This is a genomic window from Dechloromonas denitrificans (assembly GCF_001551835.1).
GTDB classification, from domain to species: domain Bacteria; phylum Pseudomonadota; class Gammaproteobacteria; order Burkholderiales; family Rhodocyclaceae; genus Azonexus; species Azonexus denitrificans.
Genome location: NZ_LODL01000005.1, coordinates 254,943 through 295,756, shown reverse-complemented (window position 1 = coordinate 295,756; position 40,814 = coordinate 254,943). Strand labels below are relative to the sequence as shown.

Here is a 40,814-nt window from a genome sequence, read left to right as displayed (position 1 = left end):
ATTCATTTCTATCGCCGCCGCTCTAATTTGGCTCGCCTGATTGTCCACACACCCTAATAAAAACTGGCGGAGACATAAACCCGTATCAGGGCCGAGGACTAATACTGCGAAATGATTTTAGCGGGGAGCGTCATGACACGAGAACAGACTTACTTTGGGCCGACCGGGGCATTTACCACCTCCATCTAAGCAGCGAGCCAATTCCACGCGAGCAATATTTTTCTCGTTCTGCAGACTATCTTGCATTTTGTCTGGTTGGCGGCAACTTGGTTGCGTTCATTGATGTGCTACGCCATCCGTCCAAAGAAGGGTTCGCAAACCCAGAGCTTATTGAAACGGTTGCTCAAAACTGGCCGCGCTACATGGATCAGTTCAAGCTCCATGGCATCTCACCCAATCGAAGGCATACGCAGGAGGAAATCCACGCGCTAAGGTCTAACGGCTGCTCCCCTAGTTTGATGATCAACAACACTGCCTATATGGGACCCGGTATGGGGATTACTTCAGCAGCAACACCCACCAAGGTAACGCTAACGGCTGATCGTGTCAGAGAATTTGCGCGTGACTTAGCAGTAGCTGTTCAAGACCCCAGCGGAGCATTTCGTACGGAAGCCATCACCGCGCTTGAGGGGCCACCCGAGTTTTCTTTGGCTCCAACGGCACTTGGCCTAGTAGTCTACGAAGCGAAGTCCAAGCATGCATTTCGCTTGCCCGAATCTGAACCTTATAAAGCACCGACGCCGATGGAAGCGTTTCATGATTTGCTCTTACCAAGGTGGGCTTGTCGAGCGCTCGTCACCAATTCAGCATAGTTGAAGAGACTAACTGTCGGTTCATCGCGGACGGTTAACCTGGGCGTTCAGAACGTCCGCTTTCCTAACTCGCAAAATACCGCTTTGGGTCGGGTGCCGTCCTACGCCGATGACGAAAGCGGCCATTGACTGCAATCAGCAGCTGAGCGGCCGGTAACTGGCGCATTGCAGCCCGATGCTGGCCTGAGGCCCAAGGGCGGCTTTGGCCGACCAAGAGACTGATGAATAAAGTGATTGATGGCGGCTTAAGGATCAGTTACCCGCCGTTCGAGCCTGACGACTTTTCACAGTCGCTATGTCCGCAGTTGGCCGATCTCTGCCTGATGAAGGTTGTATAGTCGTTATGCCGAGCTGCTCATCTTCCTGATATTCACTGGTCGGCATTGGTAAGAAGCGGTGGTCAGCTCAGGTGATCCCCAATCGGCCGCACACCCGACAGCGCCACCCAGCCACGCCCGACGCGGTAGATCACCCACAAGCCGAGCAGCGCGATGAGCAGGAAAGCGACCGGAATACCGATGATGGTGATGATCAGTAGGCCGTAGATCACCAGCCACAGCGCGGTGAACCAGAAAGTGCGGATCTGCCAGCGGAAATGGCTTTCCAGCCAGGTGCCGCTGACCTCGCTGCGCTTGAGGTAATTGAGAAAGACGGCAATCAGCGACGGCAGGCCGAAGACGAAGCCGCCGGCGACGGTCGCCGCCGAAGTGACACCAACCAGCACGGCGACGGCATGCAGGCCGTAGATGACGTGGGTCAGCTGGACCAGCGACGGGCGCACGCCTTGCAGGTCGGGGACGGGAAGTTGCTCAGGCATCTCTGGCCTCCTCAAGATATTTCTGCAGCAACAGCGCGTTGCCGGCCGCCGGGTCGAGCACATAGGGCGCGAAACCGGCACGCTCGTAGGATGCCATCGCCCGCGTATTGTTGGACAGCACTTCCAGCGTCAATTTGCAACAGCCAAGCTGGCGGGCCCGCCCTTCGGCCCACTGCAGCAGCGCCTGGCCGACCCCCTGGCCGCGCCGTTCGGCGCGGGTGACGATGTCGTGGATATTGAGCAGCGGCCGGGCGGCAAAGGTCGAGAAACCGGCGAAGCAGTTGATCAGGCCGACCGCCTCGCCGTCAAGGAAGGCCAGGGCGCCGTGAAAAGTCGGCAGCGCCTGCAGTTCGCGCACCAGATTGGCCCTGGCATAAGCCGACAGCCCCTCGCCGCCGCCCATCGGGTCGTGCGCGTAATGGTCGAGCAGATCGAGGAAAGCCGCGGCGTGCTCGGGCCGGGCCAGATCGGTGGCGGTAATGACAAGACGGGAATGCATGGCCGACGATGCCTGGAAAATGCTGGAGGGCGCCATACTAAAGCGCCCGCCGGCATTCGCTCAACTCAGCGCGAAAACGGTTTCCGTACCCTCGTCCCAGCCATCCCACAGATAGTCGTCGGCCTTGCCGTCGGCGATCAGGCGCAGGGCGTAATTGACCTGTTCCTTGTAGAAATCGCAGAAGGCGCCGATCTTGTCCATGCCGCCGTTCATCTCGACGGCTTCGGCCGGACAGGGCGAGCCGCAGAAATGACGGATCGCGCAGTCGCCGCACGGGCTGAACCGGTCGACATCGCGCGTCGTCACCTCGCGGAAGGCCGCCGAATCGAGCGCCGCCTCGACGCCGCCGAGCAGCAGGCTACCGCCGTTGAAGCGCGGCAGGCCGATGAACTCGCTGCACGGGTAGAGGCTACCGTCGGCGGCCAGCGCGAAGAAGGCCCGGCCGCCGCCGCAGGGCGAGATGTCGCACATCAGGCGGCGCGCCGTCGGGGCCAGGATGCCGATCAGGATATTGGCGAAATTGGCGACCATCAGCTTGCGGCCGCTTTCCTGGTACAACTCGTAGGTCCGGTCCATCGCGGCGAAGAAGGCCTTGGCCATGTCGCCGTCGGCCGGCTTCACGCCGCGCGCCCCGGGCAAGGTGCAGCGCAAGGTGTTGAGCATGCAGGTCGGCACTTCGTGGGCGTGAAACAGTTCGACCATGCGCGTCAGGTAGGGCAGGTTTTCGGTCGTGCAGGTCGTGATGACGCTCCATGAGCCGTAGCCGCGCAATTTCTCCATCGCCCGCAGCACCTTGTCGTGCACGCTCTTGCCACCCCAGGTCCGCCGGGTGGCATCGGTGATATCCGCCACCGGGCCGTCGAGCGAGAGGCCGATGCTGACATTGCGCGAGGTCAGGAAATCGAGCGCCTTGTCGTCGAGCAGCGTGCCGTTGGTCTGCAGGCCGAAAACGAAATCGTCGGCGAAGGCATCGATCGCCTCGAACACCGCCAGCGCATTCATCAACGGCTCGGCACCGTGGAAAATGGCGCGCGGCTTGCGGTCGGCCGGCATCACCGAACGGAAATAATCGCGCAGCTTGCCGAGCGAGGCATGCAGTATCTCGGCCGACATGTGGGTGCCGCTGCTGCGCTGGGTATCGGGCAGATAGCAGTAGGTGCAGTTGAGATTGCAGCGCTCGGTCGGGTTCAAATAAACGCCGGACGGTTTCAGGCCGAAGCGCAGGGCGTGCAACTCCTGTTCGAACTGCCCGGCTTTGGCGCCGTAGGCGGCGAGCAGGTCGGGGTCGCGATTGGCTTCATGAACCTTGTTCTTGTCGACCAGCGCCCAGAAAGCAGTCTGCGGATCGGTTACCGCGGCATAGAGCGGGTGGCCGATATCGACCGGCTGGAAAAGCGTGCCGCGGGCGGCACGCTCGGCAAGCACAGCGTTCATTTGGCCGCCTTCCGGTCCATCAGCACATAGTGCGAGAGGCCGATGCCGTCCGGATTGCAGCTCTTGCGCACGGCAATGGTCGGTGCGACGGGCGCGTTCTGGCTCGTGGTTGTTTGCGGGGCGTTGACGGTTTGCTTGATGGTTTGGGACATTTTCCACTCCTCGGGAAGACAAAAAACAAAAAGGGCTCCGTCTGAGCACACGCTTGTCGCATGCGCTCAGACGGAGCCCTTGCCTTGGCTCCATACTCGGTATCGATTCGTCTTCTGGCTTCCGGATCAGCCGAAGCGCTGCGCCTTCCCGGCGGGGTATGCCCCGCAAGTGGCTGGTCTGGCGACCATGCAGCCTTCGTCCCCGGTTACAGCGGCGGGCCCGCCACGGATTCGCACCGTGTTCCGTATCTCGATTCCAACTGGAGAGCGGATTCTCTCAAGCCGCCGAGCCGCGGGTCAATTCGTCCTAAAGGCCTAGTTCCTGCCACATCGTATCGACCCGCTGCTTGACCCCGTCGTCCATGACGATCGGTCGCCCCCACTCGCGGCTGGTTTCGCCCGGCCACTTGTTGGTCGCATCCAGCCCCATCTTGGAACCGAGGCCGGCCACCGGCGACGCAAAGTCGAGGTAGTCGATCGGCGTGTTGTCGACCAGCGTCGTGTCGCGCGTCGCATCCATGCGCGTCGTCATCGCCCAGACCACTTCCTTCCAGTCGCGGATATCGATGTCGTCGTCCACGACGATGATGGTCTTGGTGTACATGAACTGGCGCAGGAAGCTCCAGATGCCGAACATGATCCGCTTGGCGTGGCCGGGATACTGCTTCTTGATGCTGACGATGGCCATCCGGTACGAACAGCCTTCCGGCGGCAGGTAGAAATCGACGATTTCCGGGTACTGCTTCTGCAACAGCGGTACGAAGACCTCGTTGAGCGCGACGCCCAATACGGCCGGCTCGTCGGGCGGCTTGCCGGTGTAGGTGCTGTGGTAGATCGGGTCGTGGCGCATGGTGATGCGCTCGATGGCGAACACCGGGAACTCGGCCTGCTCGTTGTAGTAGCCGGTGTGGTCGCCATACGGCCCTTCCAACGCCATCTCGCCGGGATGGATGACGCCTTCGAGGACGATTTCGGCCGAGGCCGGCACTTGCAACGCCGAGCCGAGGCATTGGGTCAGCTCGGTCTTGCCGCCGCGCAGCAGGCCGGCGAACTGGTATTCGGACAGGCTGTCCGGCACCGGCGTCACGGCGCCGAGGATGGTCGCCGGGTCGCAGCCGAGCACCACCGCCACCGGGAAAGGCTGGCCAGGATTGGCCAGCTGGTGGTCGCGAAAATCCAGCGCCCCGCCACGATGCGCCAGCCAGCGCATGATCACCTTGTTCGGCCCGAGCACCTGCTGGCGGTAGATGCCGAGGTTCTGCCGGTTCTTGTGCGGCCCCTTGGTGACGACCAGGCCCCAAGTGATCAGCGGCGCGATGTCGCCCGGCCAGCAATGCTGGATCGGCAGTTTGGCCAGATCGACATCCTTGCCCTCCCAGACCACCTGCTGGCAGGGCGCGTTCGACACCTTCTTCGGCGCCATGTTGAGCACCTGCTTCAGGATCGGCAGCTTGTCCCAAGCGTCCTTCAGCCCTTTCGGCGGCTCCGGCTCCTTGAGATAGGCGAGCAGCTTGCCGACTTCGCGCAGCGCCTGCACCGATTCCTCGCCCATGCCGAGTGCGACGCGCTTCGGCGTGCCGAACAGGTTGGCGAGCACGGGTATCGTATGTCGGATCGACGCCGTTTTCGGCTTTTCAAAGAGGATGGCCGGCCCTTCGGCGCGCAGCACACGGTCGCAGATTTCGGTCATTTCGAGGCGGGTATCGACCTCGACGCCGACGCGCTTCAGTTCGCCGGTCTTTTCCAGTTGCGACATGAAGTCGCGCAAGTCGTGATATTTCATCGGGTCCGCTACGAAAAAAGACAGTCGGCGCAGGCGAATGCTGCGGTCCACGGGGCAAAAAGGGCAAAAACCGGGGCGTTCATCCGAAGCTCCGGCCGGCAAGCAGGAAGTCGACAACGATGCCGACGAAGATCACCAGGCCGACCCAGTTGTTGTGCAGGAAGGCCTTGAAACAGGGCATCCGTTGGCGACCGCGGATCCAGGTGTAGTGCAGTCCGAAAATACCGGCCGCGACGACCAGCCCGGCGTAGAAGGCCCAGCCCAGATGCAGCGTCCAGCCGACCCAGCCGATGATGGCCAGCGTCATCGCATAGCAGAACATCACCGCCGCCACGTCGTGGCGGCCGAAGGTGATGGCCGAGGTCTTGATGCCGATTTTCAGGTCGTCGTCGCGGTCGACCATGGCGTACTCGGTATCGTAGGCGACCGCCCAGAAGACATTGGCGAGCAGCAGCCACCAGGCTTCGGCCGGCACGTTGCCGAGGTGGGCGGCGTAAGCCATCGGGATGCCGAAGCCAAAAGCGACGCCGAGGTAAGCCTGTGGGATGGCGAAGAAGCGCTTGGTGAAGGGATAGCTGGCGGCCAGGAAGACGGCCGGCACCGACATCCAGATCACCAGCTGGTTGCCCAGCATCAGGACCAGCCCAAACGAAATCAGCGACAGGACGGCAAAGAGAGTGAGCGCTTCCTTCGTCGTGACCTTGCCGGCCGTCAGCGGGCGCTCCTTGGTCCGCTCGACATGCTTGTCGAAATCGCGGTCGGCATAGTCGTTGATGACGCAGCCGGCCGAACGCATCAACACGGTCCCCAGCACGAACACCCAGAGCACCACCCAGTTCGGCTTGCCCAGCGCCGACAGCCAGAGTGCCCACAGCGTCGGCCAGAGCAGCAGCAGGATGCCGATCGGCTTGTCGAGCCGCATCAGCTTTTCGTAAAGATCGAGTTTTTCCTTGAGCGCAGGCCAGTTCATCGGTCGATTTTACCTTGGTGCCCGCCAGCGACAGCGGCGGGAATGCTTGAAGCAGAGATCATGGCAAGGCGGCGAAAGCAAAAGCGGGCATTTTACCGGTCTCGCCCCTGCCGCCGGCGGCCAACACCCAAAACAATCAAAACGCCCCACAAGGGCGCGATGCCAATATACTGATGACAGAAAAGCCGACAACAAACACAAACATCTCATGCGCCCCAACGCACCCGCCCCCCGCCGCCGGTACTGGCTGACCGGTGGCCTTGTCGTCGCCCTGCTCGCCGCTGCCGGCCTGTGGGTTGCCGACGAAATCGAAACCTCCCGCCTGCAGGCCACCCATCTGGCCCGCTACGCGGCAACCCTCGATTACCGGATGGTCGACGGCGCCAGTGACGCCATCCGCTTCCCAACGCACGGCCCCTTCGAGCAGCGCATGGGCTACAGCGAACTGCCAAAGCTCGCCAGCCGCCTGAACGCCAACGGTTTCAAGCTAACCCGACAGGCCCGCTTTTCCGAAGCCCTGCTCAACTACACCGGGCGCGGCTACTTTCCACCCTACCGCGAAAAGACTTCGGCCGGGCTGACCGTCACCGACTGCCGGGGCGAAACGCTGTACCGCTTCCGCTACCCCTATCGGGCCTATGCCGATTTTGACGCCGTGCCGCCGCGCATCGGCCAGGCCCTGATGTATATCGAGAACCGCGACCTGCTCGACGAATCCCGGCCGACCATGAACCCGGCGGTCGACTGGGTACGCTTCGCTCGCGCTGTCATCGGTCGCATCGGGCGGATGGTCAACGACGATTTCGACGCCCCGGGCGGCAGCACGCTGGCGACGCAGATCGAGAAATTCCGCCATTCGCCGGACGGCGTGACACCGAACAGCAGCGAGAAGCTGCGCCAGATGGCCTCGGCCAGTGTCCGTGCCTACCGCGATGGCGAGCAGACGCTGCCGGCCCGGCGCACGCTGCTGCTCGATTACCTGAATACCGTACCGCTCTCGGCGGCGCCCACCTTCGGCGAGGTCAACGGCCTGGGCGATGGCCTCTGGGTGTGGTTCGGCGCCGACTTCGACGAGGTCAACGCGCTGCTCGCCGCACCGGAAGCCGAAGGTGCCCGCCTCGCCGAGCAAGGCCGGGCACTGCACCAGGTGGTGGCGCTGATGATCGCCCACCGCCGCCCGACCTACTACCTGTCGACCAAGGGGCACGACAGCCTGGCCCGCCTGTCGGAAAGCTACGTCCGCCTGCTCGCCGAGCAGGGTGTGATCAGCCCGGGCCTACGCGATGCCGCATTGGCCCAGCCGCTGCAATTCCGCAACCAGGCGACCGACCCGGCACTGCTGCCGGCCGATGCCGGCAAGGGCGCGATGGCCATCCGCAACCGCCTGGCCGGCCTGCTCGATGCGTCGCTGTACGAACTCGACCGCTACGATGCCGAGGTCGGGACGACGCTGAACGGCAAGCTGCAGCAGGAAGTGACCAGCTTCCTGCGCCGCCTGGACGAACCGGAGGTGGCCCGCAAGGAAGGCCTGCTCGGTGAACGAATGCTCGACCCGGGCCGGCTCAATGGCGTCTATTACAGTTTCACGCTGGTCGAAAGCACGCCGGCCGGCAACCGCGTGCGGGTCCAGACCGACACCACCGACCAGCCGCTCGACATCAACGAAGGTAGCAAGCTGGAACTCGGCTCCACCGCCAAGCTGCGAGTGCTGACCACCTATCTGGAAATCGTCGCCGAACTGCACCAGCGCTTTGCCGGGCAGACGCCCGCCGAATTGCGCAAACTGCCGGTCGAACAACGCGACCGCCTGACCCGCTGGGCGATCGACTATCTGCTCAGTGCCAAGGACCGCGAACTGCCAGCCATGCTGCAGGCGGCCCTGGCCCGCAGCTACTCGGCCAGCCCCGGCGAGGAATTCTTCACCGGCGGCGGCGTCCATAGCTTCAACAACTTCCGCCACGAGGACGACGGCCGGGTCGTCACCGTGCGCGAAGCGCTGCAGGGTTCGATCAACCTGCCCTTCGTCCGCCTGATGCGCGACGTCGTCCGCCACACCATGTACCAGGTGCCGGGCAGCAGTGCGCAGCTGCTGGAAAAAGCCAGCGATCCGCGCCGCGCCGAATACCTCGCCCGCTTCGCCGACCAGGAGGGGCAGGTCTTCCTGCGCCGCTTCTGGCACAAGTACCGGGGCAAGAAAGCGGCCGAAATCCAGGATGTCTTCCTCGATGGCCTGCGCCCGAACGCCAGCCGGCTGGCCGCCGTCTTTCGCTACCTGTCGCCGCAGGCGACGCCGGCCGAGCTGGAAAACTTCCTGCGCCAGCGCCTGGAAGGGGCGCGCCTGAGCAGCGACGAAGTCGGCCGCCTCTACGAGCGCAACGGGCCAGCCGCCTACGACCTGCCGGATCGCGGCTACGTGGCGCGTGTCCATCCGCTCGAACTGTGGCTGGTCGGCTACCTGTCGGCCCATCCGGAGAGCAGCTGGAGCGAACTGGTCCAGGCCAGCGCCAAAGAGCGCCAGGCCGTCTACCGCTGGCTGTTCAACACCCGCTTCAAGGGGGCCCAGGATTCACGCATCTACACCATGCTCGAAGTCGAAGCCTTCCTCGACATCCACCGCCGCTGGGTCCGCGTCGGCTATCCTTTCGGCCACCTGGTGCCCTCGCTGGCCACCGCGCTCGGCAGTTCCGGCGACCGGCCAGCCGCGCTCGCCGAACTGATGGGCATCATCGCCAACAACGGCATCCGCCAGCCGACGCGGCGCATCGACCGCCTCGATTTCGCCGTCGGCACCCCCTACGAGAGCCGCTTTGCCAGCAACGGCGAAACTGGCGAACGGGTGATGGCACCGGAAGTGGCCGCCGCCCTGCGCAACGGGCTGTCGGAAGTGGTTGAGGGCGGCACGGCACGCCGCCTGTCCGGAGCCTTCAAACTGGCCGACGGGACGCCGCTCGCCGTCGGCGGCAAGACCGGCACCGGCGACAACCGCATCGTCCTCGGCCGGGGCGCGGCGCGCGGTGTCGCCATGAACCGCACGGCGACCTTCGTCTTCTACCTCGGCCCGCGCCACTTCGGCACGCTGACCGCCTATGTGATGGGGCCGGATGCCGCCAAATACCGCTTCACCTCCGCCCTGCCGGTGCAGATTCTCAAGTCCATGGGCCCGATCCTGACCCCGGAACTCGACGCCCGCAACGACAACACCTGCCCCGGCGGCTGGCCGGGCGGGCAGAATAGCGCCGGACGCCCCCCCGAGAAGGCTCCCGACCAGGCAAAGGCTGCTGCGACAGACGATGCTCCACTCGCTCCCGTCCCTGCGGCCGGGAACGACAAGAGCGCGGACAAGGAAGCGAGCCCGGACAAGCCGGCCGAAAGCGCCGAGGCAAAGCCTGCAGAGACGAAACCGGAAAAACCGCTCGACAAGCCCAGCGCGAAGGCGGCGGACAAGGCCGCCGAGAACGCAGTGAGCGCTAGCGGCGAAAAATCCCCAGCCCCACCTCCGCCCGCTACTCCGCCGCGCGGCACACCGGCAACGCCCCCTGCTGCAGCACCAGCGACGCCAAGCCCGTCAGCGCCGAATGACGAAGCGCAGCCCCTCGACAAAGCCCCCGAGCAGAAACCCCGCAGCGAACTGGGCACCGGGTAGCACGCCGGCCTTAGCGCTGCTCGCCGCGCAAGGCGAGCACCGTGGCCTGCAACCTGGCCGGCGTCGCCTCGGCGGCAGCGAGCGGCGCCCCGACCCGCAGGCTGATCCGCGAAAACAAACCGCGCCGGAAAGGCGTTTTCATCGCCTCGCCGTCGATCCGTGAAAAGAAACTACCCCACAGGCCGGACAGCGCAAGCGGCACCACCGGCACTGGGTTGGCGGCGAGGATGCGGCTGATGCCGGGGCGGAAGGTCTGCAATTCGCCGTCGCGGCTGATATAGCCTTCCGGAAAAATGGCGACCAATTCGCCGTTGGCCAGCGCGGTCGACACCTCGGCGAAGGCTTTTTCCATCAGTGCCGCATCCTCCTTGGCCGAGGCGATGGGGATCGCGCCGCAGTGGCGGAAGATGAAGCTGAGCAGAGGAATGCGGAAAATCCGGTAGTCCATCACGAAGCGCAGCGGCCGCGGCGAAGCGCCCATGATCACCACCGCATCGACGAAGCTGACATGGTTGGCGACAAGCACGGCGGCGCCTTCACTCGGAATGTTTTCCAGCCCTTCGCTGCGCAGCCGGTAGGCCGCCTTGACCAGCAGCCAGGCGATGAAGCGCAACAGGAATTCCGGCACCAGCCCGTAGATGTAGATCGCCACCGCTGCGTTGAGCAGGGCGGCGATGCCGAACAGCGCCGGGATCGACAGCCCGGCGCCGAGCATGGCCGCCGCCCCGAGCGCCCCGACCACCATGAACAGCGCGTTGAGGATGTTGTTGGCGGCGATGATGCGGGCCCGGTGCTCCGGCGAACTGCGCAGTTGGACCAGCGCATAAAGCGGCACGATGAAGAAGCCACCGAAGGCGCCGAGCAGCATCAGGTCGACCAGCACTCGCCAGACAGCCGGAATGCTGAGCAAGGCGAGCAGTTGATGCGGCGTCGTGCCGGCCAGGCCGACCGGCGAGGCGAAATAGAGATCGAGCCCGAACAGCGTCAGGCCGATCGAGCCGAAAGGCACCAGGCCGATTTCGACCTGCTTGCCGGACATCCGCTCGCAAAGCATCGAGCCGATCCCGATGCCGACCGTGAAGGTGGCCAGCAGCAGCGTCACCGCCGACTCGCCGCCACCGAGCACGTTCTTGGCATAGACCGGGAACTGGGCGAGGAAGAGTGCGCCGTACAGCCAGAACCACGAGATGCCGAGGATGGACAGGAAAACCGTGCGGTTCTGCCGGGCGAAATTGATGTTGCGCCAGGTTTCGGTCAGCGGATTGAGGTTGATCGCCAGCCCCGGGTCCGGCGCCGGCGCCGCCGGAATTCCACGGCTGGTCAGGTAGCCGGCCGCCGCGACGACGAAGCCGCCGAGCGCGATCCAGGCCGGATGCTCGACCGAGCCGGCGAGCAGGCCGCCGGCCAGGGTGCCGATCAGGATGGCGACGAAAGTGCCGGCCTCGATCAGCGCATTGCCGCCAACCAGCTCGTCGCTGTGCAGGTGCTGCGGCAGGATGGCGTACTTGACCGGCCCGAACAGCGTCGAATGCAGGCCGAGCAGGAAGAGCGCCCCCATCAGCACCGGCAGGCTGTGCAGGAAGAAGCCGGCGGCGGCGATGCCCATGATCAGCATCTCCAGCACCTTGACCAATCTGGCCAGCATGGCCTTGTCGTACTTGTCGGCCAGTTGTCCGGCGGTCGCCGAAAACAGGAAGAAGGGCAGGATGAAGATGCCGGCCGCCAGGTTGGCCAGCAACTCGGCCGGCAGCGTCGTCCATTGCGCCGCCTGGAAGGTCAGCAGCACGACCAGCGCGTTCTTGAACAGGTTGTCGTTGAAGGCGCCGAGAAACTGGGTGACGAAGAAAGGCGCGAAGCGCTTTTGTTTGAGAAGTCCGAATTGTCCGCTCATGCGTGGCTCGCAGCAAAAAGTCGGCGGGTGTTGAAGACCGCCGGAGAGAAGGAATGACCCTGCCAGTTGAGCAGGCGCTTCAGGGTGAAGTCGAAGAGCAGCGGATTGTGCTGGCGCAGGATGTCGAGATCATGAACTGCCGCTTTCGGCAGCAAGCCGGCGCGCGCCAGGGAAGCGGTCGAGGTCAGCGGCACGATGCCGGGCAGCGGGTAGTCGGAGCCATGCAGCAGGCGATCGTGCAGGTCGCCGCGCTCGAGCAGTGTGCGAATCAAGGCCGGTTTCCGGTTGCGCTGGGTGATGGCCGAGAGATCGCCGTGCAGCAGCCCCTTGGCGCGCGACTCGGCCATCAGTTGCAGGAAGAGGTCGAAACTGGAATGCGGCTTGCCAGCGTCGTCGAGATCGTCGCCAAGCGAGGCGCAATGGGCGACGACGACCTTGACCCCGGCATCGAGCGCGCGGCGCAGGCGCAGCGGGTTGCCGAAGGCCTGCGTATCGCTGCCTTTGACGGCTTTTTCCTCGCCGCAATGAACGATCAGCGGCGTGCCACTCTCGGCCAGCACACGGTAAAAGGCATCGCAACGGGCCGCAGCCGGGTCCATGCCCATCGCGGCGGGCAGCCATTTGACGGCGCGGGCGCCCTGGGAAATCGCCTGTTTCAGGTCGTCGACCGCAGCCGCGTGGTAGGGATGCAAGGAGGCGACCCACTCGAAGCGCGCCGGGAAATCCCTGGCCAGCCTGGCGGCCCAGGCATTCGGCACGTAGAAGGCGGAGTGCTCGGGATGCGCCTCACCCTGGCCATCGTGAAAGCGCTCGAAAGCGAAGAGCATGACCTTGAAGCCGGCCGGCATCGCATCGCAAAGGTTGAGCAGACGCGCGACATAGGCCTGATCGACCTTGCCCGGCGCCTCGTGGGCGCAACCGGCATTCATGTAGAACAGGCGCTGGGCGTAGTGCAACGGATGCAGCGGCGAGGACAATTGCGGCCCGACCACGATACCGCTGCCACCATCGCCGATGCCGGCCAGGTGGACGTGGCAGTCCCACAACTGCGCTGGATCAACGTCGGCCCACGCCTGTTGCAGCCACGGGCTGTCGATCAAGCCGGCCGGAATGGCGACGCGGCATTGATTGACCAGCAGCGGCTTGGCCAGCGCCCCGCCGCCGGCGGCCAGCCCGGCAGCACCGGCAAGCCAGCCGAGAAAACGCCGACGGTCGGCCCTCATGCCGCCTCCGCCAGACGTTTCAGCGTCACGTAATCGATCTTGCCGGTGCCGAGCAGCGGCAGCGCTTCGACGCGCTGGATCTTGCGCGGTACGGCCAGCTCGGGCACGCCGAGTTCGCGCGCCTTGGCGGCCAGCAGTTCGCGGCTCAACGCGGCATCGGTGGTGAACAGCACCAGCGCCTCGCCCTTGCTGGCGTCGGGCTGACTCGACACGGCATGCAGCTTGTCGGGCGAACTGGCCGTCGCCAGCTTTTCGGCGACTTCCAGGCTGACCATCTCGCCGGCGATCTTGGCGAAGCGCTTTACCCGGCCGACGATCTTGAGAAAGCCCTCGTCGTCGATCTGCACCACGTCGCCGGTTTCGTACCAGCCGTCGCCGAGTTCGGAGAGCGGCGGCTGCAGCACGCCCGGTTGGTCGGACTTCAGATAGCCGGACATCACATTCGGGCCGCGCACGTGCAGGATGCCGCCATGCTCGATGCCGGACACCGGCTGCAGGCGATACTCGATGCCCGGCAGCAGGTTGCCGACGGTGCCGGTTTTGTAGGCCATCGGCGTGTTGACCGCCAGAACCGGCGCCGTTTCGGTGGCGCCGTAACCTTCGAAGATGCGGATGCCGAATTTCTCGAACCACTGGCTGCGCACCGCTTCCGACAGCTTTTCGGCACCGGCGACGACGTAGCGCAGGCGATAGAAGTCGTAGGGATGGGCGAACTTGGCGTAGTTGCCGAGGAAGGTCGAGGTGCCGAAGAGCACGGTGCAGGAACGGTCGTAGGCCAGTTCCGGAACAATCGCCCCTAAAAAAGCAACTATTTGCTTACACGCCTTGTATACACGTAGCCTATAACAAGTTATGCAACTACTCAACCAAGACAGGATTTCAGAGGGCGTTGTTTTCGTGCCCCGGGGCCGGCAGTGCTGCCGCTCCGAGAGGGCTCTTTGGTGCCCGAATGAGCGCAATCAGCGCCTCAACGTCAAGCTTCTCAAGTAGTACCTTTTTCGTGGTGATATGGCGAAGTCTCTCACGATAGAGCTCCAGGCCAACCGAGGCAAGATTGCTTTCAGTAAACAACCGTGACAGCGCTTCACGCACCTCGTTGCTTACGGCTGCCTCGTCCTTCTTGCTGGCGGCAACCTGCCTGAAGCCAGAAGCAATCAGGTCATCAATCGGAATGCCAGGCAAACTCCGAAGGCCGGCAATGATGCGATTCTTGAGCCCTATCGCTTCGTCACGCTCAGTCTTGAGCAGAGTCACATAGGCCCGTACAGTCTCGTCGCGGATGACCGGCTCAAACGATTGCTTTTTTGCCGTGACGGGTAGTATTTGCTTAGCCATCCTTGTTTGAAGATAGCGGAACAAAGTGTCTTGAGAATTCCGGATAGACTGTGTCTTAGGTCCTTTCCAGCGGTCTGAGCAGTAGCTTCCAACCGCTGTTGGAGAGATAGCCCCCTGGGACTTCTCAAGGAAGTCACAGGCATCCTTAACGCGTTCCAGGGACTGTTTAAGGCGAGGGTTATTGATTGAAGCTAACATGGTCTCAAAGATGTCATCGGTGATTTGAGGTTTCGTCACATTAAGCCTCGGCGAGGGGAATCATCTGCCGCGTATGCAACTGGCGAATGGAGTTTGTGGTCATTGCCGCCAACCCCTTGATGCCTTCATCAAGAGGTGGAATGCTTGCAAGCTTGATGTCCCCGGCCAACACTCTCGGCAGGTCTTGTGCCCTGACGTACTGGAGAAGCATAGAAGACAGGAGATTTGCGGCCTCATCCGCCATGGCAGCATCTAGTTGCAACATAAATTGAGGCAGGTCGTTCGCTTCGAGCAAGCGCGCCAGAATGAGATGCTTCTCCTGCATAGCTTCACGGTTTTTAAACCCTGGCAGGAAGTCCACCATCTGAGTAACGTGGTCAATCAGGATGAACTCGTTCGTCTCCAGCAAGGTCACTTTCAACTCTTCGGCGGAACTGGTGGTCAGAAGCGGGGCTGGCAGGTTACGGTCAGCAGCTAATTGCTGACGTGTTTTGACGTACTCATCGAGAAGGCTTGACGACTCCGTGGCGAATGCATACCTGGCCTGCCACTCCGTAATATCCAACATAATTTCCCGCTCAAGCGCCTCGATGCGGTTTCGCGTATGTGCCGCCTTCGACTTCAAGCCGGCATCTGTCTGGTCAATCAGCTGGTCGCGCGCATCGCCGAGTTCTTGCCCCTTTCGGCGAACTTGATAAATGAGGTTATTTACCTCTGCAACTTGTCCAAGAATGAACGCTGGCCCAGTCAGCCAGAATCGACACAAACCGCAACGACGACCGCCAGGCACTGCACCATAACGCTCGCCAGTTACATCGAGCTGCCCGCCCTCAGAACATGCGGTACCTGGGCAGATGCCATCACTGGAGATGGTCCACAAACCAGAGTGCTCTTTCATAGCTGCAAAGGCTACATCGCCATTCGCCGAGCGTCGGTCGCTATCCTTCGACAGCAAGAATGGAGAGAACTGTTCAACATTTGCCAAGAAGTCACTGCTACCGACGAAGTCCTCCTCAACTGCTGCCTTATCATGCGCTTTGGCAATGAACTCCCGCATTTTCCCAGGCGAGCTCTTGAGATACCACAAGGTCATCAATAGCGACGCATGTCCCGCCACAAACTGGGAAACCACCTCGAGTGGGACACCATTCTCAATCATGGCGCTGATGCCACTAATCCGCAGGGTGTGCAGGTCATACTTCCAAGCCAAGCCCTTACCGTTTGGTTTTGGCTCAGTTAGCTGAATGTCTACACCATACTTATTTTTGACCTTTTTCTCCGTTTCGGCCAGGACACGAACATAGGCTCGCGCAAGCCGACTGTAAGTCACGGGGCTCGTTTTATCTATAGTTGTAGGGTCGCGGAACAACGGTGCCACCCGGGGAGCATGCTGTATGTTCGCTTCAGAATACACATGGCGACCAAGAGCTGCCTCCGCGTATAGAACCGGTTTGGCAAGAGGAGGGAGGTAGCGAAGGCTCCATTCCCGTACTCGGACAAGGTGCTCGGCCAACACTGGCGGCAAGTATGGGACCTCATAGCCGGGCTTGTCCGATTTATACATAGCAGTCTTATTGGTGTTCACGAACAAACCACACCAAGTCTCCTGTCGTAATGTATCGTGCATCTGGCGAATGCACCCTTCTCGGCGCCCATTAATGACACCAACATGGTCGTTTTTAGCCATCTTTCCGGTTGTGTGGTCCAGCGTGAATTCATCCAGGAGGCCCGAATCCAACCATCGGGCTTGATGGCTACGCAAAGGCAATTCGAGCATCACCAGCAAGCAAACCGCGCTGCCAGGCCACCACTGACGTATAGTTTTGCCGTGCGCACGGTCGAAGACTGTTATCCAATCACGGGTCTGGTCCAAGCGAAAGAAAGCAAAATCGTCATCGGTGATGGTCTCGCGTAACTCCTTCAGCAACCACGAAGGCAATGCAGTCCGAAAGCTTTGGGCGTTACGCTCCCCGGTATCGAAGAAGTCCTGGCTGGTCACAGGGTTCACATACGCATTAGCTTCGGCCATTCGCCCTTCGGCATGCAGCCAATCTCGCACCCAGTCAAAGAACTCTTTCAGGTAGCCCAGAAACAGGTTCTTTCGCCTGGCATCTCTATCCCACTCCGCCAAGGCCTGCATAAACGTGGCTTTATTGCGCAAAGTTACGTCATGAATATGTAGCCGACGCTCTACACGCTCTGGTGATAACGGTGGGGTCGGCAGCGTGGATAGGAAATCGCAGAAGAAATTCAATCCAGTGATGAGGCTTTGCTTTGAGGCAGACGAGGTTCGTTGGCTGACAAAGCGTGCAAGTGTGGCTGTCCAAATATGAAACTCAGGTCTAGCAACCACCAACCATTCGAAAGAGCCATCGAGCTTGAGAATCTCTTTCCGGTTATGGTGTGGTTTCTGGGCTATAGGCTGGGAGGGGTGTGCATGGTTCCAGATAGTCCGCAGTGCACGCCCTAGCTTTAACTCCCAACGAGAATCACCAGCCAACCGACCACCATCCCGGCCGGCAGTCTCAGCCCATGTTGCGCACATGGCCTCGAGCTCCTCAATAAGCGGGGCAGACATGTCGCTGAGTTCAGTCATCGAACTGACCAATATTGCCCCACAGCCAAATCTCTCAACCGGGCTCATGTGGTCCAGGCGCTCATCATCAAGATGCCCCCTAAACTCATTCAAGAGGCCTGCCATTTCGCCGGTGTAAGCTGGATTTAGCGCAGCGCTCCACTTGGTTTGATTAGACCAATTTACAAAGGCGGTGGCGAACAGTAGCCAACCTTTTGCTCGAAGCATAAGAAGCAACTCTGCATACCGGGAAACCACGCGCCGCTGCTCCCCGGTCTTGGCAGCTATCGGGTAGCTTGAGATGTGTCGAACAAATGCCTGAACATCCCCTGTATTCAGGAAATCTTGCCGTATGTTTTGAGTATAGGTATGAATCAACCCAGGTGCACTAGCCATCTCAACCAGCTCTTCATAGCTATTCGGCATGCACTGCCGAAGCCGCGCTCGCTGCTCTTCAACAGACAGCTTGCGCAACTCTTCGCCAACGCCTCGAACTCTCGAGTATCCAAGGCGACGTGCGACGGCTGATGTTGATAGGTTCCGGAGTGAGGAGTTAAGCGCAGGCCGGAATCCTTTTATCGAGGTTTCATCCAGAAGTGCGGACCACTCCTCCCAGGCCTCCTGAATACGAATGCGCTCATGTTCACGCAGCACAGCCTCAAACTCAGCATGCGAGGGAACATGCAGCCAGACGAATTCCGTGGGATGGGTGTTAAGCGAAATCTGACGCTTCGTCACAGGGGATTCAAAGACCTTCAGGCCAAACTCACTCATGTTCACCACCTTCATCTGACAGCAAGCGCTGTTTGTTCTGCAAAAACGCCGGCATGGCCTCTGCCATCCGCTGATGGGCCTGAGCCAATTCTGAGCGCATGACGGCGCTATCTATGGTGTAGTAGACCTCGGTTGAGGATAGTTGGGCGTGGTGCATCATTTTCTGCACCCGCTCCTTTGAAAGCCTCAGCCAAGTAGCCGTGTAGTAGCCGTAGAAATGCCTTCCTCCATGCGGATTAATACCATCAGATGGAACCGGAAGGTCTGCACGGTCTGCACATCGGTAAAACTGCTTTGTCAGCCCGGAGAGCTTCAGCGGCTCGCCGAAGGCATCACCTCGTTGCGCCACGAAGTAATAAGGATGTTCGTCTGCCACCCCGAGCCGAACTGTGCGCATGTACTCCTTGTGCAGTTCCAGGAAGAGCCTTCCCATGCTGGGGTTACTCCAGTACACAATGCTTTCCTCCCGGCGCGCGTCATCCATCAGCATTCCTTTCCAGCCAGCGTGGAGCGGATGCCGGTGAGGCAACTGGGTACGGGGAATGGTGTTGTACTTATCAAGAAGAAAGGAGGCACGATTACCGTTGCGACGCCTTCCAGTGGCGTCGACCCAATCAATTTGCCCGTCTTCCGGATGCGCAATAACTACGCGGGCTGTGCCATCGTCGGCATTTATCGAGATGTCCCGCGTGAAGATGTGCATCAGTTCGGAGATGCGTAGCCCACCGAAAAACAGCAGTAGCCAGCACAACCGGTCGCGTACTGAACGACCTTGGGCAATGAAGTTAAGGACGTGCACGGGCGGGAAATATTTAACTGACTTAGTCCGCTTAAACTTTCTCCGCTTAGGCCGGAAGGAAGGTTTTCGCAATTTCCCGCGCCCTTCCTCGGTCGCACCGTATGCGTGAAATAGCAGGTCCCACTTCTTTCTGGCTGAAGCCTGAGCCAGCCAAAGGTTGAACTCTTTCCCGGATAGCTGACTCAGCAGAATTTCTTCTACTGGATTGGCTTCGACGTGCCCGAAGTTAGTGGCGCAAAACGAGGAGAAATCGGTAATGTGCCTTAAATCATTATGAGCCGTGGTCACCTTGACAGGAGACCACCCAAGACTCGGACAGCCATTGCGGCGCGCTTCATAGAACTGCATAACCAAGAGCGCCATCCCCCGCCCATCTAGCGATGGAGCCCCCTTCTCCAGCACGTAATAGTCGTAGAACAGCCCGATAGATTTCGCATGCTTTATTAGCGTAGCCGGCTCAGTCCCTACGAACAGCAGATTGCGAAGGAATGATGCCGCAAAGACAGCCACCTCCCCATCAGCAAGGAACAGCAAAGGAAGTGCAACACCTAGCCGCCCCTCAATCGGGACATCAACAACCGCATGAGCGGTACGATGTGGAGAAGGCAATTTAGGTACGACTTCGGGAACGGGCTGCCTCGTCCGGCGGGAAGCCCAAGTCGGCAAAAACGTTGCCGTCCTCAGGCGTGACATGCCCATGCATGACGCCGTCAAAGTCGAGAAACAGCACCGGGGGCAAGTTTATGCCCCTGCTGTAGCTGCAAATTTGACTTGTTGCGCTGCCGCAATGCTTAAAACAAGACTGTCCATGCTACCGCTCCTCATCAATAGAATTGCCGCGCCAATTAAAATCAATGATAAACTATAGCATAACCACATTAAATCAAATAGTTAGGCTTGACATATCGGCGAAATTGAGGTATAAAAACCATTGAGCGAGAGGGAGTAAATAGCATCGCTGATGCCTTTATTCGGGGGCATCTAGGGTCGGTCGAGGTCTGCGGTAAACGGTACTGCTCGTATTGTGCCCTCGCTTGGTACCAAATTTGCCACATTGTCTCGAGGCACACGGGGTAGCGAATTTCTTCGGGGTTAACGTTGGCGGAAAACATCGCGAATACGATGCCGAGTTCGGCAGCATCTTGCAAAGCTCGTGTTCCAGAAGCAGGTATCGGTGGTGTTGGCCGAATGGGCTGGATTGAAAACGAAGTGCTTGAAGAGGCACCCAGCGTATCTTTAGCAGACGAAGCTACTGGCCATTGTGCCAAGCAACATCATTTTGCTTGGTATCGACCCGTTCGGCATTGATTACCTGGCCGATGGATTCCGTGGCCGTTCAGTATTCGAGGGCTAAGCCTTCAGAGGAATACCGCTAATCCTATTCATAGTGGTCAAGTATCAGTCGTGTACGCAAAGCAGGTATTTTTTGGCTTGCGTGAGCAAGGGATAACGCGAATTCCCCAAATTGCGAGCAGACCGGAAAGTCCTATCAGGCTATTGGTTTTCGGGGTGGCAGCGTCTCGCTGCATCTGATGCCGCTGTGCTCCATATTTTCGGCGGCCAGATACAATATCTGCATATGAGCACAGCGCTACTCAAAACGCAGTGACTTGGCCAACACCACGCCCCAGAAGCTGGCCGCAGAATGGGCTTCCGACTTGGAAGTGTCCGCCGGCGACATATGCCAGTATTTCCGAGAGGCGGGCTACACGTCACGTTGACTGCTGGGCCGCGGGATTAGGCGTCAAGCCAGCAAACCCAAGTTTGTGCAAAGTCCTCAATCTTAGCGATGCATGGCTGCTCGATGCGCTCAATACCGGATAACACCAGGCGCTCTCTCGTTACCTCCAATAGTTGCGCATCCAACAGGCAGGGCACCAATAAAGGGTTGCCTTTCTCAGTGCTCCGCACCTTGGCCACTCTCGTATAGCGGTTCAGAACCTCGTCGCGCTCTTCATGTACGGTCAAATCCCCTAGTTGCGCCTCTTTGAAGGCGAACTGATATCGAGGAATGGGCCAGCCCCGTTCGCGAAGCCGATGGAGGCGGATGAGCATTGTAATAACTGTACATCCATACAGTTATTGTGACAATGGATTTTGGCGTATCAGCCGTAACAGACATACTAGCAATAGCGTTTATCGTGGCAGAACCAACGAACCGCTTCCAAGTATGAAAGCGTTAAGTTTCGGCCGCTCAACGACTAGTCCCGGCCCTCGTCAATCATGGCCTTGAGCTCATCTTGGCTGATGCCCCCGGGCGCACTGGCCATGAGTTCTTGCATCTGCCGAACTGCCGCCGCATCTCCGTAGCCTATAAGCTCCAGGCCAACCGGCACCATATTTTCCCAAGCTCGGATGTCGTCATGGTCCAGATTACCGAGCACGGCCCGCTCGGCTCGCCGCGTACTTGAAACGAGTCGAGCTAAGGTCGGCCTTGGGCGCTTCTTGGCTTCTTTCATGACTGCTTTCCTGAGCTGCTGGCTGTCCGTATGCCCGAGAGGCTCCGAGCTGCCTCAGTTGCATTAGCTGTATCGGCGTCAGCAACTACCTTGGCCGCAATGGCGTCATGCATGGCGGCGATTGATACCGGCCTGGCCGGTTTGCGCACAATCCCTCGCAGTTTATTGACGGACTCGAGAACCTTATCAGACATCTGAACTTCGAGGTCATCGGGTGGTATGTCGGCCACAGCGGTTGGCTGAGCGTGGCCAACAACTTCCAGCCCCACTGGCAGTAGGTTGTCCCAGTCTCGGTTTATCGGGAGGCCCTCAGGCATCTCAGCCAATAGCTGCGCTAGGCTGCCGGGTTTGTTTTTTGTGAGTCGTCGATTGGACTTAGCTACATACGTTACCGCTGAGCGTATTGCTCTATTCGCATGCCGAGTGCTTGAGACGAGTTGAGTCAGAATTGGCGGCGTCCGTGTTTTTGCTTTTTTCATATGGGCCCCCTCAGCTAACGGTATTCGCAGCCCTGTCAAAATCTGAGTCGATGCCAACATTTGGCATCTTAGTCAGCATGTCGGCCAGGCTGCTGGCCGGCTTGATGGACCGATATAGCGTGGCCCGCCCGACGCCGAGGTTCTTGGCCACTTCCGTCGCCGGCGTACCAGCCTCAAGCAGCGCCCTGGCCGCTGCAATCTTCGAGGCGTCCATAACCGTCTTCCTCCCACCCGTGCGGCCGCGTGCTTTGGCCGCAGCCAGGCCGGCCTTGGTTCGCTCCTTGATGAGCTCACGTTCCATCTGAGCCATTGCTTCCATTACATGCAAAAAGAACCGGCCGCTCGCCGTCGACGTGTCGATGCCGTCGGTCAAGCTCTTGAACTGTATGTCCCTTGCCTGTAGTTCTTCGACAAGGTCGACCAGCCCTTTGACGGTGCGGCCCAGGCGGTCGAGTTTCCACACGACAAGTGTCACCAGGGCGGATGTACTTGAATGCCTCCTCGAGGCCAGGGCGGTGCTTTGCTGCGCCCGAGACTTGGTCGGTACAGACTTGATTGCAGCCGGCGGCATTGAGAGCGTCCAGTTGGAGGTTGAGGTTTTGGTCGCCTGTAGAGACGCGAGCATAGCCAATCAGCACGACGCTTCCTTTGCGAGATAGCACTGGAGTTGTCTTTGGACCCTTGGATTGCTGAGCCCGGTTGCTGAGTCACAAGCAATATAGCGGGGGTCAGTTTGGCTGGCTTCAATAACGGTGGGGTGGTCATCGAGTGCAACCCACGATGCCAGGCCACGTCGTTCTGCGTCTATTTGAATCTCATTTGCTCGAGACGTTTCGATGACTTCGACTACACCGACAAATCGAGAAGCAAGGCTGGGTCGGAGCAGCTGCTTTAGCGCATCGTCGTCGAAAAGCCTTCGCCAATCAGACGAAACAACGATGCGAACCGTGGGATAGGGCTCGAGTAGTGTCTCGAGAATTGGCAGCCAAAGAAATAGATTCGGGTTGTCGAGGAGTCGGAAGCCGTCGTCCACGGCTGCTTCACCGAGGCGGTGTGTAACACCATCAAAATCCAGATACAAATGTAGAGCCATGTCGTATCCCAACCCATCTCGAAAACTATAGCTGCAGTCTAGCAAATGAGACATGATTTTGAGACACAAAAACCCCATTTATGAGGGACTAGTCCACGGTCTTCTGGGCTGTCTCGAAATTGAACGTTTGAGAGACAAAGACCTGACCGGTTGGTATCCAGCAAATTCCGGCCATTGACGGTGGCAACATGGACTTCAGCACCCGGCCACAACCGGCCAGTCGAGCCTGCTATCCAATTTCTATAGTTCAGACGCCGTTCGCCCCTGGCGAATGGCTGGTATTCGGCGAGCGAATTTGGGCACTCACTGCCTCGACCCGGCCAATTCCGGCCTTGCGGAGTTGGCACGAGATTCATTTTGGATGTCCCCTAATACGCCGTTAACTGACGCTGGGCACATGCCTCCACCGACCTTCCAATGCGCTCCGAATGATGACAGAAGAGGTTTCGTGGAAGGTTGGCAATTTGTAATTTGGCCGATTACTATCTGCTGCAAGCAACGGGCCACACCGAGTTACTGGCCGTTGGTAGCAACATGTCCTCCGGTCCAATGACCGACACCGCAATTTGTTTTGGCTCTTCTGATGCGCTATGAGCAATCTGAGGATTGGCAATACCGCTGATGTAGAAAATCATCGGGTCATCGAGTTTTCCATCTCGAGCTTTAACAACCGATTGATACTTCCCGCCCATTCTGAACTCTGGACTGGGACCGTATACGGTCGTTAATGGGGAAGTTCCCGTTTCGCCCGATACTGCAATCACTTCACCTACTGTTGTTCTACTACCAATTTCGATGGAGGGAATATCCTGCAACCGCTGATATTTTACGAATGTCCAAAACGGGTGCCCTGTGTCTTCTGGGGCCAGACGCAACCAGAGGAAGGCGCCATCCGCGTTCGGAGTTTTTCCTTTTGCAATGACCTCCCCAACAGCAATCGCACGCAACGGTGTCCCTGGCGGCGTCATTAGACTTAGAGCACGACTATCTGAAGGCGAGCCGTAGTACGCAGTGGGTGACGAACAACGATAGCCGTCTGGAAATTTGGGCTCGAGCTTTGTCGGCTCAAAAAATTCATACCGATGACCATCATCACCCAGTATTGGCGGCATATAGGGCACCGAACTAGCGCCACCGCCCATGCTACCGCCGCCCATTCCCCCTCCCGTTCCCCCTCCCATTCCTCCGCCACCTCTTGCAATAGCAGGCATTGAGCTCACAAGAAGTAAGGCAGAAAGCAAAGCGGCGCAGGGAAAACGAGAAAGCATGGCACACCTCGCAAATCTGTAAATTATGATTTACTAATATTACGAGTTCGCTTCGAAGCTGGCAATGGCCGAGGCGTACTGGCTAGGGGCCTTTGAAGAGATATGAATAACTCAGTCGTTTTTGACGAGAATGGCTTTAACCGGGTCAATTGGACCTACGTCGTGCCAGTGTTCGCTTTTCTTTTCAACTGGCGGTAATTCTTGGCAGCCATGATTGCATTCAACAATCCAGCGCTTCATCAAGAAATTTCGACAGAACCTGAAACTTATTGCCCTATGGTCACAGCCGACGGCCTCCGCAAGCATTTTGCAGGCGCAAAGGTTTCCATGGCGCGTGGTGTCGAAATCTAGCATTTGAAATGCTAGGCGGCTCCGAAGAGCCGCCCGTTCCGTAGCACGAACTACTTCATATCTCGTGGATGGTAGTGCTTTGACATGTCCTTGGCGGGACTCGTCTTGGCCGGGTCGGCAGGCTGTACGCTCTGAGGAACCCCCGTCTTCTCCTGAACATGGGAGTGCGGCTTCGCAGCTTGAGCGGGAGCGGCTTTTTCAACCTTCATTTCAGTGGCCGGAGCAGCCTTTTCTTCGGCGTATGCACTGGCGGAAAACGCCGTAATAGCAGCCAGAGTAGAAGCGGAAATCAGGGCTTGCAGTTTCATGGTCTTACTCCTCAAAAGTCGAATTCGTTGTCTTCTTTAGACGATTCCAGTGTGCGCCTTCGAAACCGTCAGACAGGTGACGAATAGATTACTTTTAAGTCAGGCTTCCTTTCCTGCAAGGCTCTCCAGGATTGGGCAATCTGGACGTTCGTCGCCATGGCAGCAACTGACGAGGTGCGCCAAAGCATGCTTCATCGATTGCAGTTCCTCCAGCTTCCTGTCCAGGCAGTCCAGATGCTGCTTGGCTAATGCCTTCACCTCACGACTTGGGCGTGACCGGTCCTGCCAGAGGCTAACCAGGCCTCGAATCTCCTCAATCGAGAACCCGAGGTCACGCGAACGTCGGATGAATTGCAGAGTTCGTAGGTCTTTTTCGCCATACTGACGATAGCCAGCATCCGTTCGGCTTGCAGGGGGCAACAATCCGACGCTCTCGTAATGCCGAATCATCTTGGCTGACACACCTGATGCCTTGGCTGCATCACCGATATTCATCTCGCGCTCCTCTCAATGCTCATTTAGTTGCAGCTCCCCGCCAGCGGCGAAGAAGCAACGCATTGGTGACCACACTAACACTGCTAAATGCCATCGCAGCACCGGCCACCACCGGACTAAGCATGCCCAAGGCTGCAAGTGGGATGCCAAGCACGTTGTAGGCAAATGCCCAGAATAGGCCCTGTTTGATTTTGCTGTAGGTCCGACGCGAAACATCAAAGGCGTCTACAACCAACCGTGGGTCTCCCCGCATTAGGGTAATACCCGCTGCCTCCATGGCCACGTCCGTACCCGTCGACATGCTCAGTCCAACATCGGCGGCCACCAAGCTGGGCGCGTCATTGAGTCCATCGCCCACCATGGCGACTACGTGCCCATGGTCCCGAAGCTCCTGGATGATGGTTGCCTTGTCTCCGGGCAGTAATTCAGCGCGCACCTCATCTATGCCCAGTTCTCTTGCCACAACATGGGCACTTCCCTGGTTGTCCCCGGTCAGCATGACGGTTTTGATACCCAATTTACGCAGCCGGCCTATTGCCAGATAAGAGGATGGCTTGATGGTGTCGCCGAAGGCGAGAAGCCCGACTAATTCAGATGAGGTATCGCGCTGGCGTAGAAGCCACGATATGGTCTTCCCTTCGCTTTCTAGCGCAGCGGCGCGGATGCCCAATTGTCCCGGATTAACCCCGTGTTCCTGCATCAATCGGGTGCTTCCCAGGAGCATCAACTGCCCATCCACCCGAGCTTGAATGCCTCGCCCGGGCAACGCTTTGGCATCACTGACCTCCGATACGGCAATGTTGAGTTCGCGGACCTTCTCCAGAACGGCATGGGCCAATGGGTGCTCGCTGGCTTTCTGAAGCCCCCCTGCAATCCGCAGCACGTCTTCGGTCGAGATGCCAGGCGCGGGCTCGATGCTGACCAGAGATGGCTTGCCTTCGGTGAGCGTGCCTGTTTTGTCGAAGGCCACCGCGGTGACAGAGTGCGCGATTTCAAGTGCCTCAGCATCCTTGATGAGAATGCCCTGGCGAGCTGCAACCCCCGTACCGGCCATGATAGCCGTTGGTGTAGCCAAACCCAGGGCGCAAGGGCACGCGATAACGAGGACGGCGACTGCGTTGATTAAAGCCTCTTCCCAGTTCCCCGAGTATGCCATCCAGCCAGCAAAGGTGAGGAGTGCAACAACCAATACCACGGGGACGAATACAGCACTTACTTGGTCCACAATACGCTGGATAGGTGCCTTGGCTGCCTGGGCAGATTCAACCATGCGAATGATGCGAGCGAGCGTTGTCTCGGCGCCGACCGCGCCCGTTCGTACGTGCAACAGGCCTTCACCGTTGACTGACCCACCGCTCACCTTATCGCCAACACTCTTTGATACGGGCAGGCTCTCGCCGGTGATAAGCGCTTCATCGGCATGGCTTTGCCCGCTCACGACTTCGCCATCCACCGAGATTCGTTCGCCGGGACGGACCACGACAAGGTCGCCAATCGCAATCTGCTCAACCGACATTGAAACTTCATGGCCGTCGACCAGCACACGCGCAATAGAGGGGCGGATGGCGTTTAGCGCCCGGATGGCATCGGCTGTCTGTCGTTTCGCCCGAGCCTCCAACCACTTTCCCAGCAGGACCAGTGTGATGACGGCTGCCGAAGCTTCGAAGTAGAGATGGTGAGCATGACCTCCTCCGCCCTGAATAAGCTGATAGACCGAGAGGCCATATGCCGCGCTCGTACCCAGGCATACGAGCAAGTCCATGTTGCCAGCGCGTGCCTTGACCGCCTTCCACCCGGCCCGATAGAAGCGCCAGCCCAGCCAGAACTGAACCAGTGTCGCCAACGCCAGTTGCACCCAGCCATCGGGCATTAAATCGAACCCGACGATTTGGAGCAGCATCGGAGCCACCAGAGGGAGTGTCAGTAATGCGCTTGCGGCAACGGGCCACCATTCAGGGATTTGCTTATGAGCAGCCTCCTGCTGTGTTGCTGACACCGGCTTCGCGCTGTAACCCGCTTTGCCGATGGCCGCCGCCAACGTGGCAAACGTAACGCCGGATAGCGCCGCAACTGTGGCTTTTTCTGTCGCCAGGTTCACCGAGGCACTCAGTACCCCTGGCACTTTGGACAAGGCTTTTTCGACGCGGCCGACACAAGAGTCACAACTCATACCGTCAATCTGTAGCTCAACAGATTGCGTCATCACGTCGTATCCGGCCTTTCGAACGGCTTCGGCCAGGTCACCAGCAGGGACTTCGGGCATCGTTTTCAAAGATGCCTCCTCTGTCGCCAGATTTACGCTGACTTCAGTCACGCCGGTGAGGTGCTTTAGCGCCTTCTCGACACGGGATACACAGGATGCACAGTTCATCCCAACAATACCAAGTCTTAATTCGAGAGCAGAACTAGAAACAGACGAGGGAACCATTTGAATCTCCTTTTGGATTACCAATAAACCCATGATGGACCTTCCAGCCGTGGGAAGGTCAAGGAGCTTTGTGCGATTATTTTGAGGATATTTATTCGCTTGACCTTGCCATTATGGGAAGGCCCAGAGTGGTGATTGCCGAGGTACGGCACCACCCACAAGGAAAAACACCATGATTACTTTTCACGTAAACGACATGACATGCGGCCACTGCGCTGGTCTCATCAACAAAGCATTGAAAGCCATTGACGACGAGTCCAAGGTGACTGTCGACCTTGAGCGCCGCTTAGTTTCGGTCGTTTCGACTCAATCCACTATCGAAGACATCCGAGATGCAATCGCGGAAGCGGGATATACGCCAACCTCCGTCGAGTTGTAGTCACTAACTGTCCCGACTGGCACGGCGTATTCGTCGGTTACACCGGCCAGGAAGGCTTTCGGTTAGAGCGCTGCGCGGGCTGATGCTAGGCGCTTCGCTGATGCCCCTTCCCTCTCGGCCACCAAGCCGGTACATGTTCCATATATTGCCTGTAGCGCTCCCCGAACTCGGCCAGAGCACTTTTTTCTTCTTGATGGGCCAAGCGTAAATAGGTCACCACAAGAATCGGGAACAACAAGACAGTGATGATGGTTGGCCATTGCATCAGGAAACCAAACATGACCAGGATAAAGGCTGCATATTGAGGATGCCTGATTCGGCCGTAGGGTCCCGTGCTCGCCAGCTCTCCGCTGCGCTGGGCGTTATACAGCACCGGCCATGCCTTGGAGAGGAGCCAGAAGCCGCCCAGGATGAACACATTCGAAAGGATGTGGAATGGCCCGAAGTGCGGATTAACCTTCCAGCCCAACAACATTTCGGGCAGGTGGCCAGCATCGTGGGACAACCAATTGATGCCTGGGAATTTCTCGGTCAGCCAGCCTGACAACAAGTAGATGGTCAGCGGGAAACCATACATCTCGGTGAACAATGCCACGACAAACGCCGAGAACAACCCGAGTGTTCGCCAGTCCCGCCTGGACTGTGGTTTGAAGAAACTGGCTGCGAAGAGGATGAAGAACAGCGAGTTGATGATGACCAGTGACCAAAGGCCATAGTCGCTTGTATCGGTCGTCATTTCTTGTCTCCCTCATCGTGCCCGTGGTGACCATGTCCGTGGTGCATGAACAGGTGCATCAACGGGCAGGCCAACAGAAGCAGATACGGAAGCGCACCCAGAAAGTGAGCCCGGTGCTCGGTCAGCAGGTAAAAGAGCGCAATAGCAGCGAATACCCACCAGGCAATGTTTGAGCGCTTTGCGTGTTGTTTCTCGGGCGCGTCGTTACGGGTTTCAATACTGTTCATGATGCATCCTCCTGGATTTAACGAACCCGAATGGGTGGCCTACTGCAACATGGGGATGGCTGGCTTGCCAGATTCTCGAGCTCGTTATGCTCAACAAAGCTCCACAGGCTGCGCCTCAATCCATGCAACCAACCCTTCAGTGGCAGCCCAGCATCCTTCATTGCCGCCTCGAGCTGGTTCAGGCTGACCAGCCGCAAGTCGTAGTCAATGTCTGCATAGCCGTCACCGATGAGGACGTTGCTCACGCCACGGACTTCGCTAAGACAAATTCCTGCCACCTCGCGGATAGCCTCCGGAACCGAGGCAACCCTCAGCCTGTGATGCTTGGGTATCGGATGTAGCTCATCAATCCGCTGAGGTGCGCTGAAGAACACTGCTGCCTCGGAGAAGCGTTCCTGGCAGTGCGCGGAGCAAAAGTGGTATGTGACATTCCGGTAGGTCAGCTGATGGATTGCCATCGAGGTGTCCAGCTTTGTCAGGCAGACCGGGTCAATGCTTTGCGGGTTATGGAGGTTCATCTCAACTACCTCTTGTGGCTGGGGAGTCCTTTGCCCTTCCGGGCGGCTACAACGCTCCTCCCCTTAGTTTCAAGTCTGCGCTGTTGATACTGTCGAAGAGATGACTTCGAGATTACAAGTTGGTCAGTATTCCCATGCTTCTCGCCCAGTTTCTATACAAATAAGAGATTCAGCCCTGAGTCACATTGACCTCCCTCTGCCCCACTGGTAAAACCAGCCCACCTACCTGCCAAAACCGATGTCATGAAACAACACCTGCAACCCACCGCTGAAACCTATAAAGCTGACCCTGAGTCGGTATACAACACCTGGTTTGTCAGCAATGAAGAGCGCCTCAAGGCTTTTCGGAGCATTCGTCGCGGTGTCGCCACGGTGGTCGATGACATCAAGCACGGGCGCTTTCCCAACGACTTCAAAGGCTCTTCCCTGGAGTTTGTCCTCGGGTGCATTTCGGAACAAAAGCAGGTGTTCGAAGGGGCTGCCCATCCGTTCTACTGGAAGCCCAAACTTCGAATTCCCGATATTTACGAGAACGAGGTCAACAAGCAGGCGTTTGGCGAATTCCTTTACGCGTGCCTGGAGACCATGGATGTCCGTGCCCTAGAAAAAGAGGTGCTCAAGCTCTCCGCCAAAGGCATCAAGGGCCTGGGGCCATCGGTTGGCAATATCCTCTACTTCCTGCATCCCACGCTGTTCCCGCCCTTCAACACCGCGATGCTGAACGGCTTCAACGCCTTGTTCCAGACGAAGAAGAAACTGGGCTCCTGGGAGAGCTATCTCGAGATGCGGGAGACCATTATCGAAGCCAATTCGGCCATCGGCATTCTTTCGAAGGACCTCGGCGCTTTCAGCGGGATGCTGTTTGAAATTGGTGTTGGTCGTCTGGGATGCAATGGTGCGGACACCCTCAATGCCGAACACGAGAAGGTCGAATTGGTCAGGCGCAAGCGCCACACCCAAGTACAGCAGGATTTGGCAGAAGAGCGGCTCCACACCAAGGTCCAGCACCAACTTTGCGAACTCGGGCGGGCGCTTGGATATGACACATTGGTCGCCCGAAACGACCGCAGTGCCGTGTATCAAGGCAGCCCCCTCGGCTACCGTTGCCTCGACAAACTACCTAATCTTGGGTTGCCTGCTGACGTGCACTCCACCGCCGAGTTGATTGATGTCCTGTGGCTCCACAAGGGAGAGGCGAAGATTGCCTGTGCGTTTGAAGTTGAGAAAAGCACGTCCATCTATTCCGGCATTCTCCGGCTGACCGACATGGCACTTTCTCTTCCCGGGAGGGAAGACCACCTTTACCTGGTTGCCCCTTCAAAACGTGAGAAGGAAATCATCGACCAGCTCAAGCGCCCCATGTTTCAGCGGCCAGATGATTTCTCCATCGGGTACATACTGTTCGAAGAACTGGATAAGCACTTTGAGTCCCTCTGCAAGCTCGGTGACGACCATCAGATTCTCAACAAGGTAGCCTGTCGCTGTGCTGCGTGACGCCCACGGACCAGGACATCGACCTAGTGCTCAGCCTCTGCGACAATGCCAAGGAGATTTGTGTTTCCAACTTCTTCGAACTCGCAGTTGCGGCAGCCATCAGCCTGTTTGGGTTTGAATCTGAAGCAACCCAGGCCATTGTTGTCGGCGTCCTCATTCAGGTGCCGGTGATGCTGCTGGTGGTTAAGGTGGTGAACGCATCCAAACCTTGGTATGAACGCGCCTGAAGTTTTGATTCGGTTGGCAAAGACGGGGGACCTCGAGGCAATCCGTCAGCTCCTGAGCAATTGCCAACTTCCGACCAGCGACCTCTCAAAGGGAAAGCTGGAGTGCTTTTTTGTCGCTATCCAGGAAGGCAAGGTCCTCGGGGTTAGTGGGCTTGAGCGCTCAGGCGACGAAGCCTTGCTCCGCTCGGTTGCAGTTCTGCCAAGCGAGCGAGGCACAGGGCTCGGGAAGCGCTTGGTCTTCGCGTGCCGGGAGCTCGCCAAGGCGTGGGGCCTTCAGGCAATTTATTTGATTCCCAACGATGCGGATGCCCATGCTTTCTTTCTCCACCTTGGATGCACCGAAGTCTCCCGTGCGGTAGTTCCCGAGGCGCTGCGCATACTTTCCGAATTTACTCACCTGTGTCCGCAGACGCACCCGTGTCTGCGGATGGCGCTATCCACTTTTCAGGCGAATGGACCGGAGGGGTACGAGCGCTAGGGTGCCTTTAGCGCAGGAGAAATAGAACTCAATTTTGGGAAATCAGACCAAAAATGAAATCAAGCGCCCTTTAATCGAAGTGAATTTCCGACCACGCTGACCGATGACAGACTCATTGCGGCCGCGGCAATCATCGGAGACAGGACCAGGCCGAAGAACGGGTAAAGCAGGCCAGCCGCAATAGGGATGCCAAGAGCGTTGTAGGCGAACGCAAACCAGAGGTTCTGGCGCATGTTGCGCACCGTGGCCCTGGATATGGCTTGGGCGCGGGCAATTCCACGCAAGTCCCCTTTGACCAGGGTGACCTGGGCGCTGTTCATGGCGACATCGGTCCCGGTCCCCATGGCAACGCCGACATCAGCGCGAGCCAGGGCTGGAGCATCGTTAATGCCATCACCGGCCATGGCGACCACCCGCCCTTCAGACTGGAGTCGCTCGACGAGTGCCAACTTGTCGGCCGGCTTTACTTCGCCATGGACTTCGTCAATGCCCAGTCGCTGGCCGACCGCCTTGGCAGTCAGTTCCCCGTCGCCCGTCGCCATCACCACGCGAATGCCTGCATCTTTAAGCATTTTGAGCGCTTCAGGCGTGCTCGCCTTAATCGGGTCGGAGACGGCCAACAAGCCTACCAGCAAGCCATTGGCGGCCAGATACATCACACTGGCACCTGTCCGCCGGAGTTCTTCCGCCTGGCCGACAAGGGGGCTCAGGTCGATGTTCTCCTGAACCATGAGGGTCGAATTTCCCAAGGAAAGTCGACGGCCGCCAACTTGTCCGTGCACCCCGATGCCGCTTGAGGATTCGAAGTTCTCCGCCTTCTCGAGGGTCAGGTTCTTTTCCTTGGCGGCACGGACAATGGCATCGGCCAAAGGATGCTCACTTCCCAGGTCCAGACTTGCCGCCAGGCGCAAGACTTCATCGCCTGTTATACCGGTGACGGGGATGACCTGCTCAAATGCAGGGTGGCCCTCAGTCAGCGTTCCGGTCTTGTCGACGATGATGGTGTCGATTTCCCGCATGCGCTCGATGGCCGCAGCATCCCGGAAGAGAATGCCCTGGGTGGCGGCCTTCCCGGTGGCCACCATGATGGCCATCGGCGTCGCCAGGCCCAGCGCGCACGGGCAGGCAATGATGAGTACCGAGACGGCGCTGATGATGCCAAAGAGCCAGCCGCGCTCACCACCGAAGAATCCCCAACCGAGGAGACTCAAGAGCGCGATTGAGACCACGGCAACAACAAAGTAGCCGGCCACGACGTCAGCCAGGCGCTGCATCGGAGCCTTCGAACGCTGCGCCTGGGCCACCATCTGGATGATTTGGGCCAGCACGGTGTGAGACCCCACGCTCTCGGACCGAATAACCAGGCTGCCCGAGCCATTCAGGGTTGCGCCAATCACCTTGTCCTGAGCTTCCTTGCTCACCGGGATTGGTTCGCCAGTCAGCATTGACTCATCGACCGTGCTTCGGCCCTCGACTACTGAACCATCGACTGGAACCTTTTCCCCCGGCCTCACGCGCAGCAGGTCGCCGACATGGACATGATTCAACGGCACATCCTCCTCAGAGCCGTCGGCATTGATGCGCCTGGCCGTTTTGGGGGCCAGGCCGAGCAAGGACTTGATAGCGGCCGAGGTTTGGGAGCGAGCACTAAGCTCCAGCATTTGCCCCAGGAGAGTCAGCGAAATAATGACCGCTGCCGCCTCGAAATAAACGCCGATACGCCCGTGCGACTCAAAGGATGCGGGAAACAGTCCCGGAGCCAAGGCGGCCACGAGGCTGTAAAGAAACGCGGCGCCCGTGCCGATGCTGATGAGCGTCCACATGTTGGGGCTACGGGTGACAAGGGACTTCCAGCCGCGGACAAAGAATGGCGCACCCGCCCAGAGAACCACGGGGGCACTGAGTACCAGTTCAAGCCAGGTCCGGTTTGCAGCGGAGAGACTCTCAAAGTAGTGACCGGCCATAGCCAGCACAGTCACGACCACACTCAAAGGCAAACTTCCCCAGAAGCGGCGACGGAAATCCAGATATTCCGAGTTGTCCTCGCTGGCTTCAATGTCGGGAACCATCGGTTCCAGGGCCATGCCACATTTTGGGCAATCGCCCGGCCCGAATTGGCGAACCTCCGGGTGCATCGGGCAGGTGTATTCCCGTTGCTGTTCTTCTTCTGACACTGGTTCGGGCTCTGGTTTCGGGGCCAGGTAGCGCGCCGGGTCTGCTTCAAATTTTGCCTTGCACTTCGCACTGCAAAACCGGTGGGTCACACCCTCCAGGACGGTTTCATGGGGGGATTCTGGCTTGACCGTCATCCCGCATACGGGGTCAATGAACATGGTCGTCATCCTTCATCTTGTTGTTGCGTGGAGCTACACCGATTGTGGCTGGCCGCATTTGAGTGCAACCATATCCCTCAAGACTTTTTCTTCGGCCAAAAAGAGGTCCACGGCCACCGGGTCAAATTGGCTTCCAGACATCTTCAAAATTTCCTCTTTCGCCTTCTCGAACTCGAGGCCACGGCGATAGGAGCGGTCAGATGTCATGGCATCCAGGGTATCAATCACTGCGAACAGCCTGGACCCCACTGATATTTCTTCGCCCTTCAGTCCATGTGGATACCCAGTGCCATCAAAGCGCTCTTCATGGCTTCGAACTACTGCGGCAGCTCGTTCGAGGCCGGGCAATTGACTGACGATTGAGTAGCCCAACTCAACATGGGTGCGCATGGTGAGCCATTCGTCGTTCGTCAATGCGTCGGTTTTCAGAAGAATGTGCTCGGGAATACCAATTTTCCCAATGTCGTGAAGCAAGGCGCCCCAGTAGATTTGGCGAAGCTCTTCGGCATCAGTGATGATTCTTCGGGCCAGAACCAGCGTGTGGCAGGCACTTCGCCGGGAGTGCAGCCCTGTCTCCAGTTCTCGCATGTCCAGTGTGCGGACAAGGGCCTCAACGAACCCAGAGTACAACCCTGCCAAGTCGAGTGTCGGCTTCTGACCGATACACCGGTCCAGCAGGCAACCCTCGCAACAATGGCAGTGGTCCTCCTTGAGGTACAGTCTATCCTTATCGCTACTTCCGCAGTGGGCGCAGGTTGGAGAAGCTGTACCAAGGCTAGTCATGACGCGCTCTTCAAGATTCCAGCTGCCGGGTAAGACGCCACTGCTTTACCAAGGCGTAGATAGCCGGAATAACCGCCAAAGTCAGAACCGTGGAGGAAATCATCCCACCGACCATCGGTGCTGCAATCCGGCTCATCACTTCGGACCCCGTCCCGGTACCCCACATGATGGGCAGCAAGCCCGCCATAATGGCCACCACGGTCATCATCTTGGGACGTACCCGTTCCACGGCACCTTCCATGATGGCTTCGTAGAGGTCACCCACACTGGGCTCCTTCCCTTCAGCCTGGCGCTTGGCCTTGAGCGCTTCCCAAGCATGGTCGAGGTAAATCAGCATCACGACCCCCGTTTCGGCAGCCACACCGGCCAGGGCGATGAAGCCCACCGCGACGGCGACCGAAAGGTTGTAGCCTAGTAGCCACATCAGCCAGACACCGCCCACCAAAGCGAACGGCACCGACAGCATGACAATGATGGTCTCAGTCAGGCGCCTGAAGTTGAGGTAGAGCAGCAGGAAGATGATGAGCAGCGTGACCGGCACAACAATCTTCATCTTCTCGATGGCGCGTTCCATTGACTCGAACTGACCGCTCCAGGTCGCGTAGTAGCCCGGTGGGAACTTGACCTTTGCGGCGACCGCCTTCTTGGCGTCAGCCACGTAGCCGCCGATGTCACGTTCCCGGATGTCCACAAAAATATAGGCGGAGAGCAGCGCATTTTCGGTCCGAATGCCCGGTGTCCCTTTTGCCACCTCTATCTTCGCCAACTGCCCCAGCGGAATCATCGCGCCATCCATGGTCGGCACCAGTACCTGCTGGGCAATCTGTTGCGGGTCTGAGCGAAGTTCGCGCGGGTAACGCACGGTCACCCCAAAACGCTCACGGCCTTCGACAGTCGTGGTCACCATCTCACCACCCAACGCCTGCCCAATGACCTCCTGGACGTCGCCAACCGCCAGGCCGTAACGGGCCAGTTGGGTACGGTCCGGTTCGATGTTCAGGTAATAACCGCCGGTAATCCGCTCGGCAAATGCTGATGTGGTTCCTGGCACGTCCTTCACCACCGTCTCGATTTCCCGGGCCAGGCGCTCCATCTCGGTGAGGTCCTTGCCGAACACCTTGATGCCGATGGGGGTCCGGATGCCGGTGGAAAGCATGTCGATACGAGCCTTGATAGGCATCGTCCAGGCGTTCGATACCCCCGGGAACTGCAACGCCTTGTCCATCTCGGCAATGAGCTTGTCGGTCGTCAATCCCGGGCGCCATTCAGACTCCGGCTTGAGGTTGATGACGGTCTCGAACATCTCGGTCGGTGCCGGGTCGGTGGCCGTATTGGCCCGGCCCGCCTTGCCATACACCGAGGCGACTTCCGGGAAGCTCTTGATGATTTTGTTCTGCGTTTGCAGCAGTTCGGCGGCCTTGGTAATCGACATCCCGGGCAGAGAGGCCGGCATGTAGAACAAGGTGCCTTCGTTCAAGGTGGGCATGAACTCCGAGCCCAACTGGCTGGCCGGATAGATGGAGATGACAAGCGCAAGGATGGCGGCCACGATGGTGGTTTTCTTCCAGCGCATGACCCAGGCGATGATGGGTCGGTAGACCCAGATGAGGAAGCGATTCACCGGGTTCTTGCCCTCGGGCATGATTTTGCCGCGAATGAACAGCATCATCAGGACCGGCACCAATGTGACGGAGAGCAGCGCTGCGCCAGCCATCGAGAAAGTCTTGGTGTAGGCCAGCGGCGAGAACAGTCGGCCCTCCTGGTCTTCCAGCGTGAATACCGGCAGGAATGATACGGTGATGATGAGGAGCGAGAAGAACAGTGCCGGACCGACCTCCTTGCAGGCGGCAATCATGGCTTCCGTCCGGTCGGCGTGCGTGTGGTTCTCCGGTAGGCGCTCGATATGCTTGTGGGCGTTCTCAATCATTACAATGGCCGCATCAATCATCGCACCGATGGCGATGGCGATGCCGCCCAAGCTCATCAGGTTCGAGTTCATGCCGAGAAGGCGCATGGCGATGAAGGAAATCAGGACGCCAACCGGCAGCATCAGAATGGCCACCAGCGCGCTGCGCAAGTGGAGGAGAAATACGACGCAGACCAGGGCCACGATGATGCTTTCCTCAACCAGCGTCCGCTTCAGGGTGTCAATGGCCCGGTGAATCAACTCAGAGCGGTCATAGACCGACTCGATGGTTACCCCTTCGGGGAGACCCGCCGAGATTTCGCCGATTTTCTCCTTGAGGTTGTGGATTACCTCAAGTGCGTTCTGGCCGTAGCGGGCCATGGCAATGCCCGAAACCACTTCGCCTTCACCATTGAGTTCGGTCAGGCCACGGCGTTCATCGGGCGCCAGTTCGACGCGGGCGATGTCCCGTATAAGAACCGGTGTGCCCTTTTCTGCCTTGACGACGAGGTTTTCGATGTCGCCTATGCCGCGCAAGTATCCCTTGCCACGGACCATGTACTCGGTTTCTGCCATCTCGATAACACGGCCACCGACGTCCCGGTTTGAGTCACGAATGACTTGAGAGACCTTGGCTAGCGGAATGCCGTAGGAACGAAGCTTAACGGGGTCGACGGTGACCTGGTAGGTCTGGACGAAGCCACCAATCGACGCCACTTCGGCAACGCCATGTGCTTTGGTCAACTGATAACGCACATACCAGTCTTGCAAGGTGCGCAGTTCAGCCAGCGTTTTGTCCTTGGCCAAAACGACATATTGATAGACCCAGCCCACACCTGTCGCATCCGGCCCTATCTGCGGCGTGACGCCCTTGGGCATGCGTCCGGCGGCAAAGTTGAGGTATTCCAGAACACGCGAACGCGCCCAGTAGATGTCCGTGCCGTCCTCGAAAATGATATAGACGAAGGACGCGCCGAAGAACGAGAAGCCGCGGACCACCTTAGATTTTGGCACGGACAACATCGAGGTTGTCAGCGGGTAAGTTACCTGGTCTTCGACGACTTGAGGTGCCTGGCCGGGGTACTCGGTATAGACGATAACCTGGACGTCGGAGAGGTCAGGAAGTGCATCAAGTGGCGTTCGCATGACCGCCACGACGCCGGCCACGATGATGAACAAGGTGGCGAGCAGGACCAGGAAGCGGTTACGTCCTGACCATTCAATGATTTTGGCCAACATCTCGCAGTTCCTCAGTGTCCGGCGTGCGGGTTGGCTTTGCCAGCAGGCTGGCTAGCAGGTTGAACGGACGTGATAACCCATTCGCCCTGGCCTCGTTCGACAAACTCAAAGTCAATGGCAGCCCCTGGTTTCAACTGCTTCATGATGGCTTCGTTGGCAGGTTTGAACTCCATGGTCATGCCGGGCCATTTCAAACTGGGCACCGGACCATGCGTGATGCTGACCGTACCCGCCTTGGCATCGACCTCTTCGACTTTGCCTTCGGCCTTGTTGCCGACTGTTGCAGCTGCCGGCTTATCGGCGGGGGCTGCTGCACCGTGGCCTGAGTGGCCAAAGCCACTGATAGCCGCTTTCAGATTGCTCTCGGCATCAATCAGGAAATTGGCGGCAACGACCACCTGCTCGCCGTCACGGACACCATCAATGACTTCTACCCGGTCATCGCTGCGAGCGCCGAGCTTGACCTCGCGGGGTTCGAATCGGCCTTCCTTGGCCTGAACCAGAACGATTTGGCGCGTGCCGCTATCAATCACCGCCGAGTTTGGTACGGTGACGACCGCTCCCTTGACGGTAGTTGGCAATTCAAGCTGGGCGAACATACCAGGCTTCAGCAGGTTGTTCGTGTTCGGCAAGTCGATGCGAACCTGGATGGTTCGGGTCTCCGCCTTCAGCGTCGGATAGACGTAGCTGATGGTGCCCTCAAAGGTCTTGTCGGGATAGGCATTGATTTTGACTTTGGCCTTGGCTCCGGACTTCACCAAACCGATGTCCTGTTCGAAGACGTCGGCAACCGCCCAGACCGAGGAGAGGTCGGCGACTTGATACAGAGCCTCGCCCGGCATGAAGCGCATGCCTTGAACGGCCTTCTTCTCGGTGATGATGCCATTGACCGGCGAACGGAAAGTCAGCGTGCGCCGGGTTTCGCCCGATTTGGCTAAGGACTTCACCTGCTCTTCGGAAATGTCCCAGTTGCGCAGTCGGGCGAGGCTCGATTCAGCCAATTGACGCATGCTGTCCTGGGTGTAGCTTTCGGCATCCTTCAGGCTTTCTTGCCCTTGGACCGCGATAGCGAATTCACGCTGGGCAGAAACCAACTCCGGGCTGTAAACCTCGAATAGCGGCTGGCCCTTGCTGACAGGCTGGCCGGTGACATTGACGTGAAGGCGCTCGACATAGCCTTCAAATTTCGGGGAGATGGTATAGGTCCGGCGCTCGTCCGGTTCGATGCGACCGGCCGCGCGGACTACCTTGTCCAGATTGCGCAGGGTGGCAGCTTCGGTGCGCACACCGAGCTTCTGAATTTTCTCGGTGCTGATTTTTATTTGGTTGGCAGAGGCCGGCTCGTCATCCTGCTCGCCTTCATAGACCGCGATGTAGTCCATGCCCATCGGGTCTTTCTTCGGGGTCGGCGAGGTGTCGGGAAGGCCCATTGGATTGCGGTAGAAAAGTATCTTCCGTTCCTTCTTCCCAGAATCTGCTGCAACGTTGGTGGCGCCATCGGCGTGCGGAGCCGGAGCACTCTTCTGGCCAGCCCAATAGCCGCCACCAGCAGCCAACGCAGCCACCACGGCGGCGGCAATCACTCCCTTGTTCATAGGTCTTCTCCGAGAATTCGTTCGATTTCTGCAAGGCGGACTTGGGCCTCGGCACGCGATTTGATTTGGTTGAGTTTTGCCTGGCGAATTTGGCGCTGTGCGTCCAGCAGGGTCGCAAAGTCGACCTTGCCGGTTTCATAGCCGGCCAGCGCGGCCTTCAAGGTAAGTTCCGCCTGGGGCAGCAGGCTGTCGGTCGTGAGCCGTTCGGTTCGCCGAGCGGCTTCGAGTTCGGAAATATTGGTAGAAAGGTCAGCCAGGAGCTGGTTCGAGGTTGCATCACGCTTGGCGCGACTCGCCGACACCATCGCTTCTGCCTCGCGCTCTTGGGCGCGGCGACTGGACTGCTGGAGGGGAATGTTGATTTCAAACATCAAGTCCCACTGCTTCACCTCGTTCTGCATTTGATTGGGCACAACGCCCACGGTGAGGTCGGGGTACCGATTCTTGTAGGCCAGGTCGCGGCTCTTCTCGGCAGCCTTGATGCGGTGCTCTTCGGCTGACAGCATCGGATTCCGGGCGCGGGCACGTTCCTCAAGAGAGACGTAATCGAGCTTGGCGGGCATTGGCAACGGACGCAGGCCTTCGGGCATCGCCAACGGTGCACTGGCTGGACGTCCCAGCAAGGCATTCATCCTAGTCATCAAATGGTGATGCTCGGTCTCCAGGGCTATGAGTTCATTTCGCATCGAGGTCTGTTCGACCTGGGCCCGGATGACATCCTGCTGGGCAGCCAGGCCACCGGCATAGCGAACCTGGGCAATTTTTTCCAGGCGGAGCATCAGGTCGAGAATTTCCTTGGTCAGGCTTTCATTGCGCACCAGATAGTAGAGTTGCGCGTAGGTGGTCTTTATTTTGGTGGCGACCTCGCTCCATGTGCCGTAGGCACGCCCTTTGGCACCTTCCGCCTCGAGTTCGGCAATCTCACGCTTCAGGTCACGCTTGCCGAACCAGGGGATGTCCTGCATCAGCGTGTAGCGCGTGCTGCCAACGCGGCTGGGGGACAATGAGGCGCTTTGTGAGCCACCTTTGGTTATGTCCATCAGCTCGGTGCGCAGCTTGGGGTCTGGTAGAGCGCCGGCGGGTGTGATGCGCTCTGCGGCCGCGTCGGCTTCA

At 58.9% G+C, this 40,814-nt stretch carries 34 protein-coding genes, 2 pseudogenes and 1 riboswitch (1 of these 37 only partly in view); of the genes and pseudogenes, 6 read left to right on the top strand and 30 right to left on the bottom strand.

Annotated elements, in window-relative coordinates; genetic code table 11:
* The first annotated feature begins 266 nt into the window (after positions 1–266).
* Positions 267–812, top strand: coding sequence for a hypothetical protein (locus AT959_RS20865; RefSeq protein WP_157651182.1), 546 nt, complete (start codon positions 267–269; stop codon positions 810–812).
* Between the two features lie 400 nt (positions 813–1,212).
* On the opposite strand, the gene AT959_RS02330 is transcribed toward AT959_RS20865, so the two are convergent.
* From AT959_RS02330 to ubiA, 6 genes are all read right to left on the bottom strand, one after another.
* Positions 1,213–1,629 carry a DUF4870 family protein gene (locus AT959_RS02330; RefSeq protein WP_066880131.1) on the bottom strand — a complete coding sequence of 139 codons (417 nt, stop codon included), beginning with the start codon at positions 1,627–1,629 and terminating at the stop codon, positions 1,213–1,215.
* Positions 1,622–2,128 carry a GNAT family N-acetyltransferase gene (locus AT959_RS02325; RefSeq protein WP_066880270.1) on the bottom strand — a complete coding sequence of 169 codons (507 nt, stop codon included), beginning with the start codon at positions 2,126–2,128 and terminating at the stop codon, positions 1,622–1,624. Before AT959_RS02325 ends, AT959_RS02330 begins: the two co-directional genes overlap by 8 nt.
* Before the next feature lie 60 nt (positions 2,129–2,188).
* A complete protein-coding gene (gene cbpB, locus AT959_RS02320) occupies positions 2,189–3,562 on the bottom strand; it encodes a peptide-modifying radical SAM enzyme CbpB (protein WP_066880129.1) in 1,374 nt (457 codons plus the stop codon).
* Positions 3,559–3,714, bottom strand: coding sequence for a modified peptide precursor CbpA (gene cbpA / locus AT959_RS20230; protein ID WP_083518159.1), 156 nt, complete (start codon positions 3,712–3,714; stop codon positions 3,559–3,561). The genes cbpB and cbpA overlap by 4 nt, the downstream gene beginning before the upstream one ends.
* Positions 3,715–3,823: 109 nt before the next feature.
* Positions 3,824–3,959, bottom strand: a riboswitch (cobalamin riboswitch).
* A 62-nt stretch (positions 3,960–4,021) separates the two neighbouring features.
* Positions 4,022–5,497: a 4-hydroxy-3-polyprenylbenzoate decarboxylase gene (ubiD, locus tag AT959_RS02315; protein WP_066880127.1), complete on the bottom strand. Its 1,476-nt coding sequence runs from the start codon at positions 5,495–5,497 to the stop codon at positions 4,022–4,024.
* Positions 5,498–5,576: 79 nt separating this feature from the next.
* The gene (ubiA, locus tag AT959_RS02310; RefSeq protein ID WP_066880125.1) at positions 5,577–6,467 is read right to left on the bottom strand and encodes a 4-hydroxybenzoate octaprenyltransferase; all 891 of its coding nucleotides are present in this window, start codon (positions 6,465–6,467) and stop codon (positions 5,577–5,579) included.
* Positions 6,468–6,675: 208 nt separating this feature from the next.
* Here ubiA and AT959_RS02305 point away from each other — a divergent pair, with 208 nt between their 5' ends.
* Positions 6,676–10,110 carry a transglycosylase domain-containing protein gene (locus AT959_RS02305; protein ID WP_083518158.1) on the top strand — a complete coding sequence of 1,145 codons (3,435 nt, stop codon included), beginning with the start codon at positions 6,676–6,678 and terminating at the stop codon, positions 10,108–10,110.
* A 10-nt stretch (positions 10,111–10,120) separates the two neighbouring features.
* Here AT959_RS02305 and AT959_RS02300 read toward each other — a convergent pair whose 3' ends face one another.
* The 16 genes and pseudogenes from AT959_RS02300 to AT959_RS02235 form a co-directional block, all read right to left on the bottom strand.
* On the bottom strand, positions 10,121–12,001 hold the full coding sequence (locus tag AT959_RS02300; protein ID WP_066880123.1) for an MFS transporter: 1,881 nt from the start codon (positions 11,999–12,001) through the stop codon (positions 10,121–10,123).
* Positions 11,998–13,224, bottom strand: coding sequence for an amidohydrolase family protein (locus AT959_RS02295; RefSeq protein WP_066880121.1), 1,227 nt, complete (start codon positions 13,222–13,224; stop codon positions 11,998–12,000). Before AT959_RS02295 ends, AT959_RS02300 begins: the two co-directional genes overlap by 4 nt.
* Complete coding sequence (locus tag AT959_RS02290) at positions 13,221–13,979, bottom strand: AMP-binding protein (protein ID WP_240481669.1); 759 nt, start codon at positions 13,977–13,979, stop codon at positions 13,221–13,223. The genes AT959_RS02295 and AT959_RS02290 overlap by 4 nt, the downstream gene beginning before the upstream one ends.
* Positions 13,980–14,103: 124 nt before the next feature.
* The gene (locus AT959_RS02285) at positions 14,104–14,796 is read right to left on the bottom strand and encodes a hypothetical protein (RefSeq protein WP_066880119.1); all 693 of its coding nucleotides are present in this window, start codon (positions 14,794–14,796) and stop codon (positions 14,104–14,106) included.
* Between the two features lies 1 nt (position 14,797).
* Positions 14,798–18,106: a VPA1269 family protein gene (locus tag AT959_RS02280; protein ID WP_157651181.1), complete on the bottom strand. Its 3,309-nt coding sequence runs from the start codon at positions 18,104–18,106 to the stop codon at positions 14,798–14,800.
* The gene (locus AT959_RS02275; RefSeq protein WP_083518157.1) at positions 18,099–19,604 is read right to left on the bottom strand and encodes a site-specific integrase; all 1,506 of its coding nucleotides are present in this window, start codon (positions 19,602–19,604) and stop codon (positions 18,099–18,101) included. Before AT959_RS02275 ends, AT959_RS02280 begins: the two co-directional genes overlap by 8 nt.
* Before the next feature lie 1,038 nt (positions 19,605–20,642).
* Positions 20,643–20,960 (bottom strand): hypothetical protein, encoded by a 318-nt coding sequence (locus tag AT959_RS02270; RefSeq protein ID WP_066880113.1) that lies wholly within the window; start codon positions 20,958–20,960, stop codon positions 20,643–20,645.
* Positions 20,961–21,106: 146 nt separating this feature from the next.
* Positions 21,107–21,364, bottom strand: coding sequence for a hypothetical protein (locus tag AT959_RS02265; RefSeq protein WP_066880111.1), 258 nt, complete (start codon positions 21,362–21,364; stop codon positions 21,107–21,109).
* Between the two features lie 489 nt (positions 21,365–21,853).
* Positions 21,854–22,057, bottom strand: coding sequence for a helix-turn-helix domain-containing protein (locus AT959_RS21705; RefSeq protein WP_240481685.1), 204 nt, complete (start codon positions 22,055–22,057; stop codon positions 21,854–21,856).
* 81 nt (positions 22,058–22,138) lie between these two features.
* Positions 22,139–22,481, bottom strand: a pseudogene (locus tag AT959_RS21700) (recombinase family protein); the annotation flags it as partial.
* Complete coding sequence (locus tag AT959_RS02250; RefSeq protein WP_083518167.1) at positions 22,475–22,936, bottom strand: HAD domain-containing protein; 462 nt, start codon at positions 22,934–22,936, stop codon at positions 22,475–22,477. The gene AT959_RS02250 and the pseudogene AT959_RS21700, both read right to left, overlap by 7 nt.
* A gap of 482 nt (positions 22,937–23,418) precedes the next feature.
* A complete protein-coding gene (locus tag AT959_RS20860; RefSeq protein ID WP_157651180.1) occupies positions 23,419–24,204 on the bottom strand; it encodes a M23 family metallopeptidase in 786 nt (261 codons plus the stop codon).
* Between the two features lie 111 nt (positions 24,205–24,315).
* Entirely contained in the window at positions 24,316–24,444 is a 129-nt protein-coding gene (locus AT959_RS21955) for a hypothetical protein (protein ID WP_276203655.1), read from the bottom strand.
* A 161-nt stretch (positions 24,445–24,605) separates the two neighbouring features.
* Positions 24,606–24,863, bottom strand: coding sequence for a hypothetical protein (locus AT959_RS02245; RefSeq protein WP_066880105.1), 258 nt, complete (start codon positions 24,861–24,863; stop codon positions 24,606–24,608).
* A gap of 99 nt (positions 24,864–24,962) precedes the next feature.
* Complete coding sequence (gene cueR, locus AT959_RS02240; protein WP_066880103.1) at positions 24,963–25,358, bottom strand: Cu(I)-responsive transcriptional regulator; 396 nt, start codon at positions 25,356–25,358, stop codon at positions 24,963–24,965.
* A 19-nt stretch (positions 25,359–25,377) separates the two neighbouring features.
* The gene (locus AT959_RS02235) at positions 25,378–27,786 is read right to left on the bottom strand and encodes a heavy metal translocating P-type ATPase (protein ID WP_066880268.1); all 2,409 of its coding nucleotides are present in this window, start codon (positions 27,784–27,786) and stop codon (positions 25,378–25,380) included.
* Positions 27,787–27,958: 172 nt separating this feature from the next.
* Between AT959_RS02235 and AT959_RS02230 the strand changes: the two genes are divergently transcribed.
* Positions 27,959–28,165 (top strand): heavy-metal-associated domain-containing protein, encoded by a 207-nt coding sequence (locus tag AT959_RS02230; protein WP_066880101.1) that lies wholly within the window; start codon positions 27,959–27,961, stop codon positions 28,163–28,165.
* Positions 28,166–28,250: 85 nt separating this feature from the next.
* Here the strand turns inward: AT959_RS02230 and AT959_RS02225 are convergent, their stop codons facing one another.
* The 3 genes from AT959_RS02225 to AT959_RS02215 are packed head-to-tail and all read right to left on the bottom strand — an operon-like array spanning position 28,251 to position 29,646.
* The gene (locus AT959_RS02225; protein ID WP_066880099.1) at positions 28,251–28,901 is read right to left on the bottom strand and encodes a methyltransferase family protein; all 651 of its coding nucleotides are present in this window, start codon (positions 28,899–28,901) and stop codon (positions 28,251–28,253) included.
* A complete protein-coding gene (locus tag AT959_RS02220; protein WP_066880097.1) occupies positions 28,898–29,128 on the bottom strand; it encodes a DUF2933 domain-containing protein in 231 nt (76 codons plus the stop codon). Before AT959_RS02220 ends, AT959_RS02225 begins: the two co-directional genes overlap by 4 nt.
* A gap of 17 nt (positions 29,129–29,145) precedes the next feature.
* Positions 29,146–29,646, bottom strand: a complete 501-nt coding sequence (locus AT959_RS02215) for a YHS domain-containing protein (protein WP_066880095.1) — start codon at positions 29,644–29,646, stop codon at positions 29,146–29,148.
* 243 nt (positions 29,647–29,889) lie between these two features.
* Here AT959_RS02215 and AT959_RS02210 point away from each other — a divergent pair, with 243 nt between their 5' ends.
* The 3 genes and pseudogenes from AT959_RS02210 (at position 29,890) to AT959_RS02200 (ending at position 31,845) form a co-directional block, all read left to right on the top strand.
* Positions 29,890–31,140, top strand: a complete 1,251-nt coding sequence (locus AT959_RS02210) for a hypothetical protein (RefSeq protein WP_066880093.1) — start codon at positions 29,890–29,892, stop codon at positions 31,138–31,140.
* A 56-nt stretch (positions 31,141–31,196) separates the two neighbouring features.
* Positions 31,197–31,367: pseudogene (locus AT959_RS02205) on the top strand (arsenical-resistance protein); the annotation flags it as partial.
* Entirely contained in the window at positions 31,354–31,845 is a 492-nt protein-coding gene (locus AT959_RS02200; protein ID WP_066880089.1) for a GNAT family N-acetyltransferase, read from the top strand. The pseudogene AT959_RS02205 and the gene AT959_RS02200, both read left to right, overlap by 14 nt.
* A 59-nt stretch (positions 31,846–31,904) precedes the next feature.
* Here AT959_RS02200 and AT959_RS02195 read toward each other — a convergent pair whose 3' ends face one another.
* The 5 genes from AT959_RS02195 to AT959_RS02175 form a co-directional block, all read right to left on the bottom strand.
* Positions 31,905–34,178 (bottom strand): heavy metal translocating P-type ATPase, encoded by a 2,274-nt coding sequence (locus tag AT959_RS02195; RefSeq protein WP_205629811.1) that lies wholly within the window; start codon positions 34,176–34,178, stop codon positions 31,905–31,907.
* Between the two features lie 33 nt (positions 34,179–34,211).
* Positions 34,212–34,766, bottom strand: a complete 555-nt coding sequence (locus AT959_RS02190; protein ID WP_240481667.1) for an HD-GYP domain-containing protein — start codon at positions 34,764–34,766, stop codon at positions 34,212–34,214.
* Positions 34,767–34,971: 205 nt separating this feature from the next.
* A complete protein-coding gene (locus AT959_RS02185; protein WP_066880084.1) occupies positions 34,972–38,106 on the bottom strand; it encodes an efflux RND transporter permease subunit in 3,135 nt (1,044 codons plus the stop codon).
* An 11-nt stretch (positions 38,107–38,117) separates the two neighbouring features.
* Entirely contained in the window at positions 38,118–39,701 is a 1,584-nt protein-coding gene (locus tag AT959_RS02180; RefSeq protein WP_066880082.1) for an efflux RND transporter periplasmic adaptor subunit, read from the bottom strand.
* Positions 39,698–40,814: the 3' portion of a TolC family protein gene (locus AT959_RS02175; RefSeq protein ID WP_066880267.1), read on the bottom strand. 155 nt of this gene lie beyond the right edge of the window; only the last 1,117 of its 1,272 coding nucleotides appear in the window; its start codon lies off the right edge, out of view; its stop codon occupies positions 39,698–39,700. Before AT959_RS02175 ends, AT959_RS02180 begins: the two co-directional genes overlap by 4 nt.

What these genes read in the sequence shown, in the direction of transcription:
- AT959_RS02330 (WP_066880131.1), bottom strand. Translation starts at nt 1,629, where the DNA reads ATGCCTGAGCAACTTCCCGTCCCCGACCTGCAAGGCGTGCGCCCGTCG.
- AT959_RS02325 (WP_066880270.1), bottom strand. Translation starts at nt 2,128, where the DNA reads ATGCATTCCCGTCTTGTCATTACCGCCACCGATCTGGCCCGGCCCGAG.
- cbpB (WP_066880129.1), bottom strand. Translation starts at nt 3,562, where the DNA reads ATGAACGCTGTGCTTGCCGAGCGTGCCGCCCGCGGCACGCTTTTCCAG.
- cbpA (WP_083518159.1), bottom strand. Translation starts at nt 3,714, where the DNA reads ATGTCCCAAACCATCAAGCAAACCGTCAACGCCCCGCAAACAACCACG.
- ubiD (WP_066880127.1), bottom strand. Translation starts at nt 5,497, where the DNA reads ATGAAATATCACGACTTGCGCGACTTCATGTCGCAACTGGAAAAGACC.
- ubiA (WP_066880125.1), bottom strand. Translation starts at nt 6,467, where the DNA reads ATGAACTGGCCTGCGCTCAAGGAAAAACTCGATCTTTACGAAAAGCTG.
- AT959_RS02305 (WP_083518158.1), top strand. Translation starts at nt 6,676, where the DNA reads ATGCGCCCCAACGCACCCGCCCCCCGCCGCCGGTACTGGCTGACCGGT.
- AT959_RS02300 (WP_066880123.1), bottom strand. Translation starts at nt 12,001, where the DNA reads ATGAGCGGACAATTCGGACTTCTCAAACAAAAGCGCTTCGCGCCTTTC.
- AT959_RS02295 (WP_066880121.1), bottom strand. Translation starts at nt 13,224, where the DNA reads ATGAGGGCCGACCGTCGGCGTTTTCTCGGCTGGCTTGCCGGTGCTGCC.
- AT959_RS02280 (WP_157651181.1), bottom strand. Translation starts at nt 18,106, where the DNA reads ATGAGTGAGTTTGGCCTGAAGGTCTTTGAATCCCCTGTGACGAAGCGT.
- AT959_RS02275 (WP_083518157.1), bottom strand. Translation starts at nt 19,604, where the DNA reads ATGGGCATGTCACGCCTGAGGACGGCAACGTTTTTGCCGACTTGGGCT.
- AT959_RS02270 (WP_066880113.1), bottom strand. Translation starts at nt 20,960, where the DNA reads ATGCTCATCCGCCTCCATCGGCTTCGCGAACGGGGCTGGCCCATTCCT.
- AT959_RS02265 (WP_066880111.1), bottom strand. Translation starts at nt 21,364, where the DNA reads ATGAAAGAAGCCAAGAAGCGCCCAAGGCCGACCTTAGCTCGACTCGTT.
- AT959_RS21705 (WP_240481685.1), bottom strand. Translation starts at nt 22,057, where the DNA reads ATGGACGCCTCGAAGATTGCAGCGGCCAGGGCGCTGCTTGAGGCTGGT.
- AT959_RS02250 (WP_083518167.1), bottom strand. Translation starts at nt 22,936, where the DNA reads ATGGCTCTACATTTGTATCTGGATTTTGATGGTGTTACACACCGCCTC.
- AT959_RS20860 (WP_157651180.1), bottom strand. Translation starts at nt 24,204, where the DNA reads ATGCTTTCTCGTTTTCCCTGCGCCGCTTTGCTTTCTGCCTTACTTCTT.
- AT959_RS21955 (WP_276203655.1), bottom strand. Translation starts at nt 24,444, where the DNA reads ATGAAGCGCTGGATTGTTGAATGCAATCATGGCTGCCAAGAATTACCG.
- AT959_RS02245 (WP_066880105.1), bottom strand. Translation starts at nt 24,863, where the DNA reads ATGAAACTGCAAGCCCTGATTTCCGCTTCTACTCTGGCTGCTATTACG.
- cueR (WP_066880103.1), bottom strand. Translation starts at nt 25,358, where the DNA reads ATGAATATCGGTGATGCAGCCAAGGCATCAGGTGTGTCAGCCAAGATG.
- AT959_RS02235 (WP_066880268.1), bottom strand. Translation starts at nt 27,786, where the DNA reads ATGGTTCCCTCGTCTGTTTCTAGTTCTGCTCTCGAATTAAGACTTGGT.
- AT959_RS02230 (WP_066880101.1), top strand. Translation starts at nt 27,959, where the DNA reads ATGATTACTTTTCACGTAAACGACATGACATGCGGCCACTGCGCTGGT.
- AT959_RS02225 (WP_066880099.1), bottom strand. Translation starts at nt 28,901, where the DNA reads ATGACGACCGATACAAGCGACTATGGCCTTTGGTCACTGGTCATCATC.
- AT959_RS02220 (WP_066880097.1), bottom strand. Translation starts at nt 29,128, where the DNA reads ATGAACAGTATTGAAACCCGTAACGACGCGCCCGAGAAACAACACGCA.
- AT959_RS02215 (WP_066880095.1), bottom strand. Translation starts at nt 29,646, where the DNA reads ATGAACCTCCATAACCCGCAAAGCATTGACCCGGTCTGCCTGACAAAG.
- AT959_RS02210 (WP_066880093.1), top strand. Translation starts at nt 29,890, where the DNA reads ATGAAACAACACCTGCAACCCACCGCTGAAACCTATAAAGCTGACCCT.
- AT959_RS02200 (WP_066880089.1), top strand. Translation starts at nt 31,354, where the DNA reads ATGAACGCGCCTGAAGTTTTGATTCGGTTGGCAAAGACGGGGGACCTC.
- AT959_RS02195 (WP_205629811.1), bottom strand. Translation starts at nt 34,178, where the DNA reads ATGTTCATTGACCCCGTATGCGGGATGACGGTCAAGCCAGAATCCCCC.
- AT959_RS02190 (WP_240481667.1), bottom strand. Translation starts at nt 34,766, where the DNA reads ATGCGAGAACTGGAGACAGGGCTGCACTCCCGGCGAAGTGCCTGCCAC.
- AT959_RS02185 (WP_066880084.1), bottom strand. Translation starts at nt 38,106, where the DNA reads ATGTTGGCCAAAATCATTGAATGGTCAGGACGTAACCGCTTCCTGGTC.
- AT959_RS02180 (WP_066880082.1), bottom strand. Translation starts at nt 39,701, where the DNA reads ATGAACAAGGGAGTGATTGCCGCCGCCGTGGTGGCTGCGTTGGCTGCT.